This window comes from Pseudoalteromonas sp. NZS37 (assembly GCF_015864265.1).
GTDB lineage: Bacteria > Pseudomonadota > Gammaproteobacteria > Enterobacterales > Alteromonadaceae > Pseudoalteromonas > Pseudoalteromonas arctica.
The window spans coordinates 115343-172883 of sequence record NZ_JADYXL010000008.1 but is presented as its reverse complement, the minus strand read 5'-3'; the positions used below and the strand labels follow the sequence as shown (position 1 = coordinate 172883).

Annotated in this window: 50 protein-coding genes and 1 pseudogene (1 of these 51 only partly in view); 27 read left to right on the top strand and 24 right to left on the bottom strand. The window is 40.2% G+C overall.

Annotation, left to right across the window (positions count from 1 at the left end; translation table 11 throughout):
- Nucleotides 1-669, top strand: a 669-nt coding sequence (locus I6F47_RS15760; protein WP_269435558.1) for an EF-Tu/IF-2/RF-3 family GTPase, incomplete at its 5' end; no start/stop codon positions are given.
- Between the two features lie 474 nt (nucleotides 670-1143).
- Here I6F47_RS15760 and I6F47_RS15755 read toward each other — a convergent pair.
- A complete protein-coding gene (locus I6F47_RS15755) occupies nucleotides 1144-2004 on the bottom strand; it encodes a YicC/YloC family endoribonuclease (RefSeq protein WP_002958889.1) in 861 nt (286 codons plus the stop codon).
- 179 nt (nucleotides 2005-2183) lie between these two features.
- Here I6F47_RS15755 and rph point away from each other — a divergent pair, with 179 nt between their 5' ends.
- The 4 genes and pseudogenes from rph to I6F47_RS15735 all read left to right on the top strand — a co-directional run.
- On the top strand, nucleotides 2184-2897 hold the full coding sequence (gene rph / locus I6F47_RS15750; RefSeq protein ID WP_002958890.1) for a ribonuclease PH: 714 nt from the start codon (nucleotides 2184-2186) through the stop codon (nucleotides 2895-2897).
- An 18-nt stretch (nucleotides 2898-2915) separates the two neighbouring features.
- The gene (gene pyrE / locus I6F47_RS15745) at nucleotides 2916-3560 is read left to right on the top strand and encodes an orotate phosphoribosyltransferase (protein ID WP_007583381.1); all 645 of its coding nucleotides are present in this window, start codon (nucleotides 2916-2918) and stop codon (nucleotides 3558-3560) included.
- 56 nt (nucleotides 3561-3616) lie between these two features.
- Nucleotides 3617-3997, top strand: a complete 381-nt coding sequence (locus I6F47_RS15740) for a diacylglycerol kinase (protein WP_197184166.1) — start codon at nucleotides 3617-3619, stop codon at nucleotides 3995-3997.
- 320 nt (nucleotides 3998-4317) lie between these two features.
- Nucleotides 4318-4437: pseudogene (locus I6F47_RS15735) on the top strand (elongation factor Tu); the annotation flags it as partial.
- Between the two features lie 246 nt (nucleotides 4438-4683).
- Here the strand turns inward: I6F47_RS15735 and I6F47_RS15730 are convergent.
- The 5 genes from I6F47_RS15730 to I6F47_RS15710 all read right to left on the bottom strand — a co-directional run bounded on the left by I6F47_RS15730 (nucleotide 4684) and on the right by I6F47_RS15710 (nucleotide 10360).
- A complete protein-coding gene (locus I6F47_RS15730) occupies nucleotides 4684-5880 on the bottom strand; it encodes a dipeptidase (RefSeq protein WP_197184165.1) in 1197 nt (398 codons plus the stop codon).
- Nucleotides 5881-5944: 64 nt separating this feature from the next.
- Nucleotides 5945-6199 carry a YheU family protein gene (locus I6F47_RS15725; protein ID WP_007582257.1) on the bottom strand — a complete coding sequence of 85 codons (255 nt, stop codon included), beginning with the start codon at nucleotides 6197-6199 and terminating at the stop codon, nucleotides 5945-5947.
- Nucleotides 6196-7188: a hydrolase gene (locus I6F47_RS15720; RefSeq protein ID WP_007582255.1), complete on the bottom strand. Its 993-nt coding sequence runs from the start codon at nucleotides 7186-7188 to the stop codon at nucleotides 6196-6198. The genes I6F47_RS15725 and I6F47_RS15720 overlap by 4 nt, the downstream gene beginning before the upstream one ends.
- Before the next feature lie 843 nt (nucleotides 7189-8031).
- Nucleotides 8032-8454: a TIGR02444 family protein gene (locus I6F47_RS15715; protein ID WP_197184164.1), complete on the bottom strand. Its 423-nt coding sequence runs from the start codon at nucleotides 8452-8454 to the stop codon at nucleotides 8032-8034.
- Entirely contained in the window at nucleotides 8438-10360 is a 1923-nt protein-coding gene (locus I6F47_RS15710; RefSeq protein ID WP_197184163.1) for an ATP-binding cassette domain-containing protein, read from the bottom strand. The genes I6F47_RS15715 and I6F47_RS15710 overlap by 17 nt, the downstream gene beginning before the upstream one ends.
- A 132-nt stretch (nucleotides 10361-10492) precedes the next feature.
- Here I6F47_RS15710 and I6F47_RS15705 point away from each other — a divergent pair, with 132 nt between their 5' ends.
- The gene (locus tag I6F47_RS15705; protein WP_007378899.1) at nucleotides 10493-10696 is read left to right on the top strand and encodes a YheV family putative zinc ribbon protein; all 204 of its coding nucleotides are present in this window, start codon (nucleotides 10493-10495) and stop codon (nucleotides 10694-10696) included.
- 32 nt (nucleotides 10697-10728) lie between these two features.
- On the opposite strand, the gene I6F47_RS15700 is transcribed toward I6F47_RS15705, so the two are convergent.
- A complete protein-coding gene (locus I6F47_RS15700) occupies nucleotides 10729-10944 on the bottom strand; it encodes a SlyX family protein (protein ID WP_007378900.1) in 216 nt (71 codons plus the stop codon).
- A complete protein-coding gene (locus I6F47_RS15695; RefSeq protein WP_101216799.1) occupies nucleotides 10931-11929 on the bottom strand; it encodes a WD40 repeat domain-containing protein in 999 nt (332 codons plus the stop codon). The genes I6F47_RS15700 and I6F47_RS15695 overlap by 14 nt, the downstream gene beginning before the upstream one ends.
- 215 nt (nucleotides 11930-12144) lie before the next feature.
- Here I6F47_RS15695 and fkpA point away from each other — a divergent pair, with 215 nt between their 5' ends.
- Nucleotides 12145-12891 carry an FKBP-type peptidyl-prolyl cis-trans isomerase gene (fkpA, locus tag I6F47_RS15690; protein WP_007582243.1) on the top strand — a complete coding sequence of 249 codons (747 nt, stop codon included), beginning with the start codon at nucleotides 12145-12147 and terminating at the stop codon, nucleotides 12889-12891.
- A 65-nt stretch (nucleotides 12892-12956) separates the two neighbouring features.
- Here fkpA and I6F47_RS15685 read toward each other — a convergent pair whose 3' ends face one another.
- Nucleotides 12957-13427 carry an Rsd/AlgQ family anti-sigma factor gene (locus I6F47_RS15685; protein WP_007582240.1) on the bottom strand — a complete coding sequence of 157 codons (471 nt, stop codon included), beginning with the start codon at nucleotides 13425-13427 and terminating at the stop codon, nucleotides 12957-12959.
- Between the two features lie 530 nt (nucleotides 13428-13957).
- Here I6F47_RS15685 and hemE point away from each other — a divergent pair.
- The gene (hemE, locus tag I6F47_RS15680; protein ID WP_002961084.1) at nucleotides 13958-15022 is read left to right on the top strand and encodes a uroporphyrinogen decarboxylase; all 1065 of its coding nucleotides are present in this window, start codon (nucleotides 13958-13960) and stop codon (nucleotides 15020-15022) included.
- A gap of 82 nt (nucleotides 15023-15104) precedes the next feature.
- Here the strand turns inward: hemE and sthA are convergent, their stop codons facing one another.
- Nucleotides 15105-16535, bottom strand: a complete 1431-nt coding sequence (gene sthA / locus I6F47_RS15675) for a Si-specific NAD(P)(+) transhydrogenase (protein WP_024600008.1) — start codon at nucleotides 16533-16535, stop codon at nucleotides 15105-15107.
- 13 nt (nucleotides 16536-16548) lie between these two features.
- Nucleotides 16549-17682, bottom strand: coding sequence for an acyl-CoA desaturase (locus I6F47_RS15670; RefSeq protein WP_024589509.1), 1134 nt, complete (start codon nucleotides 17680-17682; stop codon nucleotides 16549-16551).
- 126 nt (nucleotides 17683-17808) lie between these two features.
- On the opposite strand from I6F47_RS15670, the gene fabR reads away from it, so the two are divergent.
- From fabR to leuD, 10 genes are all read left to right on the top strand, one after another.
- The gene (fabR, locus tag I6F47_RS15665; protein ID WP_007582233.1) at nucleotides 17809-18432 is read left to right on the top strand and encodes an HTH-type transcriptional repressor FabR; all 624 of its coding nucleotides are present in this window, start codon (nucleotides 17809-17811) and stop codon (nucleotides 18430-18432) included.
- 129 nt (nucleotides 18433-18561) lie between these two features.
- Nucleotides 18562-19749, top strand: a complete 1188-nt coding sequence (locus I6F47_RS15660; protein ID WP_231609238.1) for a hypothetical protein — start codon at nucleotides 18562-18564, stop codon at nucleotides 19747-19749.
- Between the two features lie 9 nt (nucleotides 19750-19758).
- Entirely contained in the window at nucleotides 19759-20415 is a 657-nt protein-coding gene (locus I6F47_RS15655; protein ID WP_197184161.1) for a PGRP and LysM peptidoglycan-binding domain-containing protein, read from the top strand.
- 1 nt (nucleotide 20416) lies between these two features.
- Nucleotides 20417-20779 (top strand): hypothetical protein, encoded by a 363-nt coding sequence (locus I6F47_RS15650; RefSeq protein ID WP_169044562.1) that lies wholly within the window; start codon nucleotides 20417-20419, stop codon nucleotides 20777-20779.
- A 94-nt stretch (nucleotides 20780-20873) separates the two neighbouring features.
- Nucleotides 20874-21947, top strand: a complete 1074-nt coding sequence (locus I6F47_RS15645) for a hypothetical protein (RefSeq protein WP_197184160.1) — start codon at nucleotides 20874-20876, stop codon at nucleotides 21945-21947.
- A gap of 2 nt (nucleotides 21948-21949) precedes the next feature.
- A complete protein-coding gene (locus tag I6F47_RS15640; protein ID WP_197184159.1) occupies nucleotides 21950-26581 on the top strand; it encodes an OmpA family protein in 4632 nt (1543 codons plus the stop codon).
- Nucleotides 26582-27138: 557 nt separating this feature from the next.
- Nucleotides 27139-28692 carry a 2-isopropylmalate synthase gene (gene leuA / locus I6F47_RS15635; protein WP_197184158.1) on the top strand — a complete coding sequence of 518 codons (1554 nt, stop codon included), beginning with the start codon at nucleotides 27139-27141 and terminating at the stop codon, nucleotides 28690-28692.
- Entirely contained in the window at nucleotides 28689-29765 is a 1077-nt protein-coding gene (gene leuB / locus I6F47_RS15630; RefSeq protein WP_007582207.1) for a 3-isopropylmalate dehydrogenase, read from the top strand. The genes leuA and leuB overlap by 4 nt, the downstream gene beginning before the upstream one ends.
- A 60-nt stretch (nucleotides 29766-29825) precedes the next feature.
- Complete coding sequence (leuC, locus tag I6F47_RS15625; protein WP_197184157.1) at nucleotides 29826-31226, top strand: 3-isopropylmalate dehydratase large subunit; 1401 nt, start codon at nucleotides 29826-29828, stop codon at nucleotides 31224-31226.
- Complete coding sequence (leuD, locus tag I6F47_RS15620; protein ID WP_024610322.1) at nucleotides 31226-31825, top strand: 3-isopropylmalate dehydratase small subunit; 600 nt, start codon at nucleotides 31226-31228, stop codon at nucleotides 31823-31825. The genes leuC and leuD overlap by 1 nt, the downstream gene beginning before the upstream one ends.
- Before the next feature lie 31 nt (nucleotides 31826-31856).
- Here the strand turns inward: leuD and I6F47_RS15615 are convergent, their stop codons facing one another.
- Nucleotides 31857-32324 (bottom strand): hypothetical protein, encoded by a 468-nt coding sequence (locus tag I6F47_RS15615; protein WP_197174227.1) that lies wholly within the window; start codon nucleotides 32322-32324, stop codon nucleotides 31857-31859.
- A 193-nt stretch (nucleotides 32325-32517) separates the two neighbouring features.
- Complete coding sequence (locus I6F47_RS15610; protein WP_197174228.1) at nucleotides 32518-34017, bottom strand: DUF3360 family protein; 1500 nt, start codon at nucleotides 34015-34017, stop codon at nucleotides 32518-32520.
- Nucleotides 34018-34418: 401 nt separating this feature from the next.
- On the opposite strand from I6F47_RS15610, the gene I6F47_RS15605 reads away from it, so the two are divergent.
- A complete protein-coding gene (locus tag I6F47_RS15605; RefSeq protein WP_197184156.1) occupies nucleotides 34419-35405 on the top strand; it encodes a hypothetical protein in 987 nt (328 codons plus the stop codon).
- Between the two features lie 86 nt (nucleotides 35406-35491).
- Here I6F47_RS15605 and I6F47_RS15600 read toward each other — a convergent pair whose 3' ends face one another.
- Nucleotides 35492-37117 carry an endonuclease gene (locus tag I6F47_RS15600; protein ID WP_165722254.1) on the bottom strand — a complete coding sequence of 542 codons (1626 nt, stop codon included), beginning with the start codon at nucleotides 37115-37117 and terminating at the stop codon, nucleotides 35492-35494.
- A 303-nt stretch (nucleotides 37118-37420) separates the two neighbouring features.
- Between I6F47_RS15600 and I6F47_RS15595 the strand changes: the two genes are divergently transcribed.
- The 4 genes from I6F47_RS15595 to I6F47_RS15580 all read left to right on the top strand — a co-directional run bounded on the left by I6F47_RS15595 (nucleotide 37421) and on the right by I6F47_RS15580 (nucleotide 42473).
- The gene (locus I6F47_RS15595) at nucleotides 37421-39238 is read left to right on the top strand and encodes an assimilatory sulfite reductase (NADPH) flavoprotein subunit (RefSeq protein WP_197112417.1); all 1818 of its coding nucleotides are present in this window, start codon (nucleotides 37421-37423) and stop codon (nucleotides 39236-39238) included.
- 61 nt (nucleotides 39239-39299) lie between these two features.
- Complete coding sequence (gene cysI, locus I6F47_RS15590) at nucleotides 39300-40997, top strand: assimilatory sulfite reductase (NADPH) hemoprotein subunit (protein WP_007582193.1); 1698 nt, start codon at nucleotides 39300-39302, stop codon at nucleotides 40995-40997.
- A gap of 43 nt (nucleotides 40998-41040) precedes the next feature.
- The gene (locus I6F47_RS15585) at nucleotides 41041-41781 is read left to right on the top strand and encodes a phosphoadenylyl-sulfate reductase (protein ID WP_007582191.1); all 741 of its coding nucleotides are present in this window, start codon (nucleotides 41041-41043) and stop codon (nucleotides 41779-41781) included.
- Between the two features lie 143 nt (nucleotides 41782-41924).
- Nucleotides 41925-42473, top strand: coding sequence for a DUF4124 domain-containing protein (locus I6F47_RS15580; RefSeq protein WP_197184155.1), 549 nt, complete (start codon nucleotides 41925-41927; stop codon nucleotides 42471-42473).
- On the opposite strand, the gene I6F47_RS15575 is transcribed toward I6F47_RS15580, so the two are convergent.
- From I6F47_RS15575 to I6F47_RS15560, 4 genes are all read right to left on the bottom strand, one after another.
- A complete protein-coding gene (locus tag I6F47_RS15575; RefSeq protein ID WP_010554784.1) occupies nucleotides 42474-42728 on the bottom strand; it encodes a hypothetical protein in 255 nt (84 codons plus the stop codon).
- Between the two features lie 403 nt (nucleotides 42729-43131).
- Nucleotides 43132-45876: an aconitate hydratase AcnA gene (gene acnA / locus I6F47_RS15570; protein ID WP_010554785.1), complete on the bottom strand. Its 2745-nt coding sequence runs from the start codon at nucleotides 45874-45876 to the stop codon at nucleotides 43132-43134.
- A gap of 202 nt (nucleotides 45877-46078) precedes the next feature.
- Entirely contained in the window at nucleotides 46079-46507 is a 429-nt protein-coding gene (locus tag I6F47_RS15565) for a hypothetical protein (protein ID WP_169044572.1), read from the bottom strand.
- Nucleotides 46508-46608: 101 nt separating this feature from the next.
- Nucleotides 46609-46992 carry an RNA-binding S4 domain-containing protein gene (locus tag I6F47_RS15560; protein ID WP_010554787.1) on the bottom strand — a complete coding sequence of 128 codons (384 nt, stop codon included), beginning with the start codon at nucleotides 46990-46992 and terminating at the stop codon, nucleotides 46609-46611.
- Nucleotides 46993-47237: 245 nt separating this feature from the next.
- Between I6F47_RS15560 and I6F47_RS15555 the strand changes: the two genes are divergently transcribed.
- Nucleotides 47238-47525, top strand: coding sequence for a hypothetical protein (locus tag I6F47_RS15555; RefSeq protein WP_197184154.1), 288 nt, complete (start codon nucleotides 47238-47240; stop codon nucleotides 47523-47525).
- Between the two features lie 55 nt (nucleotides 47526-47580).
- Nucleotides 47581-48246 (top strand): hypothetical protein, encoded by a 666-nt coding sequence (locus I6F47_RS15550; RefSeq protein WP_197184153.1) that lies wholly within the window; start codon nucleotides 47581-47583, stop codon nucleotides 48244-48246.
- A 1-nt stretch (nucleotide 48247) separates the two neighbouring features.
- Here the strand turns inward: I6F47_RS15550 and I6F47_RS15545 are convergent, their stop codons facing one another.
- From I6F47_RS15545 to glnA, 5 genes are all read right to left on the bottom strand, one after another.
- Entirely contained in the window at nucleotides 48248-48706 is a 459-nt protein-coding gene (locus I6F47_RS15545) for a cyclic nucleotide-binding domain-containing protein (RefSeq protein ID WP_010554789.1), read from the bottom strand.
- A gap of 29 nt (nucleotides 48707-48735) precedes the next feature.
- The gene (ntrC, locus tag I6F47_RS15540) at nucleotides 48736-50121 is read right to left on the bottom strand and encodes a nitrogen regulation protein NR(I) (RefSeq protein WP_007582175.1); all 1386 of its coding nucleotides are present in this window, start codon (nucleotides 50119-50121) and stop codon (nucleotides 48736-48738) included.
- 14 nt (nucleotides 50122-50135) lie between these two features.
- A complete protein-coding gene (glnL, locus tag I6F47_RS15535; RefSeq protein WP_007582173.1) occupies nucleotides 50136-51206 on the bottom strand; it encodes a nitrogen regulation protein NR(II) in 1071 nt (356 codons plus the stop codon).
- 82 nt (nucleotides 51207-51288) lie between these two features.
- Nucleotides 51289-51810 carry a DUF4124 domain-containing protein gene (locus tag I6F47_RS15530; protein WP_024589531.1) on the bottom strand — a complete coding sequence of 174 codons (522 nt, stop codon included), beginning with the start codon at nucleotides 51808-51810 and terminating at the stop codon, nucleotides 51289-51291.
- Nucleotides 51811-51923: 113 nt separating this feature from the next.
- Complete coding sequence (gene glnA, locus I6F47_RS15525) at nucleotides 51924-53330, bottom strand: glutamate--ammonia ligase (RefSeq protein WP_197184152.1); 1407 nt, start codon at nucleotides 53328-53330, stop codon at nucleotides 51924-51926.
- Between the two features lie 507 nt (nucleotides 53331-53837).
- Between glnA and typA the strand changes: the two genes are divergently transcribed.
- Both typA and I6F47_RS15515 read left to right on the top strand, forming a co-directional pair.
- A complete protein-coding gene (typA, locus tag I6F47_RS15520; RefSeq protein ID WP_010554793.1) occupies nucleotides 53838-55661 on the top strand; it encodes a translational GTPase TypA in 1824 nt (607 codons plus the stop codon).
- Between the two features lie 291 nt (nucleotides 55662-55952).
- Nucleotides 55953-56894, top strand: coding sequence for a 5'-nucleotidase (locus I6F47_RS15515; protein ID WP_197184151.1), 942 nt, complete (start codon nucleotides 55953-55955; stop codon nucleotides 56892-56894).
- Nucleotides 56895-57048: 154 nt separating this feature from the next.
- Here the strand turns inward: I6F47_RS15515 and I6F47_RS15510 are convergent, their stop codons facing one another.
- Nucleotides 57049-57541 carry the 3' portion of a CBM9 family sugar-binding protein gene (locus tag I6F47_RS15510; RefSeq protein WP_197184150.1) on the bottom strand. It continues 236 nt past the right edge of the window, so the window shows 493 of its 729 coding nt (coding positions 237-729); its start codon lies beyond the right edge, outside the window — the gene reads right to left on this strand; the stop codon is at nucleotides 57049-57051.

Sequence of the window (57541 nt, the reverse complement as noted above, 5' to 3'; positions counted from 1 at the left end):
AAGATTGTTGAGCTTGCAAACGCACTTGATACTTACATCCCAGAGCCAGAGCGTGACATCGATAAGCCTTTCATCATGCCTATCGAAGACGTTTTCTCAATCCAGGGTCGTGGTACTGTTGTAACTGGTCGTGTTGAAGCTGGTATCATCCGCATCAATGACGAAGTAGAAATTGTTGGTATCAATGATACAACTCGTTCTACTTGTACTGGTGTTGAAATGTTCCGTAAGCTTCTAGACGAAGGTCGTGCTGGCGAAAACATCGGCGCACTTCTACGTGGTACTAAACGTGAAGACGTTGAACGTGGTCNCGCACTTCTACGTGGTACTAAACGTGAAGACGTTGAACGTGGTCAAGTACTAGCTAAGCCTGGTTCAATCAACCCACATACTACATTCACTTCAGAAGTATACGTACTTTCGAAAGATGAAGGTGGTCGTCATACTCCATTCTTCAAAGGTTACCGTCCACAGTTTTACTTCCGTACAACTGACGTAACAGGTGACGTACAGTTACCAGATGGCGTGGAAATGGTAATGCCTGGTGATAACATCAAGATGACAGTAACTCTAATCGCACCAATCGCGATGGATGAAGGTCTTCGTTTTGCTATCCGTGAAGGTGGTCGTACTGTAGGTGCTGGTGTTGTAGCAACTATCGTAGCGTAATTATTAGCCTAGCTAATTGTTACCAAAAAGCCCGAGCTTAGTCTCGGGCTTTTTAATGTCTAGAATAAAGTGTCATATGAAGGTGGCGCTCTTACTTTATGCGTAGGTGCGTTGTAGTAACGTTCAAAGCGTAATTATTAGCCTAGCTAATTGTTACCAAAAAGCCCGAGCTTAGTCTCGGGCTTTTTAATGTCTAGAATAAAGTGTCATATGAAGGTGGCGCTCTTACTTTAGGCGTAGGTGCGTTGTAGTAACGTTCAAAGCGTAATTTTTAGCCTAGCTAATTGTTACCAAAAAGCCCGAGCTTAGTCTCGGGCTTTTTAATGACTAAAATAAAGAGTGATTTGAAGGTGAGAATCTCACATTAGACGAAGATGCTTGGTAACAACATGCAAAATATTATTGGTATTAATAAAAAACCCGAGCCTAGCCCGGGTTTCGATAAGTTATGAATATGCCATAATTGGCTGAAAACTATTCAATATTTTGGATCTGTTCTCTCATTTGTTCAATCAACACTTTTAACTCTACAGCGGCAGTAGTGATGTCACTATTGATAGACTTAGATGCTAGCGTGTTAGCTTCACGATTAAATTCTTGCATCATAAAATCTAGGCGGCGGCCGCATGCGCCACCTTTTTTAAGGATTTTTTTAGTTTCTTTAACGTGAGACTTTAAACGATCTAATTCTTCAGCTACATCTTGTTTTTGAGCAAGATAAATAAGTTCTTGTTCAAGGCGCGACTCGTCAATGTTTGCTGTTAAGTCTTCTAGCTTTTGAGCCAGTTTTTCACGTTGCCACTTAGCAATCTCAGGCATGTGCGTTTCTACAATTTCTACTTGCTCTAAAATCGCATCAAGGCGGATTGCTATCATTTCTTCAAGGTTTGCACCTTCATCGCCACGAGCTGATTTAAAATCTTCGATTACTTGATCAAGACCAGCAATTAGTGCTGTATTAACGCTATCCATATCAAGTTCTTCAGCTTCCATAACACCAGGCCAACGTAATATATCAACAGGATTAATGTCGCCATTACTTTGCTGTTGAACCCATTTCGCGCTATTTATAAGTTGCTCAGCAAGGGCTTGGTTAATTGATAGCTCACCAACATGGGCAGGATTTGCTACAAACTTTAAAAAAACCTCAACTTTACCGCGTTGTAAGTGTTTGCGTAAACGCTCACGAATAACTGGCTCCATGCCACGAAATTGCTCTGGTGCGCGAATAAATGTTTCAAGGTAACGCTGGTTCACTGAACGAACTTCCCAAGTGCCAGTTCCCCAATCGCCTTTTATTTCGCGACGCGCATAAGCTGTCATACTGTGGATCATGGATATTTTCCTAAATTTATAAATACAATATTACGATGATTATACCGTAACACCGCTTAAGCTCTAGGGAAAATTTAATACACTGAATATTTTGCATACAGCTATTTATTTAAATCAGCATGGTATCTATACCCACATACACTTATAATGTCGCAAATTCTGAATTAAGGGGATCGTCAATGCGTCCAAGCGAAAGAACACCTAACCAAATTAGACCTGTTACATTTACACGTAATTATACTTTGCATGCTGAAGGCTCAGTACTTGTTGAGTTTGGTAACACCAAAGTACTTTGTACAGCTACTGTCGAATCGGGCGTTCCTCGTTTCATGAAAGGTCAGGGTAAAGGTTGGATCAATGCTGAATACGGTATGTTACCGCGAGCAACGCATACGCGTAATGCTCGAGAAGCTGCACGTGGTAAGCAGGGCGGTCGTACTATGGAAATTCAACGTTTAATTGCACGTGCACTTCGTGCTGCTGTTGATTTAAAAGCACTTGGCGAAAACACAATCACTATCGACTGTGATGTAATTCAAGCAGATGGCGGTACACGTACTGCTTCTATAAGTGGTGCATGTGTTGCACTTGTTGATGCGCTAACGCATATGCGTGCCAAGGGTATGATTAATTCAAACCCACTTAAACATATGATTGCGGCTATTTCAGTAGGTATATACAAAGGCCAAGCAATTAGCGATTTAGAATATATTGAAGATTCAGCAGCAGAAACTGATATGAATGTAATTTTAACCGAAACAGGTAAAATTATAGAAATTCAAGGTACAGCCGAAGGCGAACCTTTCTCGTTTGATGAGCTAGATGAGTTACTTACTTTAGCTAAACATTCTATTCGTGAAATCATTGACGTACAAAAGCAAGCATTAGCATAAATAGGTAGGCCACTAGATATGAAAGATTATCAAAAAGAGTTTATAGAATTTGCTCTAGAGAAGCAGGTATTAAAATTTGGTGAGTTTACTTTAAAGTCTGGGCGCATAAGTCCTTACTTTTTTAATGCCGGTTTGTTTAATACAGGTCGTGACTTAGCACGTTTAGGTCGTTTTTATGCATCAGCACTAGAAGATTCAGCGATAGAGTACGATGTACTATTTGGCCCCGCGTATAAGGGTATCCCAATCGCGACAACGACGGCAGTTGCATTAGCAGATCACCATGATAAAGATGTACCGTACTGTTTTAACCGTAAAGAGAAAAAAGCACACGGTGAAGGTGGTACATTAGTAGGCTCAGAACTCAATGGCAAAATAATGCTAGTTGATGATGTAATTACCGCAGGTACCGCTATTCGTGAGTCCATGGAAATTATTGCACAAAATGGTGCAGACCTTAGTGGTGTTTTAATTGCATTAGATCGCCAAGAAAAAGGTAAAGCCGAGTTATCAGCTATTCAAGAAGTTGAACGCGACTTTAATACCAAAGTAATCTCTATTGTAAAATTAGCAGACCTTATTAGTTACCTTGAAAACCAAGGGACGATGGGCGAGCATTTAGCCTCAGTTAAAGCTTACCGTGATCAATACGGCGTAGCATAAATAAAAAGCCTCGCAGTGCGGGGCTTTATTTTGACCTTCATTCATAGAGTTTATTAATGAAAGATTTATTAAAACCAAATGGCTTAGGCCTCAAACGCGTTTTCAAAGCAACCTATTGCTCCTATCTTGGCTTTAAAGCAGCATTTAAAGAAGAAGCTGCATTTAGACAAGAGCTATTACTAAGCCTTATATTATTCCCCACTTCATTTTGGCTTGCTTCATCATTATTACACTGGGCAATACTAATTAGCTCACTGCTTATTATTCTAATAGTTGAATTGCTAAACTCTGCCATTGAAGCATTAACAGATCGAGTAAGTACAGAATTGCATGTATTGTCAGGTAGAGCCAAAGATATGGGATCTGCAGCCGTAACACTTTCATTAACGATCGTATTGATCATATGGGGTGTAAGTCTTTATATGAAGATCGTTTAAGCTCACTTTTAATATTTGTGAAGTTTAAACACCTTTAGTTGTTAATAATTTGCTAGTTATGTTGTGTTTTTAACGTGTTTAGCTCAAATACTCAGCGAACAGCACATTATTTCAAGTTTTCTTCAAAAAAGGGTTGATCTGTTTTCGGATCTCCCTATAATGCGACCCCACTGAGACGGGAAACGCCAACGCATAGCGAGGCACGAACAACTCAGGGTGTTAAGTAAAACTTAGTTTGAATCTTTTTAGAAAGTTTAAATTTAAGTGTTGACAAAAAAATAGGAAAGCGTAATATGCGCAGCCCTAGCGAGATAAATNATAACATCAAGATGACAGTAACTCTAATCGCACCAATCGCGATGGATGAAGGTCTTCGTTTTGCTATCCGTGAAGGTGGTCGTACTGTAGGTGCTGGTGTTGTAGCAACTATCGTAGCGTAACAATTAACGTTAAAGTTAATTGTTAGAAAAAGGTCACTCAGGTGGCCTTTTTTAATGCCTGAAGAAAAGTGATTTGCTCCTAGGTATAGCTTTATTGCCGTAGCTTGGGTTGAGTTTTACGAAACCCGAGGAAAAAGGTTGCTGAAAATAACTGAGCTCTTAGATATAAAAAAAGCACGGCTAGGCCGTGCTTATATTGAGTTAGCTCTTGGGCTTTTAGCCAATTACTAATATATGATAAAAGCTTTAATGCTTTTTCGCATACTCTTCAGCTTGTTTTAAAACTCTTAATAAATTACCGCTAAGAATCTTTTTAATATCTTTGTCGCTGTAATCTCTGTCCATTAAACCTTGAACAAGATTAGGGTAGCTAGATACATCTTTTAAACCGATAGGTAACGAGTCACCAACTCCGTCATAATCAGAGCCAATACCTACATAATCAATACCAATTAGCTCAACTACGTGATCAATATGATCAAGTACTTGCTCAAGGCTTGCAAATGGGTATGGGTTTTTAGCACGGTATGCAGCATCAAAATCTTTGCTTAATTTAGTGCCGTCTTTTTTAACTGACTCTTTTGTGCTTTTTAACTGCTTGCCCCAACTGCCTGCTTTAGCGGTAACAAAACTTGAGCCAAAGTTAATTTGAATAACGCCGCCATTTTCTTTAAGTGCCAATAGCATATCGTCATTCATATTACGCTCAAAGCCAGGCGTGTATTTACGAAGTGATGAATGTGAGGCAATTACGGGTGTTTTAGATAGATCCATAACCTGATAAAACGCATCATCAGAAATATGCGATACATCGATTAGCATACCAATATTATTCATTTCAGTGACAAGCTCTTTACCAAATGGGCTTAAGCCTTTCCATTTACGGCGTATATCGTAAGACGAATCCGAAATATGGTTGCTTTGCGAGTGCGCTAGCGTAATGTAGCGAATGCCACGGTCGTAAAAGTGCTGAAGGTTTTTCATATCCCCTTCAATAGGAGAGCCGTTTTCCATACCCATGGCTATAGAAAGCTTACCTTGTTTAAATTGCTCTTCTATCTCAGTGCTTGAGCTAGCAATAGCAAACTTATCGGGTGCGCGCTGGGCTATGGCTTCCATACTATCAATCATTTGATTGGCTAGCTGGTAGCTTTTTCCTTTACCTTCAAATTCCAAATGCGCAGGAATATAAATCGACATAAATGGGGCATTTAAACCGCCTTTTACAGCGCGAGGGTAGTCAAAATCGCCATCAGTTGTCGCTTTAGTTACATCAACCCAGCTTTCGTGAATTCGATAAGGTACGTCGATATGGGTATCAATTAAAATGGTGTCTTTAGCGAGTTTAATTGCCTTGTCAGATGCTGTTATTGTTTGTTCTGCTTGGGCTTGGCTAGTTAAAGCTAGTGATATGGCTACCACTAGAGTGCTGAGTTTTATCATGTTTTGGCTCTTTGGGTAAAAAGCCATTGTGTACGTTCAATTCAAAAGTTACAAGTACTACACCTTAATCAAACGCCTCTGCTTGATGCTCTTCACTTTGCAGCGCTTTAAATTCGCCCTTAGAAATAATAGTAACTGACTCATGTAATTCAGAGAAAAACACCATTGCTTCGCCATTTTTAAGCTGTAGCTTAACTTGGTTAACTTTAGATTCGATGCTTGCTTCTACTTCGCCATAATCGGTGCCTTCGCGCAGTACATAGCTTTCTATTAGGTTGTATAGTGTATCTTTATCGAGTTGTTCAAAAGGGATAATCATAATTGCTCTTTGTTTGCGTTGCCTAAAACATGTTGCCCAAAATAGCATGGCACGGCTTTCTCTAACCAAAATATAGGCTTAAACGGATTTTTACCGCTAATAAAACCAACGTGTCCGCCTTTGTCAGAGATGCGCAGCGTAACATGCTCACTTACGTCTTGCCTACTTGGTACAGCCTTAATTGAGAGCATTGGGTCGTCTTTGGCATGAATAATAAGTGTAGGTATAGCGATATCTTTTAAGTACGGCATTGCACTGGCTTTGCGATAGTAATCATGTGCGTTTTCAAAACCATGCAGAGGGGCTGTTAACTGATTATCAAACTCTAATAAATCGTCAATTTTCATTAACTGTTTTGGTGTTAGTGAAATTTGCTGCTTAATTTGTGGCAGCTTTCGCTGCATTGATTTTTTCATGCGATCGAGCAGATATTTTTGGTAAATTTTACCTAAGCTTTTACGAATAACATCGCTTGATGACGACAAATCATAAGGAGCAGATACCACCGCTGCAGCACTTAGTGGGCATGCTTGTGATTGTTCACCTAAGTATTTGGCCAGTACGTTACCGCCTAACGAAAAACCTACAGCGACCATAGTGCGCTCAGGAAATTGCAGCTTTAAGTGATTTATAAAAAAGGCTAAATCGGCGGTGTCACCGCTGTGATAAGCGCGAGGTAGGCGATTGACTTCAGTTGAGCAATTTCTAAAGTGCATAAGCACAACTGCATAACCTTGCTTTTTTAACGCCTTCATCATGCCTTTGGCATAAAAGCTATTTATATTGCCCTCAAGGCCATGTAAAACAACGGCAAGTGGAGCGGTTTCGTTATGTGGAAGTGACCATGCGAGCTCAATAAAGTCACCATCAGGTGTATCAAGTTGCTCAAGTTCGTAGCGAGTGTGGTGAAATGGGCGGAAAAAACGCGGCATTATGGTTTGAACGTGACGATTGGTCATCCACCATGCTGGTTTGAACTGAGAGATCATGTTTGTACTACGCACTTTGTATTAAACGAAAAGCTAGTGTACCAAATTTTTCGCTTCAGAAAATAAAAAGCGCCTAACTAGTAAACTAATAAGGCGCTTTAGTGCGTCGTGCTTAATTTTGTTCGGGGATTTCTGCATCATGTATTTTTTTCAAAAAGAAAAAAGCAAAAAATATACACAAAGAAACAACGATGGTTAAAAACCCAAAAGACATAAATAAAACTGGATCTGTAAAAAAGTCTCTAAAGAATACGTTCATGAGTTGTTCCCCTCGTTGTTGATGGGTTAATCATAGGTGGTGTTTGCAGGTCGCAACGTGATCGAGATCAAGTTATTTACATAAGCAGATATAGGGGTGAAGCTAAGTTGATTTAGATCATGCTTTAAAGGCTACTAAGTTATTACCACTGAGAGCTAAGAGAGTTTTTCACTTTACCTAAAAGCGTAGCGCTTTAAACTTTTTTGAGTAAACCACTTAAAGATTTTTTGCACAAAGAGAAAAGAATGAGAAGTAAATGAGGGTAGAGCAACAAACTGCTCAATATTTATATCTAAGTAATTTAGTTTGTTTTCCTCTAAAAGCGAAGCGCCTCTTAACCTCTTTGTGAGTAAATTACTTAAAGGTCTTTGCGCAAAAAGAAGAAAAAGAGAAGAAAATTAGGGCAGGGTAATAAAATGCTGAGCTAAACAACCGCTCAATATTTATATTTTTATCTAAGTAATCTAGTTTGTTTTCCTCTAAAAGCGAAGCGCCTCTTAACCTCTTTGTGAATAAATTACTTAAAGGTTTTTTGCACAAAGAAAATAGAACGAGCAGTGAAGGAGGGTATAAAAAGTCGCAGCCTAAGTGGCTTTCATATACAGCTCAATATTGTTTGGTTCTGCATGTTGGATTAATTCAAACTCATTTACTGCTTCAATCAACATATGTTGCTGTTGTTTTTCAAGCTTTAGCTCAGTGCTTAGTAACTCTGCGCGTATTGTGGCGTAATCACTTATCGTATTCTGGTTAGCTTTTAAATATCTACGGGCAGCGCGCAGAGGTTGTAATGCGTGAGTATCAAACTCACTAATTGCGTCTATTAACTCATTTAACTGTTGGGTATTAATACTTAAATTTAATGAGTCTAAATAAAGTAGCAATAAGCATAAATTAACGTTTTTTCCTTGCTGGTTTTGTAGTGCCAGCAAGGTTGTTTGTTGATCAGGCTTTGCGTACAAGGTGCACGCAAACTGCCAAAAATGGTCGCTATTGAGCAAGTTCATCGGCGAATACCTGCTCTTTTTCTTCCATTTCTTCAAGTGCCATAAGTAGCTCTTCTTCAACGTCGTTAAGTTTAGGCGTAAGGGTTGCTTGCTTGGCTAATAACTCTTTAAGCTTGGCTTTGTTGTCGTCGTTGTACAGTTCGTTATCACCTAAGGTCACTTCAACTTCACTTAATTCGGCGGTAAATTTATCGAGTTGCTTTTCAAGCTTTTCAATTTGCTTTTTAAGTGGCTGAGTGGCTTTTCTAAACTCAGCCTCTAAACGCTTTTGTTCCTTACGGTTAACACCTGGGTTTGCTTTAGGCTCGTCGGTTTGCTGCGCTTTAACCGCTTCTTTATTCGCGTTAAGTAACCATTGATAATACGCATCTAAGTCGTAACCAAACTGGGTTACTTTGCCGTCATCTACTAAGTAAAACTCATCGGCAGTATTTTTAAGCATATGGCGATCATGCGAAACGGTAACCATAGCGCCTTCAAAGCCTTGTAGTGCCATAACAAGTGCATGGCGCATCTCTAAATCAAGGTGGTTGGTTGGCTCATCCAGTAATAATAAGTTTGGCTTTTGATATACCAACATGGCAAGTACTAAACGTGCTTTTTCGCCGCCCGAAAACGGGGCTACAGGCTCAAGTGCTTTATCGCCAATGAAGGCAAAACCACCTAAAAAGTCACGTAGTGATTGCTCAGTGGCTTTTGGGTCTAGTCGTTGTATATGCGTTATTGCACTGGCTTTTAAATCAAGAGATTCCAGCTGATGCTGCGCAAAGTAACCAATATTTAATCCGTGATGCTGAATAACTTCGCCCGCTTGCGGCTCTAAATCACCTGAAAGCAGTTTAATTAACGTTGATTTACCCGCGCCATTTCGACCAAGTAAAGCAATTCGGCTACCTGGTACAAGGTTTAGCTCTATATTATTTAAAATAGTGACGTCACCATAACCCGCTTTAGCTTTATCTATTGTCATTAGTGGGTTTGGTAATGCTTTTGGCTCTGCAAACTCAAAGTTAAATGGCGAGTCGGCATGTGCCGGTGCTAGTTTTTCCATGCGTTCCAGTGCTTTTACACGGCTTTGTGCTTGTTTAGCTTTACTGGCTTTTGCTTTAAAGCGCGTTATAAATTGCTCTAAGTGTGCAATTTGATCTTGCTGCTTATCAAACATTGCTTGTTGTTGTAGTAAACGCTCTGCTTTTTGGCGTTCAAACTGCGAGTAGTTACCTTTGTACACGTTGATAAGTTGTTTATCTACGTGCCAAATTTGGTCAACCACCGCATCTAAAAACTCACGGTCATGCGATATAAGTACAAGGGTGCCGGTATAAGCACGTAAAAAGCGTTCAAGCCAATAAACGGCATCTAAATCAAGGTGGTTTGTTGGCTCATCGAGTAATAGTAAATCGGCGTCGCGTATTAATGCTTGGGCAAGGTTTAAACGCATACGCCAACCACCCGAAAACGAGCTGACAGGGTTTTCTATAAGGTTATTGGCAAAGCCTAAGCCGTGTAATAGCTCACCGGCGGTTGATTCAATGCTGTAGCCTTTAATGTTTTCAAGCTGAATATGTACTTTGGCTTGTGTGTCGCCATCGTTGTTTTTTTCGGCCTCACGCAGTGCTATGCGCATTGCGTAGTATTCTGGGTGGCCTTGAAGTACATAATCAATCGCGCTTATTTCAAGTGCAGGTGTCTCTTGCTTAACAGAGGCAATAGACCAATCTTTTGGAATGCTGCAGTTACCGGCATCTAGTTGTAGTTCTGATTTTAGTAAACCAAATAACGTTGATTTTCCACAGCCATTAGCGCCAACAAGGCCTACTTTGTGTTCTGGGAATAATGTAGCTGATGCGTTTTTTAATAAGGCTTTACCGCCACGAAGTAGTTCTATTTCTGAGATTTGGATCATGAATGCGTTACTTTGCTGTGCCCTTGTTAAGTTGGCGCTATCATAACATAGAACTTAATGCTCTTATCAAGCGTATCAACAAGTGAAGTTATACGATAAAATGACAGCAGTTCAAACCACAGGAAAAATGTTGTGAGACAAAAGAAGCGATTTATTGCTGGTGCATCGTGCCCTGACTGCAAAGCCATGGATACTATGATGCTATACAGAGAACATGATGTTGAAAAAGTAGAGTGTGTTGAGTGTGGTCATAAAATGGCGCAACCCGATAACGCTGTTCAGGCGTCTACTCGCCAATTTGAACAAGTAATTGGTGTATTTAAACCGGGCGACTAACCCGGTTTTTTATTGCCTAATTTTTACCGGTTTTAGTAATGCGGTGGAGGCGGCTCAGGTGCTTCAGACATCATAGACGATGATGACTGCGACTCTTTAATTTTTTCTGCTAGCAGCTCAGTTTGGCGTTTCATTTTTGCTAAAAGTTGCTGGTGCACTTTTATTTCATCATTTAAGACTTCAATCGTTTCGTCTTGAAAAGCCACTTTAGCTTCAAGTTCCATTAAGCGATGTTCAATTGTGTTCATTATTCTCTCGTATAATAAATCGCTCTGCGATACCGCTGGAGCTTTCGGTTAACAACGACTTACCGTTATCTGTAAATGTCACATCTAGCACCACCGCCGATTTAGGCTTACTGCCTTCGCGCGGGGTAACCTGCCAAGTTTGAATCTTTTCACCGCTTGGTATTTGCCACAAATCTACGCGCTTATTTGGCGAGCCGGTTGCAAGCAAAGTGCCTTGTTCGTTAAAGCGCACAGCAGTAAAAATTTTCTGACGCGCAATATACTTCAGTTTACTTACAAGATCACCTGTAGTCAGCTTCCATACATTTGCTTGTGCCATACTGTCGGCCGTAAACGCATAGCGACCTTGTGGATCGAGCGTCACTTGGGTAACACGCGTTGGGTGATTAAAACGATGAATTACTTGCCCTGTACGTGTATCCCAAAAGTAAGCAACATAATCGTTAGAACCACTTAAGGCGTAGCGTCCGTTAGGTGATAGGTCAACGGTGTTAACTTTATCTTGATGACCTAAAAACTCAATACGACGTCCGGTTTCTAGGTTTACAAATACGACAACGCCGTCGCTACGGCCGTATAAAACACTACGGCCTTGATTGCTAATAGCAATATCGCGAATACTGGCTTTTTGTATTTTGTAATAACCTTTATTTTTGCCTGTGGCTATATCCCACACAGCAAACGTGGTTTTTTCGGCGGTAACAGCCACGCTGTTATCAAAAGCAATAGCAACGGCGTATACCAAACTGTCTTGATCTTGCTGCTGAAACCATTGGTATTTTAGTACCTGCTGTTGATTATCCCACAGGGCGACCCCATGGTTGATAGAGGAGATCAAACTGTATTTACCATCGTTTGAAACTGTTGATGAAAACGCACCTTGTGCAGCATGTTCGTAACTTGCTACAGCGTGTTGTTTTTTATCGGTACAGGCGATGGCTAAAAAACAGCTAAATACGATTAAAAAAGTACGAAATATCGACATATTACAGGTATTTCCCCTTAACTCTTAGTGACTGAGAGGTTAGACTAGGACGCGTTAAATGCCTAGGTTGTTTGTCTAATCACTGGATATGTTTTTAGTTTAGCTAACAATGTGGAATTTAGTCATTAAACAAGCAGCCTATCATGTGGGCCGTTAATCTTTAACTAGTAATAATACATTAAAATGACAACTGCAAAGTGTGTCGGAGATTTAAAATGAAAAAGACGATTAGATTGTCATTGATTGCAGCGTCAGTTTTAGCGCTTACAGCTTGTAATCAAGAAGCAAAAAAAGAACAAGCTGAAGTTAAATTAGACACTGTAGAACAGCAACAAGCATACGGTATTGGTGCATCTGTAGGTAACTTTTTAAATAAAGACCTAGCAGACAAAACAGAAATTGGTATTGAGCTAGACCAAGCACTTCTAATCCGTGGTTTTGAAGATGCACTTGCTGGTAATGCAAAAATTGACGAAGAAAAAATTCGCGAAGTATTAACTGAACTAGATACATCAGTACGTACTAAGCAAGAAGAAAAAGCAAAAGTAGAGTCTGAAAAAAGCAAAGAAGCGGGTGTTAAATACCTAGCTGACAACGCTAAAAAAGAAGGCGTTACAGTAACTGAGTCTGGCCTGCAGTATGAAGTACTTAGCGAAGGCGATGGCGAAAAGCCAGTAGCAACAGACGTAGTTAAAGTACACTACAAAGGTACTTTATTAGACGGTACTGAGTTTGATAGCTCATATGCACGTAACGAACCTACAACTTTCCCTCTTAACCGCGTAATTGCTGGTTGGACTGAAGGTTTACAACTTATGTCAGTGGGTTCTAAGTACAAGTTCACTATTCCTTCAGAACTTGCTTACGGCGACCGTGACTTAGGTAAGATTCCAGCTAATTCAACACTTGTATTTGAAGTTGAATTACTTGAAATTCAAAATGAAGAAGCACCAGCACAATAATAAGTTTATTGTGTAAATGCAAAAAGGGACCTTAGGTCCCTTTTTTAATATGCGTAAATAACATATTAGTTTGCGTGATTAGAAAACAAGTTATCAATAAGCTCATCTTCAAGTGCAAAGCGTGCTTCTAATGCCTCACCAATAACAGACAAGTCATCATCAAAACCCTTTAACAAGTCTTCTTTGTCTACTTCAGCGTACTTATCATTAAAATCTAACGCTATGTCGGTTGTACTGGAAATACGCGGGTAAATAGAGTTTGCAAGCTCTTGGCTCTGTAAGCCCTTTTTTTCACATGCTTTTGCTATATCGTCATACACTTCAAAATGGCCCGCAGATAGGTAATCCATTAAAAGTTGGCAAAATGATTCGATTAGTTTTGGCTCTGGCAATGCTTGATCTTGTTTTTCGTACGGCGTAAAACCTGCAATTTTGCAATAAAGTACAATAAGGTCTTGGCGTTCGTTTAGCCATTTATCAATTACTGTGTGGCTACCACCCCATTTTTGTTGAGCTTTTTCTACACGCGTCAGCATAACTGTTCTCCTAGCTGGGTTGGTCTTTCAATTAGAATATAATAAGTTTATGTACATCAAGATATATTTAATTTGCGAGTATATCAACAAGTAAAGTTGAGCTACTTTGAGGGGTGTACCTTTTTATATAATCTAAGGCGAGGGATTTTATTTTAGGCAAGAAAAAACCACCAGTTACGGTGGTCTAATTTCTTTCATTGACTTGTTATAACAAGCTTTCTTATTTTTATGAGATGATTTTTATTGTTATTATTTTAAAACATTTATTTTTATTGTTTTAAGATTTTTATTATTGTTTTTGTTAACGCGGGACAAACAATAACAAGGTTTTTGTGATGTTGCAAACATATTAATAAAAAGTTTTAAATGTTATTCTTTTTTGCTTGTTTTATAGTCAAAATGGATTAAAGCACGCCATTATATTGATCTGCCTCTAGGTAAAGCTGTTTTCGTCCCTAAGCAATAGAGGGTCGGAGAATATGGTGGTACAATCTTGCACAATTTATACAAGTCTTAGGATCATTTACGCCATGAGCGAATTAAAAAACGACCGTTATTTACGTGCACTTGCAAAACAACCTGTTGATGTAACTCCGGTATGGATGATGCGCCAAGCAGGACGCTATTTACCAGAGTATCGCGCTACACGTGCACAAGCGGGCGATTTTATGAGCCTGTGCCGTAATGCTGAGCTTGCATGTGAAGTAACACTGCAGCCATTACGTCGCTACCCGTTAGATGCCGCTATATTATTTAGTGATATTTTAACGATTCCAGATGCGATGGGTTTAGGTCTTTACTTTGAAACTGGCGAAGGCCCTAAGTTTGAACGTCCTATTTCATCACTTGCTGATGTTAAAAAAATTCCAAAGTTAGATCCTACAGACGAGCTTGGCTACGTAATGAACGCAGTAAGCACTATTCGTCGTGAACTTAAAGGTGAAGTACCGCTTATTGGTTTTTCTGGTTCACCTTGGACGCTAGCAACTTATATGGTTGAAGGCGGTAGCAGCAAAGTATTTGGTAAAATTAAAAAAATGGCGTTTGCAGAGCCGCAAACACTTCATTTATTACTAGATAAGTTAGCTGATTCAGTAATCGATTACTTAAATGCTCAAATTAAAGCTGGCGCGCAATCGCTAATGGTATTTGACTCATGGGGTGGTGTATTAAGCCCGCGCGATTACAACGAATTTTCACTGCAATATATGCATAAAATTGTAGATGGCTTAATTCGTGAATACGATGGTCGTAAAGTACCGGTTACTTTGTTCACCAAAAATGGTGGTCAATGGATTGAAGCAATAGCAGCAACAGGTTGTGATGCAATTGGTCTTGATTGGACTATTAATATTAGCGACGCTAAACGCCGTGTGGGTGATAAAGTTGCTTTACAAGGTAATATGGACCCATCTATGTTACATGGTACACCAGAGCGTATTCGCCAAGAAGTAGGCACTATTTTAGAAGACTTTGGTACGGGCAATGGTCACGTGTTTAACTTAGGTCACGGTATTACACCGGATGTAGACCCTGAAAATGCCGGAGTATTCATTAATGCAGTACATGAGCTAAGTGCTAAGTACCATAAGTAATAGCGACTTAAACAAGCTTTAAAACTGTTTAAAAGTAAAAAACCCGCTAAGTTGCGGGTTTTTTTACTTTATCCAAATACAATTATTTAAATAAGCGATTTAAACCATTTAATGCCGCAACACGGTAGGCTTCAGCCATGGTTGGGTAGTTAAATGTGGTATTTACAAAGTAGTCGATATTATTGCCACCATTTTTTTGTTCCATAATGGCTTGGCCAATGTGAACAATTTCAGATGCACGCTCGCCAAAACAATGTACGCCAAGTACTTCTTTGGTTTCAGTGTGGAATAATATTTTTAAACTACCTACTTCAGTACCAGCAATTTGCGCGCGAGCCAAATGCTTAAACTGAGCACGGCCAACTTCATACGGTACTTTAGCGGCTGTAAGTTCTTGCTCTGTTTTACCTACTGAGCTCATTTCTGGGATGGTATAAATACCGGCCGGAATATCAACAATCAGGCGGTCGTCACAGTTACCACACGCAATTGCATCAGCAGCTATACGACCTTGGTCAAACGCAGCACTAGCAAGGCTTGGGTAGCCAATTACATCACCTACAGCGTAAACGTTATCAACTTCTGTTTGATATGTTTCGTTAACTTTTAATTGGCCACGGCTATCGGCTTTTAAACCAATGGCTTCAAGGTTTAATGTATCTGTATTACCAGTACGGCCATTAGCAAATAAAATACAGTCAGCTTTTACGCGTTTGCCTGATTTTAAATGCATAATAACGCAGTCGTCACGTGTTTCTATTCTGTCAAACTCTTCGTTATGACGAATAACAATACCGCTGTTCCAAAAGTGGTAGCTAAGCGCGTCAGATATTTCAGCATCCATAAAAGCAAGTAAACGGTCGCGTGTATTAACCAAATCAACTTTAGCGCCTAAACCTTTAAATATAGAAGCATACTCACAACCAATTACACCTGCGCCGTATATAAGTACGCGGTGAGGGTCGTGCTTAAGGCCAAGTATTGTATCACTTTCGTAAATACGAGAATGCGTAAAATCGACTTCTGGTGGGCGATAAGGGCGTGAACCCGTTGCTATAACAATCGTTTTAGCAGTTAGTCGCTCGGTTGAGCCGTCATTTCTTTTTACTTCAATCGTGTGCTTATCTACAAAGCTCGCATCACCTTGAAACATATGAATGCGGTTACGGTCGTAAAAACTACTACGTAAATTAGATTGCTTAGAAATAACCGAACTGGCGTGACGTAAAATATCAGGAAAAGTTAAGCGGCTAGGGCGCTCACCAATATTAAATAACGGGTTTGCTTTGTATTCAATATAGCGGCTAACCGAATGACGAAGAGCTTTTGAAGGGATAGTTCCCCAATGTACACAACCGCCACCAACAGCTTCTTGGCGTTCAATAACCGCTACTTTTTTGTCGTTTTTTGAAAGGTTCATGGCGGTACCTTCACCGCCAGGACCCGTGCCAATAATTATTGCATCATATTGGTATGTCACGGGTACTTTTTTTTGTTCTGGTTGTTTGGCCACAGCCACTCCTAAATTAATTAAAAGAGGCTTTTAATAACCTCGCATTAAGTGCTAGCCATGCCTGTTTTTGATTTTCCCAGGCGGCTTCCAACTCATGGTATTGTGCCATTAATGCTGAGCGTTCACACTGCTTTGCCATGTTATTTTTTTTAACTTCTAACACTTGTTTTTGTAGTGAACAATAATTTTGCAGTTTTTTCAGCAGTAAATCGTACTCTTGTTGTAATAATGTAATCTTATCTTGTGCTAAAGGCAATTTTGCAAGACGCGTTTGCGTTTTGCTCATTAGTGTTTCGGCCTTTGCTTTTTCGATACGTTCAACAGGTGTACGCTTCAATTTATTAGCTAAACCAACAGCTGCTAAAGAGCGGATCATCCATTTTGTTGGATCGTAATGAAACCATTTAATACCGTTACGGTAGTCGCTTGCAAAAATATGGTGGAAGTTGTGATACCCCTCACCGTATGTAAATAACGCTAAAAAGCCGTTATCGCGTGCCGTATTTTTTTCGGTGTATGGGCGAGAGCCCCAAATATGTGCAACCGAATTTATAAAAAAGGTAAAGTGTTGGCTTAGTACTAAGCGTAGTAAACCTGCAAGAATTAACATACCCCACACATCACCAACTAATAAACCAAGTGCAAGAGGCAAACCTACGTTCATAGCAATAGCTAGTTTTAAGTAGTGCTTATGTTGCCACATAACGACTTTATTTCGTTGTAAATCACGACAATTACTATAGTCGTTGTAGCTATCGCCTTGGTAGTCACGTAACATCCAGCCGATATGGCTATACCAAAAACCATTGGTAGCCGCGTAAGGGTCTTTTATTGGGTCGTCAACTTGACCGTGATGTATACGGTGATCGCTACTCCAATGCAAAGCACTGTTTTGTAGTGCAAAAGCACCGCCAAGCGCAAAAATAAATTCAACAGCAGGGTGTGCGTTATAGGTTTTATGTGCCCATAATCGATGGTAGCCAGCAGTAATTGATAAGCCTGCATAAAACATGCAGCCAACAAAAGCAATCCAATGCGCGCTGGTAAATCCGTAGCTAATGGCGTACCAAGGTACAAGTGTGGCAGCCGCCAAAAAGGTTAGGCTAAAAAATAGGACGTTTGTCCAAATAATCGGTGGTTTATTCATAATTCTCAATCTCAGCGTACAACTGTAAGCTAAAATAGTATTTCAAACTCTCGTCGTCAAGTATTAGACTGGACAATTGAGCTAATATCACTAAATATTCATATAAAATAATTCAGGGAGCTGTTGATGTCGGGTGTTAGAGCGCAACAGAAACAAAAAACACGACAGGCGTTAATTCAAGCGGCATTTAATCAGCTGAGTGCTGATCATAGTTTTTCGAATTTAAGTTTACGCGAAGTAGCACGAGAAGCTGGTATTGCCCCAACTTCTTTTTATCGTCATTTTAAAGACATGGATGAGCTAGGTTTAACTATGGTAGACGAAGCCGGTTTAACCCTTCGTCAACTAATGCGTCAAGCACGCAGACGAATAGCAAACGATGGCGGCAGTGTTATAAATACCTCTGTGGTTACTTTTATGGAGTTTATTGATAACTCAAGTAACCAATTTAGGTTGTTGCTGCGAGAACGCTCTGGGACTTCTAAAGCATTTAGAGCCGCTGTAGCCCGCGAGGTAAAACATTTTATTTTAGAGCTGGCTCATTATTTAGAAAGTGAAACTAAATGTAATGCTATGCATGCCTATATTCAGGCGGAATCTATGGTAACGCTCGTATTTAATGCGGGTGCAGAAGCGCTCGATATAGAAGGATTGCAACGCGACGAATTGATTGAGCGCGTTATTTGGCAGCTGCGTTATATTACTCGTGGAGCCGGACATTACGTAAGAGAAAACACTGAACAAAGTTAGCAAATTTAAAAATTCATTGTAGATTTTTTGTGCCTATTTCTTTATATTAACGCACTATAATAACGGCATACCTTTTAGCCGTAACTAAATAATAAATAAGTCTCTTATTAAGAGAAAGCGAGGATGCAAATGCTCACCAAGGATCCGGTGAACTTAAATTACCCCCCACTATTTGAACAACCACATAATGAGCCTGAAAATTCAGAGCCTGTGGTTACATTCTCTTATTTAAGTCGTGCTCAGCTTTGCAAACTTCCTAAAGTGTTGCAAAGGCAACTGCAAGACAACCTGTTTGGTGCGCTAGATAAACACCAAGCTGCGCGATTACGCGACGACACTCGGTGCCAATATTGGGCTAAAGACAAAGAGTGGAAAAAGGTACCATATTCTCTGTTTAAGCAAGCTAGTACACGTTTAGCTGTTTACCCAAAACAAACTCAAGCACCAACAAAGTACTCGGGCGCGGTTAATAATGGTTCAATTACATCATCGCAAACAGCGTTGCAAAATAATACTTTTATAAATAACACAGTAATGACGCCAAGCACTTCTGCATTTATAAACAGCCAATCAGCTGCGCAAAATAGTCCGCAATTTATAAATCAGCAAAGTTATAATCAAAAACCTAAAAAAGCGGTGCAACCTATACAACAGCATGCGCCCGCTGTACGTATTTATAAGCCAGAGCTAAACAGCACAATGCTACTAAAAGCGTCTCACACTGTTAGGCAAAATTTTACAACCCACGTACTTAGCGCCGCTGAAACCGTAGAGCAATTAGCACAGCAATATACCGGCTATAAAAATGCCAATTTAATTTACGATTACAACCTAGGTTATAGCGAGCGCAAACCTGCTAAAGCAGGCACAAGCTTAACAGTACCCAGTGGTTGGAAACTCAATATAGAAGGCTCATGCAGTAACAGTCGCAGTGTAGTTATTCAATGGCAAGGGCCAACAAGTGGTCAAATAACACTACAACTAGAAAAAAAACGCCCCGACGAAGTCTCGTTTTGGCAGCACTACGCTGAGGTAAAACCAGGTCTTTATAATGTTACGGTAACGGCCAGTGGCGCAACCGACACCACCACATTTACTGTTGAACAACCCACTTTAGCCTACGAAATAGAACTACTCGACGAAGCTGGCGAACCACAAGCTAATATGGGCTACAAAATACGCCTACGCAACGGCCACATTATTACCGGGCAGCTTGACCAAAACGGTTATGCCAACGTATCAGGCCCCGACTTTGAAAACGCTAAAGTCAGCTTTTTTGAACTCGACAGCGAAGATTGGTCTGTAGGTAAAGTTTAAGGATACATAATGACCCAACAACACACCGTAGCTCAAGGTGAAACGCTATTGCGCATAGCAAAGCAATACGGCTACCAAACATCTAAAGCGCTTTACAACCACCCAAGCAACGCAGAGTTTAAAGCCCTACGCCCAGACCCAAACTTAATTTACCCGGGCGATAAAATTACCATTCCGCCTAAAAAAGAAAAGTTTATACCACTGCGCACCAACAGCATTAATAGCTTTGTTGTACAAAACGAAAAAGAGTATTTTCGCCTGCAAGTATCGTACGACGACGGCGATAACGTAGCCGGTAAACGGGTAGTACTCAACATTGGTAGCCAAACAATAGATATCGTCTTGCAAAGTGATGGGCTTATCGAAGTAGAGCTTAATGATAACGACGCCCTAACCGGCACCGTCGATTTATACTTAAATAAAGGCGACACTACGCCAACTAAAAGCTTTAACGTACAAATAGGCAATCTAGACCCAATCGACACGCTTTCAGGTGTGCAAGGCCGGTGCAATATGCTTGGGTTTGATTGTGGTACGGTTGATGGTGTTATGGGTAAAAAAACTCGCATTGGTGTAAAGGAATTTCAGTACGAGCACGATCTCGACATAGACGGCATACCAGGCCCTAAAACCAAAGCAAAACTACAACAAGTATTTGGGAGTTAGTATGAGTGCCCCGCACAGTATGGCAATGGTAGTAAATAACATAAACCCGTTAACTATGGTTAAGCCTGCTTTTGTATTTATGTATCAGGTTGATCCAAATACGCCAAAGTATGACAAAGAGCAGCTTATACTTATAAATAAACAACATAGCTGGCAACAAGTACAATCTATAGCCAGTGTAAGGCTTGATTCTACATGGGTAAAAATAAAATTTACTAATATTCCTCAAAGTGGCAACTTTGATTTAATGCAAGACCCAAATGATGGCCAGCCAGCTTATTACATTTTCGACAATGTCCCATTCAGTGAGCTTTACGACCAAACGCCAGAATCCGTTTTAATGGCAGAAATAGTAGAAGAGTAAGTGCAAGCACTTTGACTCAATAACACAAGTTTTAATGAGTGCACTTATTTATATTACCTCGTAAATAAGTGCATGTAGTAAAAGGATAGTTTTAATGACGTTTTTAAAAAATCACAGCATGCTTTGCGCCCTCAGCGTTTGTTTTAGCTTATTGCTAAGCGGCTGCTCAGAGCCATCATCGCAAAGTTCACCACAAGTAGAGGTTGATGTTGCTAAATACCCATGGGCTAAAGAGCACAAAAACCATCCAGAGTGGCCACTTGAAATACGCGAAGAGGTGTATGGCGATGCAGATACATTTTCAACCCCGCGGTTAATGTTCTGGAATAAATATAAATACAGTGAAGTACGCACGCTGTGGTCATCAAAACTCGATGGCTCAGACAGGCGCCGTATCATTCCAGAAGAGGTATTTCAAAAGCTTGAATCTATTAGTATACATGCACCCGCTCGCTCACCAGATAACCGTTATATCGCTATTTCGGGCTATATAAATGACCGAGCGACTCGTCAGCTTTACGATACTAAAGAGAAAAAGCTAATCACCATGTCAGGCGGGGGCGGCTACCCTTGGTTTAACTGGACCTCAGACAGTGAAAACGTCATTTTTTACTCAGATGGTAAAAATTTTAACTACAATGTACCAACAGGGGAACTAACCTCTCGGCCGCAAATCCACCACAGTGGCGCTGCTTTTTTACTCCCAGGTGATAAAGAGTTTTTAGCTGTAAAGCACGATGGCTTTTGGATACATAAGTTTAATGGTGAAGTAGTGCGTAAAGTGAACTTTGGTTTTCCGAGGAAATGGGAGATGCTGGACCACCGTATCTCACCGGATGGAAAATACTTAGCGTTTATGACTCATATTAGACCAAAAGCGCATTTTCATTGGGTGAATATTGCCAATCCGGAAATAGAGCACTCAGAAATAGGGGAAGGTAATAGCGTGATTTTTTCTTTGGATGAAAATGTCACTCTTAAATTTGGTTATAACGATTTTAAAGAGCCAACTAGTCGAGATGAAATACCTGACATATACAGCATTATTACTAAAACGAATATTTTAACAGGCGAACAAAAAATCACACGAGTAAAGGAAATGGGTATTTGGGGTTTGGACAGATTATCACCAGTAGCGATTACAAACCAAAAAGCACAGGGTAACTGATTATGCATGAAATGAGCAAAGGATCTGCAAGCCCGTTGGTGTATTTATTAACAGGTTATGTTGAAAGTAATAAGATGGTGGGTAAATTAACCCCGGTAGCAAATCGAATCGTGGTGGCTGACCGCCCAAAGTCAGCCACGTACGATACAAATAAGCCTATTGTGTTAAAAACAAATAGTGCTGGTATTTTATCGACAATAAACAGTGGGTCGTTAGAAATACGTCAGCCGTTTCATGCCTACACGGTTAATAAGAGTCAACGGCCTATTATTATTCCGCCAATGGAGTCTATAGGGCTTATTGCCAATAATAACCCTAGTGGATGGGCGAAAGAGTTTGTTGATAATTTAAAAAATTACAGTAGCTCAAATACACCGTTATTAGAGTTACAAACAGTGCCGATTACCAATTTAAAGCAGCCTACAGAAAATAGCGAAGACGACACTTACAATACATGGTATGAAAAAGAAATAACTCAAAAAAATGTACAAAGTATCCAAGCCTATATATTGGCTAAAACGCGAGCAGTAATTTTAAGTATTAGCCCAAACATTCCTGTATTAACACCAGGGCGCAACATTGTTTTGTCACCGCCAGTAGGCGAAGATATATTTGCTACTTTCGTTACTGAAACTAATTTAGCAGTTATATCGGGTACTAATAGAAAACTGCCTAGCGGCTTATATCGTATTAAAATTAAACTTGATGGTGTTAAATATATTGCCCAAAGGCCGCAATGGTGCTCTAAATCGCTTATCCGAGAAGGAGCCAATTATTACTACGAACTTGCCGAAATGATCCGCTTCGATATAAAAAATGAGGCAGGTGAGTTTGATGTAATTAATTGCGACCCGCTTTCGGTTGAAGAGGCAATAATAAAGCAATTTCCTCGCTTTTATAGCCACTTAATAAGTTATGCAAAAGATTTAAAAACCGAGCATGCTACCTATGACCCTAAAAATATTAGTGTTAAAGATGAAAGCGGTAAAGAAATTGGCCGCGCTAAAGTTAGCGATGAACCAATAAAAATAGCCAGCGGATTTGAGAGCTTTTGCCATGGCTGGGGAGTGGCTAAAGGTCGCGCACAATTAGCTGCAGGATTAATAAATACCGATATAACCGCTAGCGCCAGTAATGGTAATTTTACCACTAATGGTAAGTTTGTTTTAGGGAGTAAAATTGCTAAAGCAATACATACTCATTTAAATGAAACAGAAGATAAAACCATTCAAGCAACGCTAGATGCCGTGTTTGCTATGCAAGATGGGCAGGATGCTTGGAAAAAACTACGTGAAGCTCGCGCAGCTTTAACAACTGATAACTGGAAAGATGCACTCGCAAAAAACCTTTGGCGCTTACCTACTTCTACACCAGAACAAATGGCACAGTATAATAGCAGTATAGCTGGACGTATTGGTATTCCTAAATCGGCAATGGATGCAACAGGCAATGCGCTCAATATAGCTGACTTAGCTACTAACATTGCTGCTCTTGGGCAAACGACAGTACAACAAATTGGTACAAACATCCCTAATCTAGCGCAAGCTAAACAGCATTATAAAACCGTTGCCCAGGATTACTTTGAGCATTTAAGTGCTAAAGAAATTGTAAAAGATGTAGTAATTGAAGGGACGTTTTCGCTTAATAGCGAGCAAGTAACCGATGATTACCGCAATACCATTTTGCAGCAAAGCGAGGCTGTTATAAAAGCGCTTAAGCAAAATGAGAGCCTTAAAGTGACCGTGGCAGGCCACACCTGCGATATAGGTAATTACGATTATAATATAGCATTATCTGAGCGACGAGCAGAGGCTGTTAAGCACATTTTAGTGACCCAAGCAGGCATTGATGAGGCGCGTATTGAAGTACTAGGGCTGGGTTATGCTCAACCACTTATAAATAATAAAGATGAGGCAAGCCGAGCACAAAACCGCCGTGTACACATTGCCGCATATGCTATTAGCCAAATAAATGTTTGCCCATCTCGTGAAGGTATGGACAGTTTAGAGCGTTTTCGTAATTTAACCGTAGCCAATGATATAAAAGTAGATGAAACAGGCGACGCTATGGCGTGGCAAATGATTAACATTGCTTTGGGTGTTATGGCATTTATTCCGGCAACAGCTCCCATTGCTGCGGCAGTAGCTGTTATAAAAGCGGGCGGCGCTATCGCCACGTCAGCTGCGAATTTAATGGATGAAGTACTCCTCGATAACGCCTGTAAACATTATTATGCAGAAATTCAGCGAGATAAACGCCTAGGCCAAGAGTGTGCAGCTAATCAAGGTATGATGCATGAGCTATTAAGTGAATATAATAAAGACGGAAAAGCGCAGCAAAGCACACAATGGGCTGCCCAGTTTAGACTGCGTTCAGAGGCAATATCGGGCCTTATGGGATTACTACTAAGGGCTCAGCGTGAAGGTGATAAAAGCCAGTATTATTCAAACTTAGAGCGCTATAAAGTAAAAGAATACATAGAAAACTTTTTATTAGGTGATAGCTGGGCACTGCCTAATTTACCTGGTGCATCAATTAGGATGGATACCTTTTGGGTGTTTTTAATTGATAGCATTACCAATCAAAAGCAAAAAAAAAGCGGTGATAAAAAAGCACTTTACGGCTTTAGTGACAACTACAGCTTGCTAGATAAAGCGGCACGTAAAGCCGTAGTTACAGATCCTGAAAACACGCTTTATTTGCAATCGCAATTTAATCCGTATGGCTTTTATATGATGACGGTGCCAACTCTCGCGCGTGAGCATAATTATATTACGGCTGAATTTCAAAATTACTTCCCCATTCACACATTTGCTACGCAAGAAAAAGAAGGCAATAAATACCTCGAAAGTTTTGCAAACACCTTTGAGCCGGTATTTTCTGAATATGGTGAGGCAAGTTATCATCACAGTGCCATATATTATCAAGACCAAGCCTCCAAGGAATGGTTGCCTATTGTATCGAATAAAACAAAGCGACTATCCCCTTTTACACCCATTCGTGTGTTGGTTGTGTTTAACGACACGATGACCGGTATTGCACCTATTACGTTTAAAGTAACGCGCTGTGATGGCGTAAATAACGAACTTGCTTATAAAGAGCTCGTAAGGCCGCTTGTTGAGTCTGAGCTATTAGAGAGTGAAAAGCACTTTGCCGGAAAGTTTGGTTGTGTATTTACACCGTTTTTTCAGTTAGGGCCAAAAACGTATTTAGGTACTAAGCCTATGGTGCACGACAATAACTTTTTACCTTTTATGTACGATACCGCTTATGAGTATTACCAATGTAATAACTTTGTAGACATGCGTTATTACATTGGTGCACAAGTAGGTAGTAGCAGTAAGGTTGTCTTGCCACTAATGGGGGAGCGTAAAAACAATAGCGATGAAATGATGTTTGATTCAGGTTATTTAAATCTAATCAATGGTTTAGGTGTAAAAAACAAATATGTAGCTACTGATTATCATGTGGATTTAAACACAGATCGCGATGGTGGTAATGAAGAGTCATTACTAATAAAAGATTTTTTAACGAGTAAAAGTTCTAGTTTTGTTCGTCCTGAGCTGTTTGCAGGAAATAAAAGCATTCGAATTTTGGTGCGCTTTGGTGGTGAAGGCAAACCTTACTTAATGACGAGCAAGATGGAAAGGCAAGGGACAGCTATACGTTTATTTAGTAGTGAATTTAGCGCAGCACAAAATTTAGGCTTTAAAGTACGTCAGCATGGTGATGACATCATTTTTGATGAATTTGACTGGAGTACCCAGGTTGACCTAATGGTGATCGCGACCTGCACTGAGTTAGAGTCAGAAAACTATACAAAAAAACTAATTGGTTTAAATTGGCGCAGCGTGCCATGCGAATTAAAACTTCAGCAAACAATAGGCATTAATGATGAGGGGCCTACTTACAAGTCAAAACTTTATTATTTAGGCAAAGCGACCCGTAATGCAAGTAAAGGTTATAACCAAGTGTTAAATAGATGGGAAGATGATAACTATCAATTTAATGATTCAACCGGTGCTAAATTTAGGGAGTACCGAGAGTTTGTAGATTTACTCAATAAAGCGGGCTCAAATAACGAAAAAGGCATGCAAGGTAGGGCGCTTCTCAATTGGCAAGATGCTAAAGCATTTGCCGGTGAAGAACAGGTTTTTGTTTTTGCCGCTAATTTCAGCTTAGATTATGAATCGCCAAAGCGAGTTTCTATTAAAGGTTTAAGGCCTTTTGGAGACATATTTACAAGCCAATTTAGTGATATGTTTACTGACAAAGAAGACAGGCAATATACAATGGAGTTGGGTGTTGCTAACTTTAACTCTGCTGGCAATTCTGGTTTTAACTTTAATGATATTGGCTCAATTACAGATAAAACAAGTAATCATGGTTTGCAGCTAAAATTACCGTTACCTAATCCAACAAGGGAAGATTTACCTTGGAGTAAAACGCTACCCGAGGCAGATTTAAAAGAGCTCGCCGCTAAATTAAATGGTGAGCAGGCAACTCCATCACAAAAGAATACATATCAGCGACTATTGCAAAAAGGGTTAACGGAAGAAGAGGTGAAGCAGTGGTTTGTTGAAGATGCCAAAAATACTAAAGTTAGGCCTCTGAGTGCTTTTAAAAGTGATTAAAATAAGTTGCTAATTTTATTAGCAAGGCTGATAGCTCGATATTGTTGTAAATTGCTTTGTAGCTGACTTATACAACTAATTTTTTGGCTAAAAGTAAATGAAGCTCATTAAGATGGGCTTTTTAATTATTAAACATGGGATTACTTTATAAGCCCAGATAAAAATAATAAAACTTATCTAATCGGGGATCACTTTAAAGCCGATTTGATTATGGTGACAAGAAGCGTGTTTGGTATTTTTAATCTTGTTATTTGAGGTTTATTGGTTTTTATTTTCTTTATGGTTGTGTTTTAAAGGTGTTTTGTGGAATTTTTATGCTTGCTTCCGTCGCTTTGTAATGTTAAAAATAGGCTTCACTGAACACACACACAAGAAAACAAGATGCATATTATTCGTTTAATTACACTAAAACTTAACCTCTTACTGCTATGGCAAGTAAGCGGGGATTAGTGTGTTTGCATCGAGTTGAACACTAAAAACCCCGCAATTGCGGGGTTTTTTTTATCTCGCGGCTGGGATTAATTGAAATTTGGGCAACATAGGAATGAGGGGCAGTTATGCAAGAGCAAGATAAAGTATGGATTTTTGATACCACCTTACGTGATGGTGAGCAGGCACTTAAAGCAAGCCTTACTGAAGATGATAAAATTCAATTAGCACATACAATTAGCCGCTTGAATGTGGATGTGATGGAAGTGGGTTTTCCGGTTTCGAGCCCTGCTGATTTTCGCTCGGTGCAACGTATTGCAACCGAAGTAAAAGGCCCGATTATTTGTGGTTTAGCGCGCTCAGTTGCTAAAGACATTGAAGCCTGTGGCGAAGCACTTCGTACAGCTCAGCAAAGCCGTATTCATACTTTTATTGCTACAAGCCCTTTGCACCTTGAACATAAATTGCGTATGAGCCTAGATGATGCAACGGCAATGGCGGTTAAATCAATTAAATTAGCGCGTAACTACACAGACGATGTTGAGTTTTCGTGTGAAGATGCTGGTCGTACGCCACATTGGGATTTATGTAAAATTGTTGAGCAGGCAATTAACGCTGGTGCCTCTACTATTAATTTGCCAGACACCGTTGGTTTTGTAACGCCAGACGAATACGCCGCGATGATCCACCATTTAATGAATAACGTGCCAAATATTGATAAAGCGCGCTTAAGTGTGCATTGCCACAACGATTTAGGCTTAGCAGTAGCAAACTCAGTGGCTGCAGTGCAAGCCGGTGCACGCCAAATTGAATGTACTATTAATGGCATTGGTGAGCGTGCTGGTAACTGCTCGCTTGAAGAAGTGGCGATGATCATGAAAATGCGCCACGACCACTTAAAAGTATATACCGACATTAAAAGTGAAGAAATTTATCGCGCCTCTCGTCAAGTGGCTAAAATTTGTAATATGCCAGTACAACCAAATAAAGCGATTGTTGGCGAAAACGCCTTTGCACACAGCTCAGGCATTCACCAAGACGGTGTATTAAAAGCGCAAAATACTTATGAGATTATGTCGCCAGAAAGCGTTGGTGTGCCAAGTAACCAATTAAATATGACTTCGCGTTCGGGTCGCCATGTTATTGAGCATCGCTTAGAAGAGTTGGGCTATCAAAAATCTGATTACGATATGGATGGCTTATATAAAAGCTTTATCGAATTGGCTGACCAAAAAGGCACAGTATACGATTACGACCTTGAGGCGATGATTTACTTTAATCAAATTAACGACAAAGACGAAAAATACCAATTAGAATTTGTTAACTCAGCCTCTAACTCACAATCGGTAGCAAGCTCTACTATTGGAATGCGCATTGATGGCGAAGCTAAACAAGAAGCCGCGACAGGTAATGGCCCAGTTGAAGCTTCGTTTGCAGCTATTGAGCGCTTAACCGGTATGAGCGTTGAAATGATTGAATATAACTTAGAAGCGACAGGCCAAGGTGCAAGCTCATTAGGCCAAGTAAATATTATAGCTAAATACGATGGCCGACCTTACCACGGTGCGGGCATTGCAGCGGATGTGGTTGAAGCGTCGGTACGCGCCATGATCCGTGTTTATAACTTAATTTATCGTGCACAAAAAGTGTCTGATTTAAAACAACAAAGGAAAGCAGGATGAGTAAAACAAACTACAGCGTTGCGGTATTAGCTGGCGACGGTATTGGTCCAGAAGTAATGGCAGCAGCAGAGCAAGTACTTGATGCTGTGAGCAATAAGTTTGGTTTTACCCTAAACCGCGAGCATTATGCAATTGGCGGCGCAGCCATTGACGAATTTGGTAAAGCATTACCAGAGAGCACGCTTACTGCGTGTGAAAACTCAGACGCTATTTTATTTGGTTCGGTAGGCGGTCCTAAATGGGAAAACTTACCACCAAACGAGCAGCCTGAGCGCGCATCGTTATTGCCTCTTCGTAAGCACTTTGGTTTGTTTTGTAATTTACGCCCTGCACAGTTATTACCTGCATTAAGTGCAGCATCGCCACTTCGCGCTGATATTAGTGAAAAAGGTTTTGATATTTTATGTGTGCGCGAACTAACTGGCGGCATTTACTTTGGTGAAAAAGGCCGCAGTGGTGAAGGCGCAGAAGAGTTTGCATTTGATACGCAAACATATTCACGAAAAGAAATTGAACGTATTGCACGCTTTGCTTTTGAAGCTGCAAAACTACGTAGTAACCATGTTACCTCTGTTGATAAAGCCAATGTATTAGCATCAAGCGTATTATGGCGCGAAGTAGTAACCGAAGTAAGCAAAGACTACCCAGAAGTAAGCTTAGATTACATTTACGTAGATAACGCCGCTATGCAGTTAGTTAAGCAGCCTAGCCAATTTGATGTATTACTTTGCGATAACTTATTTGGTGATATTTTGTCAGATGAGTGCGCCATGATCACAGGCTCAATGGGCTTATTACCATCGGCAAGCTTGAATCAATCGGGTTTTGGATTGTACGAGCCAGCAGGCGGTTCAGCACCAGATATTGCAGGTAAAGGCGTTGCAAACCCAATAGCACAAATTTTAAGTGCCGCATTAATGCTACGTTACTCGCTAGGGCAAGACGAAGCTGCTCGCACAATTGAAAAAGCAGTAGCAGAAGCCGTAGAGGCAGGCGTTGGCACACCAGATATATATCCAAATGCAGGTTACAGCACAAGCGATGTGGCAGCAGCCATCGTTTCACGCATTTAATAACATAGTAAAGTTGCAGCACCGTTATGCTGTAACTCAAACAGATTAGGGAATTAGCAAGTGGCCCAAACGTTATACGACAAAATTTGGCAAGCACATACCGTTGCCAGCATAAACGAGCAAACCGACTTACTTTATATTGACCGCCATTTAGTGCACGAGGTGACTTCTCCGCAGGCTTTTGCTGGTCTACGTGAAAAAAACCGTACTGTACGTTGCCCAGAAAAAACCTTTGCAACGATGGATCATAACGTATCGACTAAAAGCCGATCACTTGATGCAGCAAGCGAAGTATCTAAAAACCAATTAATGGCGCTTGATAAAAACTGTAAAGAGTTTGGTATTGTACTTTACGATTTAAACTCAATTAACCAAGGCATTGTGCACGTAATGGGCCCAGAGCAAGGTATTACTTTGCCAGGCACAACCATTGTATGTGGCGATAGCCATACTTCTACGCATGGTGCGTTTGGCGCATTAGCGCATGGTATTGGTACGTCTGAGGTTGAACACGTATTAGCAACGCAAACGCTACAGCAAAAAAAGGCGAAATCGTTAAAAATTCAAATTAACGGTGTATTGCGTCCAACAGTTACGGCTAAAGATTTAATTATGGCGGTAATTGGCAAGTTAGGTACTGCTGGTGGCACAGGCTATGTAGCAGAGTTTTGTGGTGCAGGCATTGAAGCGCTTTCAATGGAAGCCCGTATGACGCTATGTAATATGAGCATAGAAATGGGTGCAAAAGCGGGTTTAATTGCATCTGACCAAATTACTTATGATTACTTAAAAGGTCGTCCGTTTGCACCAAAAGGCGCAGATTTTGATGCAGCCGTTGAATATTGGGAAACCTTAAAAACAGACGAAGGCGCACACTTTGATTTAGTTGTTGAGCTAAATGCTGACGACATTCAACCACAAATTACTTGGGGCACAAGCCCAGAGCAAGTAATTGGTGTTGATGAGTGCATACCCGATCCAGACCAAGAACCTGATTTAATTAAAGCGGACGCTATTCGCAGCGCACTTAAATACATGGACTTAAAAGCGGGCGATAAATTATCAAGCGCAAAAGTAGACACGGTATTTATTGGCTCATGTACTAATAGCCGTATTGAAGATTTACGCGCTGCTGCAAAAATTGTTGAAGGCAAACATGTGGTAGCCGGCATAGAAGCATTAATAGTACCGGGTTCTGGTTTAGTTAAAAAACAAGCTGAAGACGAAGGCTTAGCCGATATTTTTAAAGCCGCTGGCTTTGAGTGGCGCGAACCAGGTTGTTCTATGTGTTTAGCGATGAACGATGACCGCCTAGAAGCAGGCAAGCGTTGTGCATCTACTTCTAACCGTAACTTTGAGGGTCGCCAAGGTCGTGGCGGGCGTACCCATTTAGTTAGCCCCGCAATGGCTGCAGCCGCTGCAATACATGGTCACTTTGTTGATATTAGAGGAGAAGCCTAATGAGCGTATTTTTTAGTGGCTTAATGGCCCCACTTGATAAAAACAATGTAGATACTGACCAAATTATTCCTAAGCAGTTTTTAACATCAACTAGCCGTGAAGGTTTTGATGCTGCATTATTTTATGATTGGCGTTACCTAGATAACGACGAGCCAAACCCTGACTTTATTTTAAATCGCCCTTGTTACCAAGGTGCAAAAATATTATTAACGCGCGATAACTTTGGTTGTGGCTCATCTCGTGAGCACGCTCCATGGGCGCTTAAGCAATATGGTTTTGAAGTGATTTTGGCTGAAAGCTTTGCAGATATTTTCTTTAATAACTGTGGTAACAACCAAATGTTAGCCATTGCGTTACCTGCCGATACGCTTGAGCAATTGTTTGTACTTAGCGAGCAGCACGACGATATTAACATTGAAATCGATCTTGAAAATCAAACACTAACAAGCAGTAAGTTTGCACCAATTAGTTTTGATATTAGTAAAGAGGTAAAAGAGCGTTTGTTAAGTGGTTTAGACTTTATTGGTGTAACCGAAACGCTAAACTCACAAATAGATGCGTTTGAAAAGCAACTGGCTACTGAGCGTTCTTGGCAGTAATACTGAATTACATATGAAAACAAAGCGCGGCTTAGTCAATAGACCGCGCTTTTTTATGATTCAGTTTAGATGTTGATATAGTTGGTTGTATAAACTCGTGACCGTCATCACATGTATATACTTCAATTGCTCTTCCATCAGAACCTAGGGTTCTATCTCTGTAATAAAGAGGTTTTCCGCAAGCCATTTTACGTACTGGCTTCATGAAGTTGCATATTTTACTTGTTCCTCTTGATGCCCGAGATCCTTTGTTTGTGAAATAGTTATTAGTGATTGTTCCAATAACATAGCCACCAACAGCGGCGCCAACTTGATAAAGTGTTGCTACCTCTTCTGGGCTTAATGATAAGGAAACTCCTTTATAGGGACCTCGTTTAAAGCGCCCTATACCATTTTTTATAATTATATTATTTCTACTAACATTAATTGTAACTAGGCGTTTATTACCTTCAACTTCTGTATTTTTAATATAATTATTTTGATTGTTTAATTTATTCATGAGACCTACTTTCATCCTTAAAAATTTTAGATATACATTACACTATTAATAATGACGAGTAATCTAGTAGCCAAAGTAATGATCAGTAAAAAGGAGTTTGATCAAAGTTCTTTTAGAACACTAATTACACGTAAAAAAGCACGGCAATTGCCGTGCTTTTTTGTGGGTAAATATTAGATGTGGTAGCTAAAGGTTAATGCCTAAAGTCAGCCATTAACGCCGGTATACCAGGTAACATACCTACAATTGCCATTACAGTGGTAAGTAGCACAAACATGATAAGTGGAATTACCCAGCGGCTCATTTTAGATAGCTCAGCACTGCGCTCTTTACAGCCAATCAGCCCTAAGTTATCAAGTAACATAGTAAGTGACCAACCAAAAGCAGGATTAACTAAGGTCGAAGCAAATACCACAATAGCGGCTGATTGCGTCGTTTTACCTTCGCGCGTCATTTCCATGCCAGCCTCAAGTAACGGGATAAACACACCAACAATAAGCGCAACACAAAGCACAGGTTGCCAAATGGCTAAATCCATAGGGTAACCCCATAAACCAGCAATTATACAAAATAATGCAGTTAAAATAGCGCCAGCAGGGATAGGGCGTTTAGCTATAGCAGCAGGCACAATATAAGTACCCCAAGAGGAGGCAAAGTTAGCACCACCAGCAAGTGAGCCAAATGTTTGTCTAACCGATGCACTTAGCATGGTATCGTCGATATCCATTTGTACTTTTTCAGTGCGTTGCGGATAGCTTATTTTTTGAAATACTTGATGGCCTAAAAAATCTGGCGACCACATAGCAACGGCGAGCACTGCAAATGGGAGTACAACAACAAAGCTTTCAAGCGTTGGTAGGCCAAGCATCCAGCCCGTGTTTTCGCCCCACCAGTAAGCTGGGTTCATATTTGGTAAACCCGGTGCAGTATGAAACTCAAACGGTGCGCCTAAGGCAAAGGCAACCACGCCACCAATAAGGCAACTTAACGGCACGGCTAACCAACGCTTTTTAAAGTGCTCTAATAGCGCATACAATAAAATGGTGGCTAAAATAACAATAAACGCAATGTGTGCCATATCAATGGCTTCAGCCCAAGCAAACAGCTTTTTAACTTGCGAAATAGTACCAATAAAGCCTAAATAAATAAGTAGCCCGCCACATACACCTTTACTGGTTAGGCGCGCGAGCATACTTCCTCCCTTGGTTATGGCCAAAATAAAACCAAAGGCACCAATGAGTAAGCCAAACGCCATAGGGTGACCGCCAGCAGCAACAACAATAGGAATTAACGGAATAAGTGGGCCGTGAGTACCAGCCAAGTTGGCTGTTGGTAAAATAAAGCCTGAGAATAAGATGATAAAAATAGAAACAATGAGTAATTCGTAACGTACATTTTCTAAAACAAATGCATCGCTTAAACCAAGAGGCGCTGCAAATGTTGCCGCAATAGCACCCACCATAACGACTTTACCAATTGTGCCCGCCATTGCTGGAATGGTGTCTTCAAATTCAAATCGGTAATCTCTAAACGGTAAATTAGGACGCCAGCGCTTAGGCTGCATAATTTGTAATTCATGTTCGAGATACTCGTCGCGAGTATTAAACTCTGAACTCGGCTTGTGAAGTTGCTCGTAGCTTTGAGCATCCTTGTGCGTGTTTGATGGTGCATCACCGGGTGGTGTAGTTTGCATGCGCTCTCCTGCAACATTGTTGCTTAATCAAATAAATACGGCTTTTGTTAAAGCAAATGAATATTGAACATGCAGGGTAAATCAGCTCTTAGGCTGGGATGTATAGGCAAAAGGTCGTGCATGGTTGTTTTTAATACAGTTAATTTAAAAAACTGCTTTACGTTAAAAATTATGGAATTACAGAGTGTGATTAAAAGTCACTATAAATCAAGTGATTGGGTTTTGTTTTTAAGGGCCGGAGGACTGCTTACCAAATAGTATCGTGTTAATAGCAGGTTATTATCCTTTAGTCTTAGTGGCTGTAAAAGCTTATTGGTAGCAGCCGTTAATTTCGTTTTATTTGTGGTGAAATAATACTTCTGTTACTTTCGGATTGTTAATAACAGCAATAAAGAATAGAGATGCAACTCAACTCCCCTAAATCAATTGGTATTTTACTTGGTACGCTTTACGGCATATTTATGCGGCTGTTTGTAGAGCTAGTCAATGCTTACAATTTAGGTAGCTTAGTCTCTATATCATTTATGTTTTTAGTGCCTGTTGCTATTGGCTATATTCGTATTCACTTTGAGTACAACGAATCAAAAACATTAACTAAAAGGCAAATGATCACGATTGCTTGGCAGCCTATTTTTGTTTTTTTATTTGTAAGTATAATTACTTTGCTTGAAGGGAGCATTTGTGTGGCAATGGCTTTGCCTGCTTTTATGTTTTTTGCCAGCATTGGTGGGTTACTTGCGGGCTTTGTTAGAAAACGTAAAATAAAAAAAGCGAATAGTTCTTTATTATCAATCGCGTTGTTACCTATATTGCTCTCACCTATTGAAGTTAACTTTTTACATTTATCAAGAACATACGAAGTAACAAATTCAATAGCTATTAACGCGCCCATCAATGTTGTGTGGCAGCAGTTAGCTAATGTGAGTGACATAAAACCACAGGAAGTGCCTTTTTCACTCACTCAATTAATTGGTGTACCAAAGCCATTAAAGGCAAGTATGAATGCTAGCGGTATAGGCGCTGTTCGCACAAGTACTTGGCAAAAAGGCGTTGTGTTTAAAGAAGTAATAACCGACTGGCAACCAAATAAACAGATGCATTATAGATTTGATATAGACCCTGATGCTATCCCCGATGACGCACTCGATAAACACGTAAAACTAGGCGGTGAATACTTTTCACCTCTTTACGGTGGATATGAGTTAAGTGAAGATAAAAGCGGCAATACGATTTTAACGTTAAAAACGACCGTGCAAGATAATACAAATTTTGGTGTTTATTCGCGAATATGGGGTGAGGTGATATTTCAAGATTTTCATCATTCACTTTTAACGTTGATGAAAAACAGAGCTGAAAAATCACTTATCGCAGCTGTTTCTTATAATTAGCTTAAAGCATTGTGTTTATAAAAATATTACACGCTAAAAGGTAAAGCCTTTGCATTTGCAAAGGCTTTTGTTTTAACTGCTAACTTTTACCAAATCATTTCTACAAATTCAGGGTGGTCGATATACGGGTTACGATTGCCTTGAAATTCAAACGCTGCTTGGTTACGGTCAAGTTCCATTTGGCTTACAGGATCGCTGTTATGCCAGTTAAGCAGCATGGCTACAACCCAGTTCTCGAATACTTGGTTGCTTGAACCATTAAGTACAGCATTACTTGAGGTCGTTTTGGTTTGCCAAGTGCCTATTACATTTTCGTAGCGCGTTGCCATGTAAAAATAAGCGCGAGCAAAGTCACCTTTAAATTCGTCAATTGGCTCAAATACAGTACCTGAGTAATTTAATGAATTTGCGGCAGAACCTAATTTACTTCCGTTAGTTGATGTAAATGAAGCGCTTGCTACTTCACCAAATGGGAAGTTACTACGTTTTGAGTTTACATAACCGTCGGTTGCGTAAATATGATGCACATCTGAGTTCATTGGCTCAATAGTGCCGCCAAACCAGCTTTTAGGAAATGAATGCTCACGGTTGTAACAGCCGCCTTCTCCACTATAGTTACCACATTGATCGCTCACCGCAGCATAATTGTAGCTGTCAGAGCCGTTTGGTTTTTCGCTATACATATCTAAAATGCTGTTATCGTTTTCAAAGTATGTATCACGTGCTGATGAGTCGTAAAAATTCCAAATAGCCGAGTAACCCTGTGCATTATGATCTTTAATAATATTATAAAGCTCAGTTTTTAGTGCATAACCCGATAGCCCTTGAGCAGTAACATAGTAGCCAGTGGGTGTTGGGTTGGTCCCGCCGCCATCACCAGAGCCACTACCTAAAGTAAATGCCGTGCTGTCTGTATTATTAAAACTTGCACCGCTAGCAAGTGTGGTAGAGCCTTGCTTAAGCGCATAACTGCCACTACCTGTTGAACAACACATACCATCGCCGTAACTGTCGCTAATAACAAGTGTGTAAGTACCATCAGTTAGGCATATTTGCTCATCATACTGAGAGTTTGATGCGTAACCACTGCCGTTAGCAACAGCGCTACCTTGATTGTTATTAACGGCCCAGCTAGTTTCGCTACCGTAATTATCGGTATTAAGCGTTAGTGTAAGGCTATTGTCGGTACAACTTGTTGATGCGCTACCATCAGCGTTTGGTAAAAAGTTATCTACGTATACGGTTTCGCTGCCATCAAATCCACTTACATCATAAAACCTAAGCCCTACGCTAATTGTTTTATCACTGCTTGCTGTATAGCTATGGCTAACTGTTTGCCATTGGTTAGTTTGTGCTTGATTTGAATAGCCTTGATAACCATCTACATACAAGCGAGCTTTAATTTTACCTTCGGTGTGGTAAACATCAGCCGAAAAGTTATAGGTTTTACCCGCTTCTACAGCAACTTGTTGTAGTAAATCAGTGTTACTTTGCGATCCTGTAGTTACATTGACAGCAGCAGAGCTACTACCGCTTTTAACTGTACTAGTTGAGCGCGTTAAGCTGATTCCGCTATCAATAGTGCTCCAAGAGCTAGGTGTATTACCTGACCATTGTTCAAATCCGCCATTAGCTACATTGGCCATTACAGGTAATGAGCCAAGTAACAATGCGGTACTAAGTAGTTTATTTTTATATTTCCCGTGTAACATAGTTGTTCCTATTTTTATTTTGAATGAGGAATATACCCTACATTAGTTAGGTTACAAAATTGTTAATTTAAAGTGCCATAAAAGGCAACAATCGTCCTTTAATCTGTTTTTGAAGGTATTTTTATAAATTAATAACTAAATGGAATATCAAAGCAGATTCTATTCTTTTTTTATCTATGCAGAGCCCGTTATCCTACATACTTAGAAAACCTCAACAGATACGCTCTGGATGAGGTAAAACTCATTTTTAACAATACACAAAGTGTGTTGTGTTTAATTTTCAGGGTTATGGGGAATCGATTCATGTTGTTAGGTCAACTAAATGCTGCGGCAAGCCCGCTATCGCAAGATCAAGTACAAAAGCTGCAAGGTTTAGTGGCTGAACTTAATCCAATTCAACAAGCGTGGGTAAGTGGTTACTTAGCTGCAAATGCTAATTCGGCTGCGTTAGGCGCTCCTACTGCTGGCGTACCGGCGGCTGCGGGTGATGCAGCAGCGATAACTATTTTATATGGTTCGCAAACAGGTAACGCAAAAGGTGTAGCTACCAAAATGAAAGAGCAGGCTGAGTCGCGAGGCTTAGCCGTTAAGCTTGTTAGCATGTCAGATTACAAACCAACAGCCCTGAAAAAAGAAAAGTTTTTAACTATCGTTGTATCTACTTACGGCGAAGGTGAGCCACCAGAAGACGCAGAAACACTTCACGAATTTTTAGCCACTAAAAAAGCGCCAAAACTAGACGATGTAAAAATAGCGGTTATTGGCTTAGGTGATTCTAGCTATGAGTTTTTCTGCCAAACAGCAAAAGATTTTGAAGAGCGTTTAAATAAACTCGGTGCGCAAACCATATATCAACGTGCTGATTTAGATGTAGATTACGAAGATGAAGCTGCAACATGGATCGCCGGTGCCGTTGATGCATTCGAACCTGATTTAAAAGCGCAGCAAGAAGCCGCTGGTGGTCAAGTTGTATCAATGCCATTTGGCGCACCAACGACTGCTTCAAGCCAATATACAAAACAAAATCCATTTGAAGCAGAGCTATTAACAGTTCAAAAAATTACCGGTCGCGACTCGACTAAAGATGTACGCCACGTTGAAATTTCGCTTGAAGGTTCAGACATTACTTACACACCAGGCGATTCATTAGGTGTGTACTTTTTAAATGATGATGTATTAGTTGATGAAGTACTTACACTTACTCAAATAGATGCAACAAGCATTGTAAAAGTAGGTGATGAAGAGCTAAGCGTACGCGGCGCACTTATTGAAAAACTAGAGCTGACTCAGTCATACCCAGGTTTTGTAGAAAAATACGCAATAGCAACTGGTACGCCTGAATTATTAAAGCTTGTAGAAGATAAAGCCGCAATGCGTGCGTATATTGAACCTCGCCAAATATTTGATGTAATTCGCCAAAACCCTGCAAAAATTGATGCACAAACATTAGTAGATTGCCTACGTAAACTACAAGCTCGTTTGTACTCAATTGCATCTAGCCAAGCTGAGGTTGAAGACGAAGTACATTTAACACTAGGTCTAGTGCAGTTTGATGCATTTGATAGCGAGCATTTAGGTGGCTGTACTGGTTACTTAACTCGTCGTGCAGAAGAAGGTTGTAAAGTTAAAGTATTTAGCGAACACAACGACAATTTCCGCCTACCCACTAACGATGATACACCTGTGATTATGGTTGGTCCTGGTACGGGTATTGCGCCGTTTCGTGCATTTTTACAAGAACGTGATTCGCGTGAAGCGCAAGGCAAAAACTGGTTGTTTTTTGGTAACCCACATTTCACTCAAGATTTTTTATACCAAGTAGAAATACAGGGTTATTTAAAATCGGGTTTACTTAACAAAGTAGATGTTGCATTTAGCCGTGACCAAGCAGAAAAAGTATATGTGCAAGATAAGTTACGCAGTAATAGTAAAGACGTGTTTGAATGGTTAGAAGCCGGTGCTCACTTTTATATTTGTGGCGATGCAAATCGCATGGCAAAAGATGTACACAACGCCTTGCTTGATATTGTTAAAGAAAACACAGGCAAGAGCAATGAAGACGCAGAGCAATATTTAAAAGATTTGCGTAGCGCAAACCGCTATCAGAAAGACGTGTATTAATCACGTTTCTTATTTTATTTAACAGCTAGCAGCCGTCACTGTAACAAATTTAGGATTTAAAATGAGCGAACAAGATAAAAACGTAAAACTTTCTGATAACGAACGTTTGAAAAGAGAAAGTAACTTTTTACGTGGCACCATAGAAAAAGATTTAACAGACGAAATTACCGGTGGCTTTACAGCCGATAACTTTCAGCTAATTCGTTTTCATGGCATGTATCAGCAAGATGACCGCGATATACGTGGTGAGCGCGCTAAGCAAAAGCTAGAGCCGCTACATAATGTAATGTTACGTGCACGTATGCCTGGCGGTATTATTAAGCCAGAGCAGTGGTTAGCAATCGACAAGTTTGCAGATGACAAAACAAGCTACGGCAGCATTCGTTTAACAACGCGTCAAACGTTTCAGTTTCATGGTGTATTAAAGCCTAATATTAAAGGCATGCACCAAATGCTTGATAGCGTAGGTATAGACTCTATTGCTACCGCGGGTGACGTTAACCGTAACGTGCTTTGTACTACTAACCCCGTTGAGTCTGAGTTACACCAAGAAGCTTACGACTGGGCTGCAAAAATTTCTGAACATTTATTACCAAAAACGAAAGCGTATGCTGAAATTTGGCTAAATGGCGAAAAAGCAGAAACCACAGAAGAGCCAATTTTAGGATCTAACTACTTACCGCGTAAGTTTAAAACAACGGTAACTATCCCACCTAACAACGAAGTTGATGTGCACGCTAACGATTTAAACTTTGTGGCAATTGCTGATAACGGCAAGCTAGTTGGTTTTAACGTATTAGTGGGCGGTGGCCTTGCCATGACGCATGGCGATACAGCAACTTATCCGCGCAAAGCCGATGACTTTGGCTTTATTACGCTAGAAGATACCTTAAAAATTGCAGAGCATGTTGTATCTGTGCAGCGCGATTGGGGTAATCGTTCAAACCGTAAAAATGCAAAAACTAAATACACATTAGACCGTGTAGGTGTTGATGTATTTAAAGCAGAAGTTGAAAAGCGCTCAGGCGTTACGTTTGCACCAAGCCGTCCGTTTGAGTTTACTCATCGTGGCGACCGCATTGGTTGGGTTGAAGGCATTGATGGTAAGCACCACTTAACGCTATTTATTCAAAGTGGTCGTATTTTAGACTATCCAGGCAAGCCGCTTAAAACAGGTTGTCGTAAAATTGCAGAAGTTCACCAAGGTGACATGCGTATGACGGCAAACCAAAACTTAATTATTGCTGGCGTACCTGCAGATCAAAAAGCCGTGATTGAAGAGATTGCACGTAGCCATGGCCTGATTGATGACACAGATTCGCAGCAGCGTAAAAATTCTATGGCGTGTGTTTCACTGCCAACGTGCCCACTTGCAATGGCCGAAGCAGAGCGTTACTTACCAAGCCTAGTAGAAAAAACTGAAGCATTACTTGCTAAGCACGGTATACCCGATGACAGCATTATTATGCGCGTTGTAGGTTGCCCGAACGGCTGTGGCCGCGCAATGCTTGCAGAAGCTGGTTTAGTGGGTAAAGGCCCAGGTAAATACAACGTTTACTTAGGTGGTAATTTAGAAGGTACACGTATTCCTAAATTGTACCTTGAGAACGTAGGCGAAGACGTTTACCTAGAAGCATTCGATAAGCTCATTGGCCAATGGGCGAGCGAGCGCAATGACGGTGAGTGTTTTGGTGACTTTGTTATACGCAAAGGCATTGTTGCTGAAGTAAAAGTATCAGTAACCGATTTTCACGCTTAATTAAATACCAGCGCTTTGGCGCTGGTGAGGTTTGGAATTTACCATGAGTGAATTTAAAAACATTTTACAGCTAGATAAACAAAGCCAAACGGCTATGTTAGCTGATGCTAATGGTTTACTAGCGAATATGAGCGCAGAACAGCGTGTTGCATGGGCGCTTGATAACTTGCCTAATACGGCTTTTTTATCATCTAGCTTTGGTATTCAAGCGGCAGTAATGCTGCATTTAATGACCTCACAACGTCCAGATATTCCCGTTGTATTAACCGATACAGGCTATTTGTTTCCTGAAACGTATCAGTTTATTGAGCAAATGAGTGAGCGTTTATCACTTAACTTAAAGGTGTATAGAGCGCCGCTTAGCCCAGCATGGCAAGAGGCTAAATTTGGTAAACTATGGGAGAAAGGCGAAGACGGCATTAAGCAATATAATCAGCTTAATAAAGTAGAGCCGATGACCCGTGCGTTAAAAGAAATAGAAGCGGGCACGTGGTTTAGTGGTCTGCGCCGCGATCAATCATCTACACGTGCTGATAAACAGTTTGTAGAAATTAGCCGTGGTACCGTTAAAGTGTACCCGATTATTGAATGGTCTAACCGCGACGTGTATCAGTATCTTACCAAGCACGATTTACCTTACCACCCATTATGGGAGCAAGGTTATGTGTCTATGGGAGACGTACATACAACACGTAAGTTAGAACCAGGAATGACAGAGGAAGAAACTCGCTTTTTTGGTTTAAACCGAGAATGCGGACTACACATGGATGGTGACGGTATTTAACGCGACTACGGTGTAGTTAAATTGCAAATAAAAACGCAGCTTCGGCTGCGTTTTTATTTTTTTATTAGGGTACAAAAAATTGCCTAATTAAGTATTTTTTATTAGACTCAAGGCAATAAAGGATTAATTAAAGCAGGAACGCTATGAAATACTTTACCTACTTAGCTATATCAATCATGGCTATTGCAGTCATCTCTTTGTTTTATTTAAAAAAGCCCGATGGTCAAACATGGCTTTCTGCATCATCAATTAGCAGTGAATCTCAGCAAATTAAAGAAAAAATGGTTGCGCTATCTAGCAATACTTTGGACCAAGCAGTGCAGGGCGTTAAGCAAGCTGGCGATAAAATTGCGAGCAGTATTTCTGATGAACCAATGCCTGAAAGTACTACCTCAAGCAGCAAAATTTTTAAGTGGCAAGATGAAACAGGCCAATGGCACTTTTCTGATACACCTAACCCGCATGCAAAAAGTATTGAAGTAAAACTCGATCCTAAAGATATTACTGTTATTGCTGCAGAAGACACGTCTATTTTAAATACCACTCCAAGTACAAATACAATGTCGGCTGCACCAGAGGGGATCAGTATTTTGAACCCAGACTCGGTTAAAAAGCTATTTAATGATGCCGAAAATGTAAAAGACAAACTAGAAAAACGTAATAAAGAAATTAATAATTTAAGTGCACTCTAATTATTTAGAGTGCGTGCTTTTATGGTTTTTTAAATAACGTTTTTCGGCTTCCATCAATAATACGGTTAAATATATTTTAGTAGGAAGCGACAACAACACGCCTATAGCAATGCATGCCGCCGCTATAATTATTCCTTTAATACCATGATTAACAGTGAAGTAACTCGACACAATTAAAGTGTGGCCAGTCACGATAAGGCACAACCCAAGCACTATTGATGTTTTAAGCAGCCTAATTATCATTGTTTGCGACATAGTTACCTCACTAAGAGTAGCCCTAGGGCCTGTTTATCTTTCGAGGTTAAATTTGCAGCAGTGTGTTTGGTATTTAGGCAAGGCAGAGCCTATGTAGTGTGGTTATTCCCCATGAATAGGCGATAACGTGGAATAAATGCCAAACATGCGCTGTCCGAAGGGTTCTGCCTAGGGGCTATTTACTCTTTGTTGCTCGGTTTTTACTTAGCCCACTAGGTTACAAACCTCACGCCGCGATTAAATAGCCCCTAGGTTGAACAAATTTTAATCCTGAAAGGTCAACAGGCCTTAGTGTAGGCACGCTTTAAATGCTTAGCATTGATTTAAGACAACAAACAGCACACATAAAAAAGCCCAGCTTATTACTAAACTGGACTTTTAAATGTATTAACTACTGTCTTTGTTAGTCGAGCATATTACGCAGTACATATTGTAAAATACCGCCGTGTTTGTAGTAATCCCACTCTTTAGGGGTATCAATACGTACATCTGCACTTAAGGTGACTTTTTTACCTTCGGCATTTGTAGCAATAACGGTTACTTCATCGGTTTTATCGTACAGGCCATCAATATCAAATTGTTCTTGCCCTGTTAACCCATGTGACTCGTAGCTTTCACCTTCTTTAAATTGCAGCGGTAATACACCCATACCGATTAAGTTAGAGCGATGAATTCGCTCGTAGCTTTGTGCTACAACCGCTTTAACGCCTAATAAAAGTGAGCCTTTGGCCGCCCAGTCACGAGATGAACCCGTACCGTATTCTTTACCCGCTAAAATAATGAGAGGCGTATTATTTTTTTGATACTCCATTGCTGCATCATAAATACTCTCTAGCGTATCGCCAGGCTGAGTACGTGTTACGCCACCTTCAGTACCTGGTGCTAGTAAGTTTTTAAGACGCACATTAGCAAACGTACCACGCATCATTACTTCGTGATTACCACGGCGTGAACCGTACGAGTTAAACTGCGCTTTATCTACGCCATTTTCTTGCAAGTATAAACCTGCTGGTGCATCTGCTTTAATAGCGCCCGCAGGAGAAATATGGTCAGTGGTTACTGAATCCCCAAGCTTAGCTAAACAACGTGCACCTTCGATAGTAGGAATACCCGGTGGTTCTACTTTCATACCATCAAAAAATGGTGCTTTTTTAATGTAGGTAGATGCGTCATCCCAATCGTAAAGTTTGCCATCTGGTATTTTAATTTGCTGCCAACGGCTATCGCCTTCGTAAACGTTAGCGTAGCTTTTTTCGAACATTTCTTTAGTTACTGTTTCTTTAACTAGGTCACTTACTTCTTTAACGCTCGGCCAAATATTTTTAAGGTAAATATCGTTACCGTTAGCATCTTGAGCCAGGGGTTCGTTGTATACGTCAATATCGGTTCTGCCCGCAATGGCGTAAGCAACAACAAGCGGAGGCGACGCTAAAAAGTTCATTTTAACATCTTGGTGAATACGCCCTTCAAAGTTACGGTTACCCGATAAAATAGAGCTAACCACTAATTTATGCTTTTGAATCGCATCTGATATTTCAGTCGCTAGTGGGCCTGAGTTACCAATACACGTAGTACAGCCGTAGCCAACTAAGTTAAAGCCTAGGCTTTCTAGGTCATCCATCAGGCCTGCTTTTTCTAGGTAGTCGGTAACTACTTTAGAGCCTGGTGCAAGTGATGTTTTAACCCAAGGTTTTACATTAATGCCTAACTGTTTTGCTTTTTTGGCAACCAAACCAGCAGCTAAAATAACACTTGGGTTAGAAGTATTAGTACAGCTGGTAATTGCGGCAATAACACAAGCGCCATCGTTTAGTTCAAACTCTTGGCCTTTAAATTTAACCTTAGCGGCGCCCATAAACTGCGCTTCGTTAACTGGTTCATCTGGATTTGTTGTTGGCCCTTCACTTTCAATACGAGCTTGTTCTTCGTCGCTATTATCACGACGAGCCATACGTTCATCTTGAAAGTTTTTTAAATGCTGGCTAATCACTTCACCAGCCTTGTCTAGGGAAATTCTATCCTGTGGTCGTTTAGGGCCTGCAAGGCTTGGTACAACATCACCTAGTTTAAGCTCGAGTGTATCGGTATAGCTAGCTTCGTCACCATCGTTACGCCATAAACCTTGGTGTTTTGCGTAATCCTCAATTACCTTTAGGTGACTTTCGTCGCGGTTTGTTAAGCGAAGGTAGTTAATGGTTTCATCATCAATTGGGAAAATACCACACGTAGCGCCGTATTCTGGTGCCATATTCGCTATGGTTGCTCTATCGGCAAGTGGTAAGTCGGCAAGGCCATCACCATAAAACTCTACAAATTTACCCACTACACCATGGTTACGCAGTATTTCGGTTACCGTTAACACTAAATCTGTAGCGGTAGTACCTTCAGGTAAGCGGCCGCTTAGCTTCATACCTACTACTTGTGGAATGAGTAAGCTAATTGGCTGACCAAGCATGGCTGCTTCAGCTTCAATACCGCCTACACCCCAACCAAGCACACCTAAGCCATTAATCATGGTGGTGTGAGAGTCAGTCCCTACAAGCGTATCTGGGTAAGCGAATTTTTTGCCGTCGCGCTCTTCATTAAAAACAACGCGCGCTAAGTATTCTAGGTTTACTTGGTGGACAATACCGGTTGCAGGTGGCACTACTTTTAAATTATCAAAAGCGGTTTGTCCCCAGCGTAAAAATTCATAACGTTCTTTATTTCGGTCATATTCAAGTTTTGCATTTAAATCAAATGCACCATCATTTCCGTAGCCATCTACTTGTACCGAATGGTCAATAACAAGTTCAGCAGGTGATAACGGGTTTATTTTTGCAGGATCACCACCTAGTTTTTCCATTGCGTCACGCATCGCGGCTAAATCTACAATAGCGGGTACACCGGTAAAATCTTGCATAACAACACGGGCGGGAGTAAAGGCAACTTCAGATGCAGGCTTTGCTTGAGGATCCCAATTAAGGAGAGCTTGAATATCTTGTTCTTTTATATTTGCGCCATCTTCGTTACGAAGAAGGTTTTCAAGTAATACTTTTAAGGAAAAGGGCAATCGTTTCGCTTTGTCGCCAAGTCCTTTTAGAGAATGAATATGATATTGCTCACCATTTATTGTGAGCTGATGTTGGGTATCGAAACTATTATTCATTATTTGCCCCTTTATGAATTAGAAAAATATTTTGAAGAGTGACCTCTGTAGTGTTCGAGTTGCAAAGTACATACCAGTGTAAAAAATCGTGTTTAGAGAATGAATTTTGTACAGTTAATATAGTAGAGATGATGCTGAAAAGTTTAATTTCAAGAGATGATTTGAAAGAGGTAGGGTCAAAAGTTATTTCGACCCTTATTAATTATTGTAACCAACCTTGTTGCTTACCTTTAATACTCAAACAAAGTAAAGCAATGGCAATAATGATTACAAAAATAGGCATAAATACAGCACTTGCGCCAAGTAGCTCAATACTGTTTATGACCACAAAATTATAATATTGCTGAATTAAAATAGCGCCGAGCGATAGCGCAAAAGTAGGTGTTGCCAGCGCGTTTTTAGCAAGTAAAAACAGACAACCAAAAGTGCTTCCAAATACAGCTATAGCAAATGCAATGGTTGACCAAATAGGAATGTTAGAGTAGGCAGCTTGTTGATCTAGTGGAAGTTTACCTATCATTTCGGGTGTCATCATCATGTGCATAGCAAATGCAATAACGCCAAGTAAGTTCCATATTAGTGCCGCCCATACAACTGGCTTAAACCAATTTTTAGGTGTTTTAACAGACATTTTATAACCTTGTTTTTATTATTATTAACTAGGTTATTAAAGAGTAAAAAGGCCAACTATACAAGTTGACCTTTTTATATAAAAAGAGGGCTTTTAAATGCTTAACCAAATGAAATAGGACGACGACCTGTTTTATCATCTACTTTTGGTTTTTTAGTTCGCTTGCGCTTACTTTTAGCTGGCTGATTTGTTGGTTGTGGTGCAGCTTGCTTTGACTCTGCTTGAGTTTGTACCGCAGGTTTTTCTGCAGGGGTTGCATCTTCACTTAGCGCAAGTTTAAAAAATTCGCCATCAAATTCTAATACATCGCCACTGTATAATTTTTTCCGCTTTATTGTACAAATTTCATGGTTAACACCCACATAGCCTTCGGTAATTAGGTTTTTAGCTTGGCCGCCACCTTCAACTAAGTTTAGTACTTTTAATAATTTACAAAGCTCAATCGGCTCTTCTTCTAATTCTATTTCTATGTATTCTTCGTTCATATTTGCTCTCGGTGGGGTAACGCACAAGCTGTAGTATAAAGGCTTGCAGCTACTTTTGCACCAAAGCAAGTGACTTTCGCTAATTGTAATACTTAAATAGCTATGAAATTTTTTATGTATTTTATCTGTCTTTAAAAAAACTGAAGCAATTGAAGAGTAACCTTTGCAGCAGTTAATTTTACGTATGGCCTGCTAATTGCTAAAACTTTGGCGGATTAAATAGTTTTCATTAAATGGAGTAGGAAATGGGCGTAAGATTGGCAATGAAAAAAGAGCTAATGGGATTAGACAATTCAGGTATGTTAACTGCTGACGATGTTAGAGAGCACCTTGCTAATTCTGTAAAAAAGCAAGCTGATCAAGATGAGCGCGGTTTTGCTGTAATTTCAAAGTTCAATGATACCCATAGCCGTTTAGTTAGTGGTGATGCCACGAGAAAAACAAAACTCGAGTTTGAACGTCATCGTTTATTTAAAGAAGTTTTATATACTCGCAAAAGTGTTGATGCTTGGTTAGATAGCCAAACAAATTAAATTGCTATAAATAGTTACCTTTAATAGACTACAAGCGTAATCAAAAGGGGTAACTATGAAAAATGGAATTTTAATGTGTGTGCTGGCATTACCATTAGCTGCGTGCCAACAACCTACCGTGTATGTATTTAGTGAAAACTTGCAAGATGAACAGAGCAATCAGCTCGATGCTGCGCTAAAAGCACAATCGCTCCCTTATGAATATGTAGAGCTGGCAATTCCACCTGATTTTGGTGAGGCTACATTACTCTTATCAAGTGACAAAATTTACCCAAAAGAGACTGAGCAGTTAGCTACTATTATGCAGGGGCTAGGTTACGAGCCACAAGTTAACTATACAACGCGTTCAAATCATTTTTATGGTGATGGCAATATAGGCTTTTATCTAAAAAATGCAGTGGCGGGTACAACCTTTGTTATGCCTAAAAAGTTACGAACAACTCAATGCAGCGAAGACAAGTACAATGATTTACTCGTCACATTTACAGATAAATATGCTGACTTTACCTTACCCAGTGGCGCTGTTGTAAGGTTAGGTTGGGAGTTTTTATACGGTTACGTTGTCATTTATTACAAAAATTATTCGCAAACATACAGTTACTCACAACCACTTATAAATACGCCCTTTGGCGCCAAACCATCCGATACTTACAGGTTTACAGCTCACGTTAATAACCCCAGCTGGCTTGATTGCTCACTACAAATTATTTATATGGACTGAACTAACCGTGAGTTTCTATATGCTCGCTTAGTTTGGCAATGCGCAGACTCATACCTTCTATAATTCGGTCTTTAATTTTTTCGCGGATAACATTAGGTAAACGAGTGAGTGCTTCAGGGGTAATAGCGAGGACTATACTGTCGGTTTTAGCGCGAGCACTGGTACTACGCTCTCGGTTATTTATAAAGGCACCTTCACCTATAAATTCACCGGGCTCAATAGTACCTAGCTCTAGCAAATGATTATGTTTAAATACTAATAACGCGCCGCTAAGTACAATGTACAAACGTTTGTCGTTATCGTATTGCTTAAATAAAAATTGATGCTGGCTTACTAAATATAACAGGCCGAACGACTCTAATAAGACTTGGCGCTCGCTGAGCGTAAATTCTTTAAAAAAGTGCAGCCTGTTTATAATTTCCATTTGTTTGAATAATGGAATATGTTCGATTAGCTTCATCAATAACCAAATGTGTTAAAAGCGTTTAATCAGCTAATATTGCGCTCTTTTAATTTTCGGGTCAACGTGTTGCGTCCCCAACCAATTTTTATAGCAGCATCTTGCTTATGACCAGAACAATTAGCCAGTGCGGTTTTAATTAAGCGAGTTTCTAGCTGGGCTTGAATGTCAGGCCAAATATTTTCTTTGCCTTGTTTAAGTTCTTGATTAAGCCATTGCTGAAACGCATCTAGCCAATCACCTTCTTCCTGGGTTGGCGAAGCATCCAGAATTTCCGGCGGTAAGTCTTGCTCGCTTACAAGCTCACCCGGTGCCATTACAGTAAGCCAGCGACAGGTGTTTTCTAATTGGCGTACATTGCCTGGCCAATTAAATAAGCGTAATTGCTCAGTTGCCTTAGGGCTCAGCACTTTGCTTTCTACTTGTAGCTCTTTAGCGCTTTTATGTAAAAAGTGTTGCGATAAGCTTTCTATATCTTCAGTGCGCTCTCGAAGAGCAGGTAAACGTAGGCGCACAACATTAAGACGATGGAATAAATCATCCCTAAACTTGCCCTGTTTAACTAAATCTTCAAGGTTTTGGTGCGTAGCCGCAATAATACGCACATCTACTTTTATACTTTGATGGCCACCAACGCGATAAAACTCACCATCGGCAAGAACGCGTAATAAACGTGTTTGTACATCAAGTGGCATATCACCAATTTCATCTAAAAATAGTGTGCCGCCATTGGCTTGCTCAAAACGGCCTTTACGCACGCTGTCGGCGCCCGTAAATGCGCCTTTTTCGTGGCCAAATAACTCTGACTCAACAAGCTCTTTTGGAATGGCTGCCATGTTAAGTGCAATAAATTGGTTTTCTTTACGTGGGCTATGATTGTGCAAAGCACTGGCGACAAGTTCTTTACCTGTTCCAGATTCGCCATTTATTAATACGCTCATGCTAGAAGCCGATAGTTTACCTATCGCTCTAAACACTTCTTGCATTGCGGGCGCTTCACCAATTATGTGGGCACTTTTTGGTGGAGCTTGCTTGCGTTTAGTTTTTTTAGTGGAGTTTGCTCTGCATGCGCTTTCGACCAGCGCCACTGCTTCGTTTAAATCAAACGGCTTAGCTAGGTATTCAAAAGCACCTTTTTGGAATGCATTTACAGCTGAGTCTAAATCTGAGTGCGCAGTCATTATAATAACCGGCAGCCCAGGGTTTTGCTCTGCAATAAGTTCAAGCAACGCCATACCATCCATACCAGGCATTCGTACGTCAGAAACTAAAACAGTAGGTTGGCTAAACTTTAGGGCGCTTAGTACATCTTGCGCATTAGCAAAGCTCTCTGTGTTAAACCCTGCACGGGTTAGTGCTTTTTCAAGTACAAATCGAATAGAAGCATCATCATCTACAAGCCAAACTGTTTTCATGCAAACTCCAAACATTAATCTGCAAAGGGCAGATAGATATTAAATTCAGTATGTCCAGGCCAGCTATCACATTCTATATAGCCATCATGTTGATCTATCAGTGTTTGCGCTATTGAGAGTCCTAACCCAGAGCCACCTTCTTTATTGGTGATCATAGGGTAGAACAGTGTTTCGCGTACACTGGGATCAATACCTGGTCCGTTATCAGATATTTGGATCAACAAGGCTTTTTTAGGTGCTTTACCTGGGCGACGATGCTGATGATTAATGCGGGTTTTTATTGTTATTTCACCGCCATCTACAAGCGCCTGTTGGGCATTTCGAACAATGTTTAATACCACTTGCTGAATTTTGCCTTGATCAATGTATACATCAGGAATACTTGGGTCGTAATCTTTAACTAAGCTAATGTTAGAACAATTATCTAACGTACTTAGCCTTGCAACTGATTCAAGTGATTGATGTATATTGCCATACGATTTTTGCGGAAGTTGATTGGGTCCCAAAAGCCTATCTACTAGTTCGCGTAATCGGTCGGCTTGCTCAATGATGAGCTCAGCACATTGATCTCTTTCTTGTTGATCAACCTCATACTGCAATAACTGCGCCGCTCCGCGAATTCCACCTAAAGGATTTTTAATTTCGTGAGCTAAGCCTCTAATTAGGTTTCGGGCAGCTTGATATTGATGCATTTGATTAGACGCTTGGTCGTGCTTAATTTCGTCATCGGTTTGGCGCCACTCAAATAAAATATAAAGCGAGCCATTAAACTTAATTTGTCGTGTACTTACGGCTACTTTTGCATGGCGAGAATCGCTAAAAACCACGTCAGCTCTATGCTGCTGGCAATCTACGCCTTCAACTAATGAGTATTGTTCTATACGCTGTAAATCGATTGAATGGTAGTTAAAAAGGCTATCAAACGGTTGTTCTAACAAGCGCTTATTACCAAGGCCAAGCAGCTCGCTGGTACTGGTGTTGGCATATACAACGGTGAAGTTTTTATCAAGTAGCATGATAGCGGTTGTTTGATTTTGCCAAATGGCATCGAGTAGCTCAGGGCTAAAGTTTTTATTATTAATCATAGCTGCACCATTTTAGTGCGTGGATGTTTGCAAGCAAGTTATATGGTTAAATACACTGCTGCACGTTTAGTAATGCCCCAATTTAGTTACCTAGGTTTAGCCCTTTTCGGTGCATAAAAAATATGCAGGGTTCGCTTGTAGCAATAACTTGGTTTTTACTATTAAAAAGCTTTAATTGTAGTGTGTGCTGACCACGTTCTACATCTCTAATTGCAAAGGTTGAGCTGTCACTGGCTGGGCCGTGTGCTTTACCATCAATAAAAAGTTGTATAGTAAAACCCGTTTCAAAGCGTGGTTTTATTCGGCTAGTTACATAAACAGTGCCGGTATTTTCACGAATAGTCTGGTTATGATCAGGTGAGGAAATAGCAATACTAAAGGCCGCTTGTTGAGGCTGAGGTTGCTCGTCAAAAATGTCAGTATTTGTTGCAGGCATATTAAGATCTTGGCTGGTGAGCTTTACCTCTTGGGCCCCTTTATGAGGGGTGTCTGAGAACACTAATACGCCATTTTTATCTTTCCAAGCGTATATTTTTGTTTCACCGGCATAACCATAATTACTTAATCCTAAAGTAATTAATAGTAATAAAATCTTGTTATTCACTCTGCAGCCCTGCATTTTTATCGGTAACTTAACTTTAGTGGAGATTGACTAATTTTACCATTAAAAAAGCCCGCAAAGCGGGCTTGAGAACACACATATTTTTTACAGCTTAATTAACAGCTGTAGTACATTTCAAACTCAACTGGGTGAGTTGTCATGTTAAGCTTTTTAACTTCTTGAGACTTAAGTGAGATGTAAGCATCGATTAAGTCATCAGTGAATACGCCACCTTGAGTTAAGAATTCACGGTCTGCGCTAAGTGCAGATAGTGCTTCGTCAAGTGATGCTGCAACAGTTGGAATTTCTGCTGCTTCTTCAGCTGGTAAGTCGTATAAATCTTTATCCATAGCATCGCCAGGATGGATCTTGTTTTTGATACCATCAAGGCCAGCCATAAGCATTGCAGAGAAAGCAAGGTATGGGTTAGCAGTTGGATCCGGGAAGCGTACTTCAATACGACGACCTTTTTCAGATGGAACCACTGGGATACGGATTGATGCAGAACGGTTACGTGCAGAGTATGCAAGCATAACAGGTGCTTCAAAACCTGGTACTAAACGTTTGTACGAGTTAGTAGACGCATTTGCAAAAGCGTTAATTGCTTTAGCATGCTTGATGATGCCGCCAATGTAGTAAAGTGCATCTTCAGAAAGACCGCCGTACTTATCACCAGCAAAAAGGTTTACACCATCTTTAGCAAGTGACTGGTGACAATGCATACCAGAACCGTTATCACCAACAACTGGCTTAGGCATAAACGTTGCTGTTTTACCGTATAAGTGAGCCATGTTATGGATAACATATTTCATTTCTTGAATTTCATCCGCTTTTAATACCATTGTATTAAAGCGAGTAGCGATTTCGTTTTGACCTGCTGTTGCTACTTCGTGGTGATGTGCTTCTACTACTTGGCCCATTTCTTCTAGAACTAGACACGTAGCTGAACGCCAATCTTGGAAGTCATCAACTGGAGCAACTGGGAAGTAACCGCCTTTAACACCTGGACGGTGACCAGTGTTGCCATCTGCATATTCTTTATCTGAGTTCCAAGCAGCTTGCTTAGAATCAATTTTGTACATAGAACCAGACATATCTGATTTGTATTTAACATCGTCAAATACGAAAAATTCTGGCTCAGGGCCAAATAAAACAGTGTCTGCAATGCCTGTAGAACGCATGTAATCTTCAGCACGCTTAGCAACAGAACGCGGGTCGCGCTCATAGCCTTGTAGTGTAGAAGGCTCTACTACGTCACAACGTAAAATTAATGTCGCTTCTTCAGTGAAAGGGTCTAGTTTGATTGACTCAGGAACTGGCATTAATACCATGTCTGATTCGTTTATGCCTTTCCAGCCTGCAATTGAAGAACCGTCGAACATTTTACCGTCTTCGAAAAAATCTTCATCAACTTGGTGATGAGGAATCGATACATGTTGCTCTTTACCCTTAGTGTCAGTAAAGCGTAAATCAATGAACTTGACGTCATTTTCTTTAATAAAATCTAAAACCGATTGTGACATGTGTCCTCCAACTATTGGGTTTTGTTATTGCTGCATAATTGCTTTGGTATTTACTAAGCTGATTTTGTGCCATTATTGTAACTGGCTGTTTATAAATTAAAAAAATATCATTGCATCAAAATGAAATATACAAACGCACCATGTTGGTGCGTAAATATTCCATTTTAGTGCAAAATTTACAGAGCGTAATTTGTTGTTAATTTAATCAGCTGAAATTAGCATAACCTAAATGCAAAAGAGTAACAAAAAGATCGGAAAAATAGCCAAAAAGACTGTTTTTCAAAAAAATATTGAAATTTAATTCATATAATTGTCATATATAAAACAGATACTTAGTAAAAGTATTGAGAAAGTTTTAAAATATGTATTGGATAAACTTTCATCCATGTCATTAATGAGGGATAATATGCGCCCTTTTAAATCCTATGCTGGGACATCTCGCGAAAGCGTGGATGAGTGCGTAGATCTTGCAGGATCATTGAGAATTTAATTTCTCTGAGTAAATATATGAGCATCGAAAAGTTAAGAAATATAGCGATTATCGCGCACGTTGACCACGGTAAAACAACTCTGGTTGACAAACTACTTGAGCAATCAGGTACATTAGAAACACGCGGCGGTAACGAAGAGCGCGTGATGGACTCAAACGACATTGAGAAAGAACGTGGTATTACCATTTTGGCTAAAAACACAGCCATCTCTTGGAACGACTACCATATCAATATCGTAGATACTCCGGGACACGCCGATTTCGGTGGTGAAGTTGAACGCGTACTTTCGATGGCTGACTCAGTATTATTACTTGTTGATGCTCAAGAAGGTCCAATGCCACAAACGCGTTTCGTTACGCAAAAGGCATTCGCGCAAGGCTTAAAGCCAATCGTAGTTATCAATAAAATTGATAAGCCAGGTTCACGTCCTGATTGGGTTATGGATCAAATCTTTGATTTATTCGACAACCTTGGCGCAACTGACGAACAGTTAGATTTTAAAGTAATCTACGCTTCAGCTATCAACGGCTGGGCAACACTAGATTTAGACGAGCCATCAGACAACATGGAACCTATGTTCAAGATGATCGTTGACGAAGTATCACCACCGGATGCAGATCCTGAAGGTGACTTCCAAATGCAAATTTCTCAACTAGATTACAACTCTTATGTTGGTGTAGTTGGTATTGGTCGTATTAAACGTGGTTCTGTTGCTCCTAACCAACAAGTTACTATTATCAGTGCTGATGGCACTACACGTAATGGTAAAATTGGCGCAGTACAAAGCTACTTAGGTCTTGAACGTATCGAAACTGATAGAGCTTACGCTGGTAACATCGTAACTGTAACAGGTATTGGTGAGCTTAAGATTTCTGATACAGTTTGTTTCCCAGGAAACGTTGAAGCATTACCACCACTAAGTGTTGATGAGCCAACTGTAACAATGACATTCTCTGTAAATAACTCACCTTTCTGTGGTAAAGAAGGTAAGTTTGTAACGTCACGTAATATCCGTGAACGTTTAGACAAAGAATTAGTACACAACGTAGCGCTTCGCGTTGAAGATACTGGTAGCCCAGATAGCTTCCGTGTTTCTGGTCGTGGTGAATTACACCTAGGTATCCTAATCGAGAACATGCGTCGTGAAGGTTACGAGCTTTCAGTTTCTCGTCCAGAAGTTATCTTACGTACTGTAGATGGCGTTCTAGAAGAACCGTTTGAAACAGTTACTATTGACTGTCAAGACGAGCATCAGGGTTCTGTTATGGAACAAGTTGGCCTACGTAAAGGTGAACTTACTAACATGACTCCAGATGGCAAAGGCCGTATGCGTTTAGATTTCATGATCCCTAGCCGTGGTTTAATTGGTTTCCAAACTGATTTCATGACGCTTACTTCGGGTTCTGGTCTTATGTACCATACGTTCGATCATTACGGTCCTCACAAAGGTGGCGACATCGGTGTTCGTAAGAACGGCGTAATGATTGCAAACGCAACTGGTAAAGCACTTACTAACGCATTATTCAACTTACAAGAACGCGGCCGTTTATTCATCGGTCACGGTGTTGAAGTATACGAAGGTATGGTTATCGGTATTCATAACCGTGATAACGACCTTACAGTTAACGCCCTTAAAGGCAAGCAGTTAACTAACGTACGTGCATCTGGTACTGATGAAGCGCAAACGCTTTCTCCACACCTTAACTACTCACTTGAGCAAGCGCTTGAGTTCATCGATGATGACGAGCTAGTTGAAGTAACTCCACTAAACATTCGTATTCGTAAGCGTTACCTTACTGAAAACGAGCGTAAACGTGCAGGTCGTGGACCTAAGTCATAATCTATTAATTTAGAATAATGATTTTAAAAGCCGCTGTATTGCAAAATACAGCGGCTTTTTTGTGGGTGAGGGTTAATTGAGTAAAAAGGTTGAAGGAGTTTTTTACTACAGAGCTCACCGAGGCGCTGCGTGGTATATCTAGGTCGACTTGTAAATTTGTATTGTTTTTGGGTAATAGTGTTGTTATATATTAGCAAGGGTTTTGCTGGTGCAAACACTAAATATTTATCGGTATTCTTGGTGATGCACTGTTAGAGTTTTTAATTATTAAATCTCAATTTGGAGTATATTATGGCCTATGAGTTAGGGAAAAGACTAGTAATTGGTGTAGCTTCAAGTGCTATGTTTGATTTGTTAGAATCGGATACTGTTTTCAGAAAGCAGGGTGAGGAAGAGTATAGGAAGTACCAATTAGAAAATCTTGATAACCCGCTTGATAAAGGAGTGTCATTTTCATTTATTAAACGGTTACTTTCTTTAAATAACTTAAGCGAGAATCCTAAAACTGATCCTTTAGTGGAAGTAGTATTACTATCACGTAATGATCCAGATACCGGATTACGTGTCATGAAATCGATTAAGCACCATGGCTTACCAATATCACGTGCTATTTTTATGCAAGGAAAATCTCCTTACGAATATATTCCAGCATTAAGTATATCTTTATTTTTATCCGGTAATTCTTCTGATATCAAAGAAGCAATAGATATGGGATACCCTGCGGGTCATGTTCTCGAATCAGCAATTGTAGATGAAGACGATGATGATTTAAGAATAGCTTTCGATTTTGATGGTGTTCTAGCTGACGATGAATCTGAAACGGTAATGCATAATACAAATGATGTTAACCAGTTTCATGAACATGAAACTAAGAATGTGTTGCAGCCTCATAATCCAGGACCTTTGAAAGAATTTCTTGTAAAAATATCTGATATTCAAAAATTAGAAGAAAAAAAGAAGAAATCTGATCCTGACTATAAAAATCGTCTGAGAGTTTCAATTGTAACTGCCCGTAATGCTCCATCTCATGAGAGAGCTCTAAATACTCTAAAGAAATGGGGTGTAATGGCTAACGATGCATTTTTCCTCGGTGGTGTAGATAAAGGTTTAGTATTAGGAGTACTTAAGCCTCATATCTTCTTTGATGACCAATCAGGGCATTTAAACTCTACAAGTACAGTTGCCCCTTCAGTTCATATACCTTTTGGTGTTAAAAATTTAAAGTTAGACTAATCTCTATCCAAACGCATTTAATTTGATGTCATATTTAATGCGTTTTAAAACCCCCGATAATGCAAAGCCCCTGTGTTTGTTGGTAGGCTTTTTTTCGCTGGGTTTAGCTTCGCTCAACCCAACATACGTGTTCAATTATTTTATTGGTAGTAACTTACTTTTTAGGGAGTAGGGTTATTTTGCCAAATACGTCTGCATCTATAAACCCACGATTTCTGTCGCCATTTACTGGCTGTACTTCGTGTGAGCCCATAAAGTGCTCGCGCACGTCACTGCCATCGTTATCGCAATACGCTAACATAAAGCCAATTACTTGTTTTTCGCTAAGTGTAATTGGGGTGTTTTTAGCACCTTCTTTATAATCATTAGGGTAGAGCTTTATTGCTACTTCCCAGGTAATGTTAAAAGGCGCAGTGGTGTTGCGCTTCCAGTTACTGACTAGGTGGTCGGTATACAAATGGGCTTTTTTATCAGGTCCGTAATCGGCGGCTTGGTTATCAAGGCCAATATGGTATGCCAAAGCGGTGTGATTAAATTGATGATTACCACCTGATGCATCGCTATCAATAAATACTTCAAGCGCATCGTCATCCCAATATTTATACGTTGGATCGGCGTGTGTATCTATTAAAACGTCATCCACAATA

Excerpts from the sequence above, each read along its gene's own strand:
- I6F47_RS15755 (WP_002958889.1), bottom strand. The coding sequence starts at position 2,004 with ATGATCCACAGTATGACAGCTTATGCGCGTCGCGAAATAAAAGGCGAT.
- rph (WP_002958890.1), top strand. The coding sequence starts at position 2,184 with ATGCGTCCAAGCGAAAGAACACCTAACCAAATTAGACCTGTTACATTT.
- pyrE (WP_007583381.1), top strand. The coding sequence starts at position 2,916 with ATGAAAGATTATCAAAAAGAGTTTATAGAATTTGCTCTAGAGAAGCAG.
- I6F47_RS15740 (WP_197184166.1), top strand. The coding sequence starts at position 3,617 with ATGAAAGATTTATTAAAACCAAATGGCTTAGGCCTCAAACGCGTTTTC.
- I6F47_RS15730 (WP_197184165.1), bottom strand. The coding sequence starts at position 5,880 with ATGATAAAACTCAGCACTCTAGTGGTAGCCATATCACTAGCTTTAACT.
- I6F47_RS15725 (WP_007582257.1), bottom strand. The coding sequence starts at position 6,199 with ATGATTATCCCTTTTGAACAACTCGATAAAGATACACTATACAACCTA.
- I6F47_RS15720 (WP_007582255.1), bottom strand. The coding sequence starts at position 7,188 with ATGATCTCTCAGTTCAAACCAGCATGGTGGATGACCAATCGTCACGTT.
- I6F47_RS15715 (WP_197184164.1), bottom strand. The coding sequence starts at position 8,454 with ATGAACTTGCTCAATAGCGACCATTTTTGGCAGTTTGCGTGCACCTTG.
- I6F47_RS15710 (WP_197184163.1), bottom strand. The coding sequence starts at position 10,360 with ATGATCCAAATCTCAGAAATAGAACTACTTCGTGGCGGTAAAGCCTTA.
- I6F47_RS15700 (WP_007378900.1), bottom strand. The coding sequence starts at position 10,944 with ATGAACACAATTGAACATCGCTTAATGGAACTTGAAGCTAAAGTGGCT.
- I6F47_RS15695 (WP_101216799.1), bottom strand. The coding sequence starts at position 11,929 with ATGTCGATATTTCGTACTTTTTTAATCGTATTTAGCTGTTTTTTAGCC.
- fkpA (WP_007582243.1), top strand. The coding sequence starts at position 12,145 with ATGAAAAAGACGATTAGATTGTCATTGATTGCAGCGTCAGTTTTAGCG.
- I6F47_RS15685 (WP_007582240.1), bottom strand. The coding sequence starts at position 13,427 with ATGCTGACGCGTGTAGAAAAAGCTCAACAAAAATGGGGTGGTAGCCAC.
- hemE (WP_002961084.1), top strand. The coding sequence starts at position 13,958 with ATGAGCGAATTAAAAAACGACCGTTATTTACGTGCACTTGCAAAACAA.
- I6F47_RS15670 (WP_024589509.1), bottom strand. The coding sequence starts at position 17,682 with ATGAATAAACCACCGATTATTTGGACAAACGTCCTATTTTTTAGCCTA.
- fabR (WP_007582233.1), top strand. The coding sequence starts at position 17,809 with ATGTCGGGTGTTAGAGCGCAACAGAAACAAAAAACACGACAGGCGTTA.
- I6F47_RS15660 (WP_231609238.1), top strand. The coding sequence starts at position 18,562 with ATGCTCACCAAGGATCCGGTGAACTTAAATTACCCCCCACTATTTGAA.
- I6F47_RS15655 (WP_197184161.1), top strand. The coding sequence starts at position 19,759 with ATGACCCAACAACACACCGTAGCTCAAGGTGAAACGCTATTGCGCATA.
- I6F47_RS15650 (WP_169044562.1), top strand. The coding sequence starts at position 20,417 with ATGAGTGCCCCGCACAGTATGGCAATGGTAGTAAATAACATAAACCCG.
- I6F47_RS15645 (WP_197184160.1), top strand. The coding sequence starts at position 20,874 with ATGACGTTTTTAAAAAATCACAGCATGCTTTGCGCCCTCAGCGTTTGT.
- I6F47_RS15640 (WP_197184159.1), top strand. The coding sequence starts at position 21,950 with ATGCATGAAATGAGCAAAGGATCTGCAAGCCCGTTGGTGTATTTATTA.
- leuA (WP_197184158.1), top strand. The coding sequence starts at position 27,139 with ATGCAAGAGCAAGATAAAGTATGGATTTTTGATACCACCTTACGTGAT.
- leuB (WP_007582207.1), top strand. The coding sequence starts at position 28,689 with ATGAGTAAAACAAACTACAGCGTTGCGGTATTAGCTGGCGACGGTATT.
- leuD (WP_024610322.1), top strand. The coding sequence starts at position 31,226 with ATGAGCGTATTTTTTAGTGGCTTAATGGCCCCACTTGATAAAAACAAT.
- I6F47_RS15615 (WP_197174227.1), bottom strand. The coding sequence starts at position 32,324 with ATGAATAAATTAAACAATCAAAATAATTATATTAAAAATACAGAAGTT.
- I6F47_RS15610 (WP_197174228.1), bottom strand. The coding sequence starts at position 34,017 with ATGCAAACTACACCACCCGGTGATGCACCATCAAACACGCACAAGGAT.
- I6F47_RS15605 (WP_197184156.1), top strand. The coding sequence starts at position 34,419 with ATGCAACTCAACTCCCCTAAATCAATTGGTATTTTACTTGGTACGCTT.
- I6F47_RS15600 (WP_165722254.1), bottom strand. The coding sequence starts at position 37,117 with ATGTTACACGGGAAATATAAAAATAAACTACTTAGTACCGCATTGTTA.
- I6F47_RS15595 (WP_197112417.1), top strand. The coding sequence starts at position 37,421 with ATGTTGTTAGGTCAACTAAATGCTGCGGCAAGCCCGCTATCGCAAGAT.
- cysI (WP_007582193.1), top strand. The coding sequence starts at position 39,300 with ATGAGCGAACAAGATAAAAACGTAAAACTTTCTGATAACGAACGTTTG.
- I6F47_RS15585 (WP_007582191.1), top strand. The coding sequence starts at position 41,041 with ATGAGTGAATTTAAAAACATTTTACAGCTAGATAAACAAAGCCAAACG.
- I6F47_RS15580 (WP_197184155.1), top strand. The coding sequence starts at position 41,925 with ATGAAATACTTTACCTACTTAGCTATATCAATCATGGCTATTGCAGTC.
- I6F47_RS15575 (WP_010554784.1), bottom strand. The coding sequence starts at position 42,728 with ATGTCGCAAACAATGATAATTAGGCTGCTTAAAACATCAATAGTGCTT.
- acnA (WP_010554785.1), bottom strand. The coding sequence starts at position 45,876 with ATGAATAATAGTTTCGATACCCAACATCAGCTCACAATAAATGGTGAG.
- I6F47_RS15565 (WP_169044572.1), bottom strand. The coding sequence starts at position 46,507 with ATGTCTGTTAAAACACCTAAAAATTGGTTTAAGCCAGTTGTATGGGCG.
- I6F47_RS15560 (WP_010554787.1), bottom strand. The coding sequence starts at position 46,992 with ATGAACGAAGAATACATAGAAATAGAATTAGAAGAAGAGCCGATTGAG.
- I6F47_RS15555 (WP_197184154.1), top strand. The coding sequence starts at position 47,238 with ATGGGCGTAAGATTGGCAATGAAAAAAGAGCTAATGGGATTAGACAAT.
- I6F47_RS15550 (WP_197184153.1), top strand. The coding sequence starts at position 47,581 with ATGAAAAATGGAATTTTAATGTGTGTGCTGGCATTACCATTAGCTGCG.
- I6F47_RS15545 (WP_010554789.1), bottom strand. The coding sequence starts at position 48,706 with ATGAAGCTAATCGAACATATTCCATTATTCAAACAAATGGAAATTATA.
- ntrC (WP_007582175.1), bottom strand. The coding sequence starts at position 50,121 with ATGAAAACAGTTTGGCTTGTAGATGATGATGCTTCTATTCGATTTGTA.
- glnL (WP_007582173.1), bottom strand. The coding sequence starts at position 51,206 with ATGATTAATAATAAAAACTTTAGCCCTGAGCTACTCGATGCCATTTGG.
- glnA (WP_197184152.1), bottom strand. The coding sequence starts at position 53,330 with ATGTCACAATCGGTTTTAGATTTTATTAAAGAAAATGACGTCAAGTTC.
- typA (WP_010554793.1), top strand. The coding sequence starts at position 53,838 with ATGAGCATCGAAAAGTTAAGAAATATAGCGATTATCGCGCACGTTGAC.
- I6F47_RS15515 (WP_197184151.1), top strand. The coding sequence starts at position 55,953 with ATGGCCTATGAGTTAGGGAAAAGACTAGTAATTGGTGTAGCTTCAAGT.